General features: G+C 69.4%; 47 protein-coding genes and 2 tRNA genes (1 of these 49 running past the window's edge). 22 read left to right on the forward strand and 27 right to left on the reverse strand.

The genetic code is table 11. The annotated features are described in order from the left end of the window. The first annotated feature begins 82 nt into the window (after positions 1–82). Together AU196_RS07020 and AU196_RS07025 are read left to right on the forward strand one after the other, a co-directional pair. Positions 83–649, forward strand: coding sequence for a CsbD family protein (locus AU196_RS07020; RefSeq protein WP_059094390.1), 567 nt, complete (start codon positions 83–85; stop codon positions 647–649). Positions 650–667: 18 nt separating this feature from the next. After that, the gene (locus AU196_RS07025) at positions 668–1,351 is read left to right on the forward strand and encodes a hypothetical protein (RefSeq protein ID WP_059094391.1); all 684 of its coding nucleotides are present in this window, start codon (positions 668–670) and stop codon (positions 1,349–1,351) included. A 7-nt stretch (positions 1,352–1,358) separates the two neighbouring features. On the opposite strand, the gene AU196_RS07030 is transcribed toward AU196_RS07025, so the two are convergent. Continuing rightward, complete coding sequence (locus tag AU196_RS07030) at positions 1,359–2,921, reverse strand: serine/threonine-protein kinase (protein WP_059094392.1); 1,563 nt, start codon at positions 2,919–2,921, stop codon at positions 1,359–1,361. Between the two features lie 205 nt (positions 2,922–3,126). Between AU196_RS07030 and AU196_RS07035 the strand changes: the two genes are divergently transcribed. Then, positions 3,127–6,000 (forward strand): MMPL/RND family transporter, encoded by a 2,874-nt coding sequence (locus AU196_RS07035; RefSeq protein ID WP_059094393.1) that lies wholly within the window; start codon positions 3,127–3,129, stop codon positions 5,998–6,000. A gap of 10 nt (positions 6,001–6,010) precedes the next feature. Here AU196_RS07035 and AU196_RS07040 read toward each other — a convergent pair whose 3' ends face one another. From AU196_RS07040 to AU196_RS07050, 3 genes are all read right to left on the reverse strand, one after another. Further along, on the reverse strand, positions 6,011–8,344 hold the full coding sequence (locus tag AU196_RS07040; RefSeq protein ID WP_059094394.1) for a Tex family protein: 2,334 nt from the start codon (positions 8,342–8,344) through the stop codon (positions 6,011–6,013). 61 nt (positions 8,345–8,405) lie between these two features. Continuing rightward, positions 8,406–9,062 (reverse strand): Rv1733c family protein, encoded by a 657-nt coding sequence (locus AU196_RS07045; protein WP_059094395.1) that lies wholly within the window; start codon positions 9,060–9,062, stop codon positions 8,406–8,408. 153 nt (positions 9,063–9,215) lie between these two features. Beyond that, on the reverse strand, positions 9,216–9,683 hold the full coding sequence (locus tag AU196_RS07050; RefSeq protein WP_059094396.1) for a hypothetical protein: 468 nt from the start codon (positions 9,681–9,683) through the stop codon (positions 9,216–9,218). Positions 9,684–9,811: 128 nt separating this feature from the next. On the opposite strand from AU196_RS07050, the gene AU196_RS07055 reads away from it, so the two are divergent. The 3 genes from AU196_RS07055 (at position 9,812) to otsB (ending at position 16,920) form a co-directional block, all read left to right on the forward strand. Further along, positions 9,812–10,855: an NAD(P)-dependent alcohol dehydrogenase gene (locus AU196_RS07055; protein ID WP_059094397.1), complete on the forward strand. Its 1,044-nt coding sequence runs from the start codon at positions 9,812–9,814 to the stop codon at positions 10,853–10,855. Positions 10,856–10,960: 105 nt separating this feature from the next. Beyond that, a complete protein-coding gene (gene ppsA / locus AU196_RS07060; RefSeq protein WP_059094398.1) occupies positions 10,961–13,357 on the forward strand; it encodes a phosphoenolpyruvate synthase in 2,397 nt (798 codons plus the stop codon). Continuing rightward, on the forward strand, positions 13,354–16,920 hold the full coding sequence (otsB, locus tag AU196_RS07065) for a trehalose-phosphatase (RefSeq protein WP_059094399.1): 3,567 nt from the start codon (positions 13,354–13,356) through the stop codon (positions 16,918–16,920). Before ppsA ends, otsB begins: the two co-directional genes overlap by 4 nt. 11 nt (positions 16,921–16,931) lie before the next feature. Here otsB and AU196_RS07070 read toward each other — a convergent pair whose 3' ends face one another. Then, the gene (locus AU196_RS07070; RefSeq protein WP_059094400.1) at positions 16,932–18,305 is read right to left on the reverse strand and encodes a wax ester/triacylglycerol synthase domain-containing protein; all 1,374 of its coding nucleotides are present in this window, start codon (positions 18,303–18,305) and stop codon (positions 16,932–16,934) included. A gap of 140 nt (positions 18,306–18,445) precedes the next feature. On the opposite strand from AU196_RS07070, the gene AU196_RS07075 reads away from it, so the two are divergent. From AU196_RS07075 to AU196_RS07090, 4 genes are read left to right on the forward strand one after another with little or no spacing between them, the layout of a single operon-like run. Continuing rightward, complete coding sequence (locus AU196_RS07075; RefSeq protein ID WP_059094401.1) at positions 18,446–19,828, forward strand: WS/DGAT/MGAT family O-acyltransferase; 1,383 nt, start codon at positions 18,446–18,448, stop codon at positions 19,826–19,828. A gap of 14 nt (positions 19,829–19,842) precedes the next feature. Next, entirely contained in the window at positions 19,843–20,844 is a 1,002-nt protein-coding gene (locus AU196_RS07080) for an Acg family FMN-binding oxidoreductase (RefSeq protein ID WP_059094402.1), read from the forward strand. A gap of 1 nt (position 20,845) precedes the next feature. Further along, positions 20,846–21,751, forward strand: a complete 906-nt coding sequence (locus AU196_RS07085) for a universal stress protein (protein ID WP_059094403.1) — start codon at positions 20,846–20,848, stop codon at positions 21,749–21,751. Continuing rightward, positions 21,748–22,782, forward strand: a complete 1,035-nt coding sequence (locus tag AU196_RS07090) for a 1-phosphofructokinase family hexose kinase (RefSeq protein WP_059094404.1) — start codon at positions 21,748–21,750, stop codon at positions 22,780–22,782. The genes AU196_RS07085 and AU196_RS07090 overlap by 4 nt, the downstream gene beginning before the upstream one ends. Here the strand turns inward: AU196_RS07090 and AU196_RS07095 are convergent. From AU196_RS07095 to AU196_RS07125, 7 genes are read right to left on the reverse strand one after another with little or no spacing between them, the layout of a single operon-like run. Beyond that, the gene (locus AU196_RS07095; protein ID WP_059094405.1) at positions 22,718–23,632 is read right to left on the reverse strand and encodes a 3-oxoacyl-[acyl-carrier-protein] synthase III C-terminal domain-containing protein; all 915 of its coding nucleotides are present in this window, start codon (positions 23,630–23,632) and stop codon (positions 22,718–22,720) included. The genes AU196_RS07090 and AU196_RS07095 overlap by 65 nt on opposite strands. Then, positions 23,616–24,719, reverse strand: coding sequence for a 3-oxoacyl-ACP synthase III family protein (locus tag AU196_RS07100; protein ID WP_502687224.1), 1,104 nt, complete (start codon positions 24,717–24,719; stop codon positions 23,616–23,618). Before AU196_RS07100 ends, AU196_RS07095 begins: the two co-directional genes overlap by 17 nt. Positions 24,720–24,750: 31 nt before the next feature. Next, entirely contained in the window at positions 24,751–25,251 is a 501-nt protein-coding gene (locus AU196_RS07105) for a hydrogenase maturation protease (RefSeq protein ID WP_059094406.1), read from the reverse strand. A 13-nt stretch (positions 25,252–25,264) separates the two neighbouring features. After that, the gene (locus tag AU196_RS07110) at positions 25,265–26,557 is read right to left on the reverse strand and encodes a Ni/Fe hydrogenase subunit alpha (RefSeq protein ID WP_059094407.1); all 1,293 of its coding nucleotides are present in this window, start codon (positions 26,555–26,557) and stop codon (positions 25,265–25,267) included. After that, a complete protein-coding gene (locus AU196_RS07115; protein ID WP_059094408.1) occupies positions 26,554–27,312 on the reverse strand; it encodes an NADH-quinone oxidoreductase subunit B family protein in 759 nt (252 codons plus the stop codon). The genes AU196_RS07110 and AU196_RS07115 overlap by 4 nt, the downstream gene beginning before the upstream one ends. Further along, positions 27,313–28,167, reverse strand: coding sequence for an FAD/NAD(P)-binding protein (locus tag AU196_RS07120; RefSeq protein WP_059094409.1), 855 nt, complete (start codon positions 28,165–28,167; stop codon positions 27,313–27,315). Then, positions 28,160–29,257, reverse strand: coding sequence for a 4Fe-4S dicluster domain-containing protein (locus AU196_RS07125; protein WP_197415728.1), 1,098 nt, complete (start codon positions 29,255–29,257; stop codon positions 28,160–28,162). The genes AU196_RS07120 and AU196_RS07125 overlap by 8 nt, the downstream gene beginning before the upstream one ends. A 163-nt stretch (positions 29,258–29,420) precedes the next feature. On the opposite strand from AU196_RS07125, the gene AU196_RS26325 reads away from it, so the two are divergent. Then, positions 29,421–31,079, forward strand: coding sequence for an N-acetylmuramoyl-L-alanine amidase-like domain-containing protein (locus AU196_RS26325; protein ID WP_353647240.1), 1,659 nt, complete (start codon positions 29,421–29,423; stop codon positions 31,077–31,079). 17 nt (positions 31,080–31,096) lie between these two features. Here the strand turns inward: AU196_RS26325 and AU196_RS07135 are convergent, their stop codons facing one another. Next, positions 31,097–32,317, reverse strand: a complete 1,221-nt coding sequence (locus AU196_RS07135) for a cytochrome P450 (protein WP_059094411.1) — start codon at positions 32,315–32,317, stop codon at positions 31,097–31,099. Positions 32,318–32,501: 184 nt separating this feature from the next. Between AU196_RS07135 and AU196_RS07140 the strand changes: the two genes are divergently transcribed. From AU196_RS07140 to AU196_RS07165, 6 genes are all read left to right on the forward strand, one after another. Continuing rightward, the gene (locus AU196_RS07140) at positions 32,502–33,071 is read left to right on the forward strand and encodes a TetR/AcrR family transcriptional regulator (RefSeq protein WP_059094412.1); all 570 of its coding nucleotides are present in this window, start codon (positions 32,502–32,504) and stop codon (positions 33,069–33,071) included. Between the two features lie 81 nt (positions 33,072–33,152). Then, complete coding sequence (locus AU196_RS07145) at positions 33,153–35,891, forward strand: helix-turn-helix transcriptional regulator (protein WP_082695643.1); 2,739 nt, start codon at positions 33,153–33,155, stop codon at positions 35,889–35,891. Positions 35,892–35,971: 80 nt separating this feature from the next. After that, positions 35,972–37,042 (forward strand): NAD(P)-dependent alcohol dehydrogenase, encoded by a 1,071-nt coding sequence (locus AU196_RS07150; RefSeq protein ID WP_082695644.1) that lies wholly within the window; start codon positions 35,972–35,974, stop codon positions 37,040–37,042. Positions 37,043–37,262: 220 nt separating this feature from the next. Then, entirely contained in the window at positions 37,263–37,523 is a 261-nt protein-coding gene (locus AU196_RS07155; RefSeq protein ID WP_059094413.1) for a hypothetical protein, read from the forward strand. A gap of 89 nt (positions 37,524–37,612) precedes the next feature. After that, positions 37,613–38,479 (forward strand): universal stress protein, encoded by an 867-nt coding sequence (locus AU196_RS07160; protein WP_059094414.1) that lies wholly within the window; start codon positions 37,613–37,615, stop codon positions 38,477–38,479. Between the two features lie 33 nt (positions 38,480–38,512). Then, the gene (locus AU196_RS07165) at positions 38,513–39,895 is read left to right on the forward strand and encodes a sodium/glutamate symporter (protein WP_059094415.1); all 1,383 of its coding nucleotides are present in this window, start codon (positions 38,513–38,515) and stop codon (positions 39,893–39,895) included. Between the two features lie 368 nt (positions 39,896–40,263). Here the strand turns inward: AU196_RS07165 and AU196_RS07170 are convergent. The 7 genes from AU196_RS07170 to AU196_RS07200 form a co-directional block, all read right to left on the reverse strand. Beyond that, positions 40,264–40,340 (reverse strand) — tRNA-Ile (locus AU196_RS07170). Then, a complete protein-coding gene (locus tag AU196_RS07175) occupies positions 40,318–41,067 on the reverse strand; it encodes a YwaF family protein (RefSeq protein ID WP_059094472.1) in 750 nt (249 codons plus the stop codon). The genes AU196_RS07170 and AU196_RS07175 overlap by 23 nt, the downstream gene beginning before the upstream one ends. After that, the gene (locus AU196_RS07180; protein WP_059094473.1) at positions 41,064–41,867 is read right to left on the reverse strand and encodes a carboxymuconolactone decarboxylase family protein; all 804 of its coding nucleotides are present in this window, start codon (positions 41,865–41,867) and stop codon (positions 41,064–41,066) included. The genes AU196_RS07175 and AU196_RS07180 overlap by 4 nt, the downstream gene beginning before the upstream one ends. Positions 41,868–41,919: 52 nt before the next feature. Continuing rightward, positions 41,920–43,290 carry a TldD/PmbA family protein gene (locus AU196_RS07185; RefSeq protein WP_059094416.1) on the reverse strand — a complete coding sequence of 457 codons (1,371 nt, stop codon included), beginning with the start codon at positions 43,288–43,290 and terminating at the stop codon, positions 41,920–41,922. Next, positions 43,287–44,804, reverse strand: coding sequence for a TldD/PmbA family protein (locus tag AU196_RS07190; RefSeq protein ID WP_059094474.1), 1,518 nt, complete (start codon positions 44,802–44,804; stop codon positions 43,287–43,289). The genes AU196_RS07185 and AU196_RS07190 overlap by 4 nt, the downstream gene beginning before the upstream one ends. A gap of 37 nt (positions 44,805–44,841) precedes the next feature. Then, positions 44,842–45,684 carry a CbiQ family ECF transporter T component gene (locus AU196_RS07195; protein WP_059094417.1) on the reverse strand — a complete coding sequence of 281 codons (843 nt, stop codon included), beginning with the start codon at positions 45,682–45,684 and terminating at the stop codon, positions 44,842–44,844. Further along, a complete protein-coding gene (locus AU196_RS07200) occupies positions 45,681–47,729 on the reverse strand; it encodes an ABC transporter ATP-binding protein (RefSeq protein ID WP_059094418.1) in 2,049 nt (682 codons plus the stop codon). Before AU196_RS07200 ends, AU196_RS07195 begins: the two co-directional genes overlap by 4 nt. Positions 47,730–47,810: 81 nt before the next feature. Between AU196_RS07200 and AU196_RS07205 the strand changes: the two genes are divergently transcribed. After that, on the forward strand, positions 47,811–48,278 hold the full coding sequence (locus AU196_RS07205; RefSeq protein ID WP_059094419.1) for a MarR family winged helix-turn-helix transcriptional regulator: 468 nt from the start codon (positions 47,811–47,813) through the stop codon (positions 48,276–48,278). Positions 48,279–48,374: 96 nt separating this feature from the next. On the opposite strand, the gene AU196_RS07210 is transcribed toward AU196_RS07205, so the two are convergent. Further along, on the reverse strand, positions 48,375–49,112 hold the full coding sequence (locus AU196_RS07210; RefSeq protein WP_059094420.1) for a VIT1/CCC1 transporter family protein: 738 nt from the start codon (positions 49,110–49,112) through the stop codon (positions 48,375–48,377). 100 nt (positions 49,113–49,212) lie between these two features. On the opposite strand from AU196_RS07210, the gene AU196_RS07215 reads away from it, so the two are divergent. Continuing rightward, complete coding sequence (locus AU196_RS07215; RefSeq protein ID WP_059094421.1) at positions 49,213–51,150, forward strand: acyl-CoA dehydrogenase family protein; 1,938 nt, start codon at positions 49,213–49,215, stop codon at positions 51,148–51,150. Here the strand turns inward: AU196_RS07215 and AU196_RS07220 are convergent. After that, positions 51,147–51,635 (reverse strand): LppP/LprE family lipoprotein, encoded by a 489-nt coding sequence (locus AU196_RS07220; protein WP_059094422.1) that lies wholly within the window; start codon positions 51,633–51,635, stop codon positions 51,147–51,149. The two genes, AU196_RS07215 and AU196_RS07220, sit on opposite strands and share 4 nt — an antisense overlap. A gap of 77 nt (positions 51,636–51,712) precedes the next feature. On the opposite strand from AU196_RS07220, the gene AU196_RS07225 reads away from it, so the two are divergent. After that, positions 51,713–52,075, forward strand: coding sequence for a hypothetical protein (locus AU196_RS07225; protein ID WP_059094423.1), 363 nt, complete (start codon positions 51,713–51,715; stop codon positions 52,073–52,075). A gap of 38 nt (positions 52,076–52,113) precedes the next feature. Here the strand turns inward: AU196_RS07225 and AU196_RS07230 are convergent, their stop codons facing one another. Both AU196_RS07230 and AU196_RS07235 read right to left on the reverse strand, forming a co-directional pair. Then, positions 52,114–52,482, reverse strand: a complete 369-nt coding sequence (locus AU196_RS07230) for a hypothetical protein (RefSeq protein WP_059094424.1) — start codon at positions 52,480–52,482, stop codon at positions 52,114–52,116. Between the two features lie 143 nt (positions 52,483–52,625). Then, positions 52,626–52,698: transfer RNA gene (locus AU196_RS07235), tRNA-Asn, on the reverse strand. A 149-nt stretch (positions 52,699–52,847) separates the two neighbouring features. Between AU196_RS07235 and AU196_RS07240 the strand changes: the two genes are divergently transcribed. Continuing rightward, positions 52,848–53,093 carry a hypothetical protein gene (locus tag AU196_RS07240; RefSeq protein ID WP_059094425.1) on the forward strand — a complete coding sequence of 82 codons (246 nt, stop codon included), beginning with the start codon at positions 52,848–52,850 and terminating at the stop codon, positions 53,091–53,093. Between the two features lie 12 nt (positions 53,094–53,105). Here the strand turns inward: AU196_RS07240 and AU196_RS07245 are convergent, their stop codons facing one another. The 3 genes from AU196_RS07245 to AU196_RS07255 form a co-directional block, all read right to left on the reverse strand. After that, positions 53,106–53,399: a DUF7155 family protein gene (locus AU196_RS07245; protein WP_059094426.1), complete on the reverse strand. Its 294-nt coding sequence runs from the start codon at positions 53,397–53,399 to the stop codon at positions 53,106–53,108. A 69-nt stretch (positions 53,400–53,468) separates the two neighbouring features. Continuing rightward, positions 53,469–55,391 carry a DNA primase gene (dnaG, locus tag AU196_RS07250; RefSeq protein ID WP_059094427.1) on the reverse strand — a complete coding sequence of 641 codons (1,923 nt, stop codon included), beginning with the start codon at positions 55,389–55,391 and terminating at the stop codon, positions 53,469–53,471. A gap of 4 nt (positions 55,392–55,395) precedes the next feature. Then, positions 55,396–56,679, reverse strand: coding sequence for a deoxyguanosinetriphosphate triphosphohydrolase (locus AU196_RS07255; protein ID WP_059094428.1), 1,284 nt, complete (start codon positions 56,677–56,679; stop codon positions 55,396–55,398). A 72-nt stretch (positions 56,680–56,751) separates the two neighbouring features. On the opposite strand from AU196_RS07255, the gene AU196_RS07260 reads away from it, so the two are divergent. After that, positions 56,752–57,671: the 5' portion of a TPM domain-containing protein gene (locus tag AU196_RS07260; protein ID WP_059094429.1), read on the forward strand. Its footprint extends 1,081 nt past the window's final position; the window shows 920 of its 2,001 coding nt (coding positions 1–920); the start codon lies at positions 56,752–56,754; the stop codon falls past the right edge of the window.

Consider the following 57,671-nt stretch of genomic DNA (forward strand, 5'->3'; position numbering starts at 1 on the left):
GGCGGGAGTGGCCCAGGCCACATCCGCGTGTGGTTCCGCGACGAGCGGGAATGCTGGCCCCGGTACCTACTGAGGGGATTACATGACTGAGAACAACAAGTCCGACCAGGCCCGCAAAGGCCTCATCGACTCGGTCAAGGGCAAAGCGAAGGAAGTAGTCGGCGCCGTGACCGGCAACGATTCGCTGACCGCCGAGGGGCAGCTCGAGCAGACCCAGGCCAAGGAGCGCAAGGCCGCCAACGCCGAGGAGGCGGTGGCCGAGGCCGAGGCCGAGCAGGCGCGTCAGGAAGTGGTGGAGGCACGGCAGGAAGGTGCGCAGGAGCGCTCCGCCGTGAACGCCGAGACCGCGGCCGCCGAGAGCGCCGCCCGCGCCGACCAGGCCGCGCAGAAACGGCAAGCCGAGCAGGCGGCTGCGCAGCGCGCGGCCCGCGACACCGCCCAGGCCGAGACCGAAGCGCAGCGCAGGGCCGAGCGGGCCGACGCCGAAGCCCGCGCCGAGAAAGCCGAGGCCGCCGCCGAGGTCGTCGACGCCGCCGGGCAGCGCAACGACGCCGTCAAGGTCGCCGCCGACGCGAAGGCCGAGGCCGAGCGCATCCGGCAGGAAGCCGACGAATTGGCCGCCGATGCCGACGTTCCCGAACAGCGATAGAGAAGCCAGGAGTAATCGATGAAGATCACCGACGTCCCATTCGCCGTTCTGCGGCTCCAGTACCAGGTCGCCCGCTTCCCGCTGCAGGTCATCGAGGACCGGGTCGTGGCCCGCCTCGACTCCGAGGCGCCGGCGCGGCTGTTCTACGAACGCTCACTGGGCATGCTCGACCTGGCGGTCGGCAATGCGCTCAGCGCCCCCGACGTCGAACAGCGCGGCGCGGCGCTGCTCGAACGCAGCGAGGCGCTGCGCCGGGCGGCTGCGCTCGACGCGACGGCCACCGAGGTGCAGAGCCAGGCCGAGGCGGAGCTCGAATCGACCCGCGAGCAGGCCGCGCGCGAGCAGCAGCAGGCCGAGCAGGACCGCGAGCGCGAGATCAAGGAAGCCCGCCAGACGGCCGCCGAGCGTAAGCAGAACGCCGCGCAGAACGCGCAGAAGAAGGCCGCCGACGCCAAGGAGCAGGCCGATCGGGTCGCCGCACAGCGCGTGAAGTCGGCCGAGGCCGCCCGCCGTCAGGAAGAAGCCGTGATCTCGGCGACCGAGAAGAGCGTCGAGAAGGTCGCGCAGGCGAAACTCGACGATGCCGCCGACAAGGCAGGCAGCGCCGCCGCCAAGCGGGCGCAGGCCGATCGCGTCGAGGATCTCGCGGACACCGAGAAGGAGAAGCGCCAGCAGGAGCGCGCGGCGAAGAACGGGAACTGACCCGGATCTACCCCGCGTAGTACTCCAGTACGCGCTCCGAGGTATCGGCCCGGCCGTTGCTCACGATGGTGAGCCGGTCGGGCCGGACTTCGTAACGGGCACCTCCGGACGGGTCGACCACGTCATAGCCGCCGCCGGCGGGCTTGGCATCCCGCAGTTCGATGGTGGCGCCGTCACTGAGCCGTTCGCCGCGGTAGTAGTACTCGTCGTCATCGTCGCGGCACACGATGGCCAGCGACTGGGCGGTGCGGACCATCGCCGCCGGGGACCCGCCGGACTCACACCGGGCATAGTGGCCGACGAAGCCCTGCCCGTCGGCCCCGGACACGCCGGCCGGGACGGTGGCCGACGTCGACGGGGTGGTGCTGGTCGTGGTCGACGGCGTGGTCGTCGTCGACGGCGTGGTGGTCGACCGGGTGGTCGTCGGCACGCTCTCGTCGTACGGCGCGGTCGGGGTCAGCGTCGTGCGGGCGGTCGGCGTGCTGTCCTGCCCGTTGAACGCGAGGAGCGCGGCCAACACGGCGGCCACTCCGAACATCACGATGATCGCGGCGATCAGCACCACCTGCGCGGTGTTCTTCTTCGCGGGCGGTGCGGCCGCGGCTCGGGGCGGGGCGGGCGGATACGGGGTGTAGCCGGTGGCGGCGGGGTTCGGGAACACCGACGAGAACTGCCGTGTCCCGGTCGGCGCCGGTGCGGCCGCAGCGCCCGCGGCGGCGGCAGGCGCTGCGGGCAGCGTCGCCGCGGCGGTCGCCGCCTTGGCCAGGTCGCCCGCCGTGGGGAACCTGTCCTCGGGCTGTTTGGCCATTCCTCGGGCGATGACGTCGTCGTATGTGCGGCTGATCCCCCGGCGCATGATGCTCGGGCGCGGGGGTGGCGCGAACATGTGCGCGCTCATCAGTTGCTGCAGTTCCCGGGTCTCGAACGGCGGCCTCCCGGTGAGGCATTCGTAGAGCAGGCACGTCAGCGAATACACGTCGGCCGACGGGCCGACGGGTCCGCCGCTGAACCGTTCCGGCGCCATGTACGCCGACGACCCGACGATCATCCCCGTCGACGTGACGCCCGGATCGCCACCGGTGTGGGCGATCCCGAAGTCCACCAGATAGGCGAAGTCGTCGGGGTTGAGCAGGACGTTTTCCGGTTTGATGTCGCGGTGCACGAGTCCGTCGGCGTGCGCGGCGTCGAGCGCCGCGGCGACCTGGGCGATGATCGAGGACGCCCGTGTGGCGTCGAGGGGGCCGTCGGCCTGCAGGACGTCCTTGAGGCTGGCGCCTTCCACCAGGCGCATGTCGATGTAGAGGACGCCGCCGATGTCGCCGAAGTCGTGCACCGGGATGACGTGCGGTTCCTGTAGCCGGGCCGCCACCCGCGACTCACGGCGGAAGCGCTCCTGGAAACTCGGGTCGGCGGCCATCTCCGCGCGCAGCAGTTTCAGCGCGACCGTGCGGCCTTTGACCGTGTCGTAGGCGCGGTACACCTCGCCCATCCCGCCGACTCCGATCAGGGACCGGAGTTCGTACGGGCCGAACCGGGTACCGAGCCGCGAGCCGCCGTGCGGGGTGGCCATCAGAAGTGAGTCCTTTCAGTCCGTCCCGACCGTACCGGCTCCCCCCTTCCGCCGGATCCGGTGACTTCAGTGTTCCCGCTCGGGCCGGGACGGATTCGTGGCACATCCCACAGCGCCGTGCGCGACGGGGAGGGAGGCCACCGAACGTCCGCGCGATCTGCTATCACTACTGACGACACCACGTCGCACGGAGGATTTCACCAACTTGCCCAACTCGCACGTTGAGGCTGGGCACCGCGTCGGTCCCCCGTCAGATCCGCAGCCCGCTGCGCGCACCGGTCCGGCGACGTGGATCCGGCGGCTCGCGGTGCCGATCATCCTCGGCTGGATCCTGCTGGTCGCGGTCCTGTCGTTGACCGTGCCGCAACTCGAGGTCGTCAGCCAGATGCGGTCGGTGTCGATGGCGCCCGAGGAGGCGCCCTCGGTGATCGCCATGACCCGCGCCGGTGAGGTCTTCGAGGAATTCGAATCCGACAGTTCGGTCATGATCGTGCTGGAGGGCGAGGAGCGCCTCGGCGACGAGGCGCACCGTTTCTACAACGATATGGTCGACCGCCTCGAGGCCGACACCGTCCACGTCGAGCACATCCAGGACTTCTGGGGTGACCCGCTGACCGAGGCGGGAGCGCTGAGCAGCGACGGCAAGGCCGCCTACGTGCAGCTGTACCTGGCCGGCAACCAGGGCGAAGCGCTGGCCAACGAGTCGGTCAAGGCCGTGCAGGACGTCGTCGGCGGTCTGTCGCCCCCACCCGGGGTGGACGTCTACGTCACCGGCGGTTCGGCGCTGGCCGCCGACCAGCAGATCGCGGGCGACCGCAGCGTGCGGGTCATCGAGATGGTCACCTTCGCCGTGATCATCGTGGTGCTGCTCATCGTCTACCGGTCGATCATCACGGTGCTGCTGGTGCTGGGCATGGTCCTGCTCGGGTTGAGCGCGGCCCGCGGCGTGGTGGCGTTCCTCGGGTACCACGAACTCATCGGGCTCTCGACATTTGCGACCACCCTGCTGGTCGCGCTCGCGATCGCCGCGGCGACCGACTACGCGATCTTCCTGATCGGGCGCTACCAGGAGGCCCGCACCGCCGGGGAGGACCGTGAGTCCGCCTTCTACACCATGTTCCACGGCACCGCGCACGTGGTTCTCGGCTCCGGTATGACGATCGCCGGGGCCACCTTCTGCCTGAGCTTCACCCGCCTGCCCTACTTCCAGTCGCTCGGCATCCCGTTGGCCGTCGGGATGACGGTCGCCGTGCTCGTCGCCCTGACCCTGGGGCCCGCGCTGATCACGGTCGCCACGCGGTTCGGCCTGCTCGAACCCAAGCGGGCGATGCGGATCCGCGGCTGGCGCCGTCTCGGTGCCGCGGTGGTCCGCTGGCCGGGCCCGATTCTTCTGCTGACGATCGCGCTGTCGCTGATCGGGCTGCTGACGCTGCCCGGTTACAAGACCAACTACAACGACCGCAACTACCTGCCCGACGACCTGCCCGCGATGGAGGGTTTCGCCGCCGCCGAACGGCATTTCTCGGTCGCCCGCATGAACCCGGAAGTGTTGCTCGTCGAGACCGACAGGGATCTGCGCAACCCGGCCGACTTCCTCGTCATCGACAAGATCGCCAAGGCGGTCTTCCGCGTCGAAGGCATCGGCAGTGTCCAGGCGATCACCCGCCCGCAGGGCAAACCGCTGAACAACGCCACCATCCCGGCCCAGATGAGCCTGGGCGGGGTGATGCAGACGATGACCCGGCCGTACCTGCAGGAGAACATGGACTCGCTCCTGCTGCAGGCCGACGAGATGGCCAGGTCCGTCGACACCATGACCGAGATGATCGGGTTGATGGAGCAGATGAGCGCGACGACCCACAACCTGGTGGACAAGTCCAAGGATTTGGCGGTCGAGATCGCCGAATTGCGGGACAGCATCTCGAATTTCGATGATTTCTTCCGCCCGATCCGCAACTACTTCTACTGGGAACCGCACTGCTACAACATCCCGGTGTGCTTCGCGATGCGCTCGGTGTTCGACGCCCTCGACGGGGTGAACACGATGACCGACGATTTCCAGGCGATCATCCCGGACATGGAACGGCTCGACGCGTTGATGCCGCAACTGCTGGCGGTCATGCCGCAGACCATCGAGACCATGGAGACCGCGCGCACGACCATCCTGTCGATGCACTCCACGCAGGCCGGACTGCTCGAGCAGCAGGCCGCGATGGACACGGACTCGACGGCGATGGCCGATGCGTTCAACGACGCGATGAACGACGACACGTTCTACCTGCCGCCGGAGATCTTCGAGAACGAGGATTTCCGGCGCGGTATGGAGAGCTTCATCTCGCCGAACGGCCGGGCGGTCCGGTTCATCATCTCCCACGAGGGCGACCCGCTGACGGTGGAGGGCATCGATCGCATCGACGCGATCAAGACGGCCGCCAAGGAGGCCGTCAAGGGCACGCCGCTCGAGGGGTCGCGAATCTACATCGGCGGCACCGCGGCGGCGTTCAAGGACATGCAGGAAGGTAACAACTGGGATCTGCTGATCGCCGGAATCGCCGCTCTGTCACTGATTTTCATCATCATGCTGATCCTCACGCGCGCGCTGGTGGCGGCGGCGGTGATCGTCGGCACCGTGGTCCTGTCGCTCGGCGCGTCGTTCGGGTTGTCGGTCCTGGTGTGGCAGCACGTGTTCGGGATCGAACTGCACTTCATGGTGATGGCGATGGCGGTGATCATCCTGCTGGCCGTCGGCGCGGACTACAACCTGCTGTTGGTGGCGCGCCTGAAAGAGGAGATCCCGGCGGGGATCAACACCGGGATCATCCGCGCGATGGGCGGCACCGGATCCGTGGTGACCGCCGCCGGCCTGGTTTTCGCGTTCACGATGATGTCGATGGTGGTCAGCGAACTGACCGTGGCGGCGCAGATCGGCACCACGATCGGGCTGGGCCTGATCTTCGACACGCTGGTCATCCGGGCGTTCATGACGCCGTCGATCGCGGCACTGCTGGGCCCCTGGTTCTGGTGGCCGCAGCGGGTGCGCCAACGCCCGGCGACGGCGGGGTCGCTGGTCCGGCGCTGAGATTCGCGGGTCAACGGCCGAAGCCGGCGTCACGGAGCGCCTGCGCCATCGACCCGCTCGGCGCCTTCCCCCGACGATCGTTGTCGCGCTTCGGGTGCCGTTTCGCCTGCGGCCGCTGGGTGGGCTTGTCACGACGAGGTGCGGTCTTGTCGCGCTGCGGCGTGTCGTTGAGCCGGAGGCTCAACCCGATCCGCTGCCGGTCCACGTCGACGTCGACCACCTTGACCCGCACCACCTGGCCGGAGCGGACCACCTCGTGCGGGTCGGACACGAAGCGGTCGGCCATCGCGGAGACATGGACCAGGCCGTCCTGGTGCACGCCCACGTCGACGAATGCGCCGAACGCCGCGACGTTGGTGACCACACCCTCGAGCACCATGCCCACTTTCAGGTCGGCGACCTTCTCCACACCGGCGGCGAAGGTCGCGGTGGAGAACGCCGGCCGCGGGTCGCGGCCGGGCTTCTCGAGTTCGGCGAGGATGTCGCTGACGGTGGGGATGCCGAACCGGTCGTCGGCGAATTCGGCGGGTTTCAGTGAGCGCAGCTGCCGTTCGTTGCCGATGATCTCGGCCAGGGTGACTCCTGAACGGTCCAGGATGCGCCGCACCACCGGATAGGCCTCGGGATGGACGCCCGAGGCGTCGAGCGGATCCTCCCCGCCGGTGATCCGCAGGAAGCCCGCGCACTGTTCGAACGCCTTGGGGCCCAAGCGGGGCACATCGAGCAGCGACGTGCGGTTGCGGAACGGCCCGGTCTTCTCGCGGTGCGCGACGATGGCCTCCGCGAGGGTCTCGGTGACGCCCGACACCCGGGCCAGCAGCGGAACCGAAGCCGTGTTCAGGTCGACGCCGACCGCGTTGACGGCGTCCTCGACCACGGCGTCGAGGCTCCGCGCCAGCGTCCCGGGCGTGACGTCGTGCTGGTACTGACCCACACCGATCGACTTCGGCTCGATCTTGACCAGTTCGGCGAGCGGATCCTGCAGGCGGCGGGCGATGGACACCGCGCCCCGCAACGTCACGTCGAGGGTGGGCAGTTCGTGTGCGGCGTACGCCGAGGCGGAGTACACCGATGCCCCGGCCTCGCTGACCATCGCCTTCACCGGAGCCGTGGCGCCCGCGGCGGCGATGTCGGCGATCAGTTCGCCTGCCAGAGCGTCGGTTTCGCGCGAGGCAGTGCCGTTGCCGACGGCGATCAACTCGACACCGTGGCGGGCGACCAGCGCGGCGAGCGTGGCCTTGGCCTGATCCCACTGCTTCTGCGGCTGGTGCGGGAAGATCGCGCAGGTGTCGACGACCTTGCCGGTGCCGTCGACGACGGCCACCTTGACGCCGGTGCGGAAGCCCGGGTCGAGCCCGAGTGTGGTGCGCGAACCCGCGGGTGCGGCGAGCAGCAGATCCTTGAGGTTGCGGGCGAACACCGCGACCGCGTCCTCTTCGGCGCGCTGCCGCAGGCGCACGCGGGCGGCGACGGCCGCCGACACCATCAGTTTGACGCGCCACGCCAACCGCACGGTCGTCGCCAGCCACGGCGCGGCGGGGGCCGTCGAGCTCATGTCGATGCCCAGCGTCTGCGCCACCATCGCGAGGTAGACGCCGTCGTCTCCCCCGTCGAAGTTCAGCGACAGCACCTCTTCCTTCTCTCCGCGCATCACGGCGAGCACGCGGTGCGACGGCATGTTCTGCAGTGGTTCGGAGAAGTCGAAGTAGTCGCGGAATTTCTGGGCTGCCGGGGTTTTGGCGACCTCGTCGGACCGGGGTGAGGTGCGCAGCGACCCGTCGGACCAGAACTTCTCGCGCACGGCGCCGACCAGGTCGGCGTCCTCGGCGGCGCGCTCGATCAGGATGTGGCGGGCGCCGTCGAGTGCGGCGGCCGCATCGGGCACGCCGTCGGTGAGGAACGGCGCCGCGGCCTCCTCGGGGACACACGCCGGGTCGTTCAGCAGGCGGTCGGCGAGCGGTTCGAGACCGGCTTCCCGGGCGATCTGCGCCTTGGTGCGCCGCTTCGGCTTGTAGGGCAGGTAGATGTCCTCGACCCTCGACTTGGTGTCGGCGGTCAGCAGCGCGGCTCGGAGCGCGTCGGTGAGTTTGCCCTGCTCCTCGATGGAGGCCAGCACGGCGGCCCGCCGCTCGTCGAGTTCACGCAGGTAAGCCAGGCGTTCTTCGAGCGTGCGCAGCTGCGCGTCATCGAGGCCGCCCGTGACCTCCTTGCGGTAGCGGGCGATGAAGGGCACGGTGGCGCCTTCGTCGAGCAACCGGACGGCGGCCGCCACCTGTCCCTCGGCCACGGTGAGTTCCTCAGCGAGACGGGCGTTTACAGATCTGACGGTCGGGCTCGAAGTCACGCGGGAACCCTACCGAAGGCCGGCGACACGTCGGGGCAGCGGTCGACCGGCGCGGCGCGGTTCAGGGATGACTGGTCGTGTGGCCGCCGCCGTCGACCCAGGTGTCGAGTTCGTGTTGCCACGCGGCGGCCCGGATACGGTCACAGATCATTTGGACGAGCGCCGACAGGATCGCCGCGCCGGCGGCGACGCTCACCCAGATCGCGACGGCGCCGGCCACCGCCTCCACCGCTGCGCGTGACGCCGGTTCGGGCGCGAGCACCTGGGCGCCGTCCTGACCGACCCACAGGCCCACGGTGTCACCCGGGTCCACCGACCCGTGCGCCTGCACGGTGTCCGTCCGGCGGATGTCGCCGTCCCACCATTCCACCGGGACGGTGATCATGCCGGTACGCGTGAACGACCGCGACTCCGGCACATCGGTGACGGTGGCCGTCACCTGGTGCCGCGTCGCGTGCTGGTCGGCGTAGAAGTGGCTGCGGGAGTCGTGGGTCGCGGTGCCGATGGCGGCGGCGATGGGTAGGGCGAGCACCGAGACGACGAACGCCACCACGACGACGAGAGCCTCGACCCGGTCGGTGGTGCGGACCAGCGGTCCACGATCGACCAATCGCACGAGGATCGGCCATCGGGGCACCCGGATCTCGAACGGTTCCATGGTGTCGCCGCGCCCGGGATGGGAGGTGTCCGGCCGTGGGGCCGGATCGTGGCGCTTCACCGTGATCTCCCTCCGACTGGTGATTCCATCGTGGAGGAGATGTCCGCCGCGCGGTTAGCCGAAACTCGACAACGTCGCGGCGGGGATTTGTTCGCTTCTCACAGGGCTGGGCGGCGCAATTCGCCAGACCGGCGAATTGCCGATCCGCCGAACTCAATGCCGCACGGATTCGCGCTGTTCGACGGATTCGGCGGGCGCGGCGGCGGGGGTTGCGGGACGGCGCCGCAGGCGGGCGTCGGCGCGGTTGAACCGGCGGTCGAGCACCCGGAAGTCGCGTTTGGTGAGCGCGCGGCCGGCCCGGGCCAGTTGGTCCAACTGTTCCCAGCTCAGACCGTCGAGGTCGCCGTCGGTGTCATGGGTCGCCACGACCACGCCGCCACGCAGCAGCGGCACGTTCTTGGCGGTGAAACCGGTGGCGGCCAGCAGCAACTCGGTGGCGCTGCGGTTGACCCGGCGCTGACAGCGGCGCTCGGTCGGGGTGAACCAGAAGTCGAACTGCCGATCGCCACTGGACAGGCTTTCCAACCCGTAATCACTCACCAGATGGGCGATATCCGCTTTGCTGAAGGCGCGGGTTTCGTAAACCACGCCCCGGGGGTCGATATAGAGGACGGTGTTCATGAGGAGTCCTTTTCGGCTGGTGCGGTTGTTGAGAGGGGCTCTCGATAAAGAGGCTTGCCGTGATACTCCTGTGATAAACGTGAAATTTGTGACGAATGTGACTGAAGAGACGAATTGAGGTTTTCACCATGAGGGCAATGCAGCTGGTCGCCTGGAAGTCGCCGCCGGAGATCCGCGAGGTCCCGGAGCCGCAACCCGGCCCCGGAGAAGTGGTGATCCGCGTCGCCGGGGCGGGCGCATGCCATTCGGATCTCCATCTGCTCCACGATTTCGACGCCGGGATGATGCCGTGGAATCCGCCGTTCACGCTCGGCCACGAGAACGCGGGGTGGGTGCACGCACTCGGTGCCGGCGTGAGCGGATTCGCGGTCGGGGAACCCGTGGCGGTGTACGGGCCGTGGGGATGCGGCCGGTGCAAACGGTGTCAGGTGGGCATGGAGAACTACTGCGAGCGGGCGGCCGACCAGCCTGCGGCCGGCGGTGGACTCGGTTACGACGGTGGTATGGCGGAGTACATGCTCGTGCCCGCCGCCCGCCTCCTCGTCCCGCTCGGCGATCTGGACCCGGTGGAGGCGGCGCCGCTGACCGATGCGGCGCTGACGCCCTATCACGCCGTCAAGCGGTCCCTGCGGTTGCTCACTCCGGGGGCCACCGCGGTGGCGATCGGCATCGGCGGGCTGGGTCAGATGGGCGTGCAGATCCTGCGCGCGCTGACCGCGGCGCGGATCGTCGCCGTGGACACGCGCCCGGAGGCGTTACGCGTGGCCGAGCGAAGCGGCGCAGACCATGCGGTGCGGCCGGGCGAGGACACGGCCGACGAGATCCGGGACCTCACCGACGGTCGGGGCGCGGACGTGGTGATCGACTTCGTCGGAGCCGACGCCACATTGGCACTGGCCGCCGCGGTCGCCCGGCCCCTGTCGGACATCACCGTGGTCGGCATCGGCGGCGGGAGCCTGCCGTTCGGCTTCTTCTCGGTCCCGTACGAGGCGAACCTCGCGACGACCTACTGGGGTTCGCGTCCCGAACTCATGGAGGTGCTGGACCTGGCCCGGCAGGGACGGATCAGGACCGAGGTGCACCGGTTCCCGCTCGAGGAGGGGCCGCGGGTCTACGAACGTCTCGCCGCGGGCGAATTCACCGGAAGGGCGGTGATCACCCCCGACGCCTGAGCCGGCGGCCCGTTGCGGGTGGGCGCAATCCTGTGACTTCCGGCCCTGTCTCGGGCGGCCGCGCCCGTGGCAGGTTTGCGGTGACACGCAACGAGAGGACAGACCATGAGTGCGTCCGCCTATGTCCGTTTCTTCGAAGAGATCGGTATCGACGACGTACCGCTCGTCGGCGGGAAGAACGCCTCGCTGGGCGAGATGTACCAGAAGCTGTCCGGCCACGGCGTCCGTATCCCCCACGGCTTCGCCATCACCGCCGCGGCCTATCGCCACATGTTGGACGAGGCCGACGCGTGGGGCCGCCTGCACGCCGAACTCGACGACATCGACCCCGGCGACGTCGCGGCACTGGCGCGCAAGGGAAAGCGCGCGCGCGAAATCGTCTACGGCGCCGGACTGCCCGACGATCTGGCCGCCCAGATCCGGGCCGCCTACCGCAGGCTGCAGCAGGAATACGGCGAAGACGTCAGCCTCGCCGTCCGCAGTTCGGCGACGGCCGAGGACCTGCCCACCGCGAGTTTCGCCGGCCAGCAGGACTCGTACCTCAACATCAAGGGCGAGGAGAGCCTGCTCGACACCTGCCGCCGTTGCTTCGCAAGCCTTTTCACCGACCGCGCCATCCACTACCGGATCGACCAGGGCTTCGACCAGTTCAAGGTCTCGCTGTCGATCGGCGTGATGAAGATGGTCCGCTCCGACATCGCCTCCTCCGGCGTCATGTTCTCGCTCGACACCGAATCGGGGTTCCGTGACGCGGTGTTCGTCACCGGCGCCTACGGCCTCGGCGAGAACGTGGTCCAGGGCGCGGTCGACCCCGACGAGTTCTACGTCCACAAGCCGACCTACCTCGCCGGCCACCGCGCGGTCCTGCGCCGCCGCCTCGGCGACAAAGCCGTGAAGATGGTCTACGTCGAGGGCGAGACGAAGAACACGACGCGCAACATCCCCACGCCGAAGGCCGACCGCGCCCGCTTCTGCCTCGACGACGAGGACGTCCTGGAACTGGCGGGCTACGCGTGCGCGATCGAAGAGCACTACGGCCGGCCCATGGACATGGAGTGGGCCAAGGACGGTCTCGACGGACAGCTCTACATCGTGCAGGCCCGCCCCGAGACGGTGGCCTCCCGGCTCAGCGCCACCGCCCTGGAGACCTATGTGCTGGAGAGCCGCGCCGAGGTCCTCGCCGAGGGCCGTTCGGTCGGCGAGCGGATCGCCTCCGGCGCGGTCAAGCGCATCGACCATCTCTCCCAACTGGCGGAGTTCCGACCCGGACAGGTGCTCGTCGCCGACACCACCACGCCCGACTGGGAACCGGTCATGAAGACCGCCGCGGCGATCGTCACCAACCGCGGCGGGCGGACCTGCCACGCCTCGATCATCGCCCGCGAACTCGGCATCCCGGCGGTGGTCGGGACCGGCGACGCGACCACCACCGTGCCGGACGGCGCCACGGTGACGGTGTCGTGCGCCGAAGGCGACACGGGACGGGTATACGAGGGTGCGGTGGGTTTCCACGTGGATCGCACCGAGGTCGCCGACATGGCACGGCCGCGGACCGAGATCATGATCAACCTCGGCAATCCCGAACTCGCCTTCAAGACCTCGTTCCTGCCCAACGACGGTGTGGGACTGGCCAGGATGGAATTCGTCATCAGCGAGTACATCCGCTTCCACCCGCTGGCCCTGCTGCACCCCGAGAAGGTCGACGACCCTGCGGTGCGCCGCGACATCGAACGGCTCACCCAGGGCCACCGGGACGGCGGCGCGTTCTTCGTCGAACGCCTGTCGGAGGGGATCGGCACGATCGCGGCCGCCTTCTGGCCGAAGCCCGTGGTGGTGCGGATGTCGGACTTCAAGACCAACGAGTACGCGAGCCTCGTCGGCGGACGGGGGTTCGAGCCGTCGGAGAGCAACCCGATGCTCGGGTTCCGGGGGGCCTCGCGCTACGCCCACCCCGCCTACGCCGAGGGTTTCGCCCTCGAGTGCCGCGCGATGCGGCGCGTGCGCGAGGAGATGGGCCTGACGAACGTCATCCTCATGCTGCCGTTCGTGCGCCGGGTCGCCGAGGCTGACCTCGTCCTCCAGACGATGGCCGACCTCGGGCTGCGGCGGGGCGAGAACGGGTTGAAGATCTACGCGATGTGCGAGATCCCGAACAACGTCATCCTCATCGACCAGTTCGCCACCCGCTTCGACGGGTTCTCCATCGGCTCCAACGACTTGACCCAGCTCACCCTCGGTGTCGATCGGGACAGCGAGGTCGTCGCCTTCGACTACGACGAACGCGACGACGGGGTGAAGGAGATGATCCGGATGGCCGTGGAAGGCTGCCGTCGCAACGGGATTCACTCGGGCCTGTGCGGCCAGGCGCCGTCCGACTACCCGGACATGGCCGAGTATCTGGTGCGGGTCGGTATCGACTCGATGAGCCTCAACCCCGACACGGTGGTACGGACCACCCGTCTGGTCCTGGCCGCCGAACAACAGCTCGCACACCTGTCATGACGCCGCCGGTGGTCATCGACCCCCGCTACCACGATGCGGTGATCTTCGATCTCCGCGGCATGTCCCCCGACACCGCGCCGAGTGCCGCGCTGACGCGCGATCTCGAGGACGGCGGCGTCAGGACGGCGTTCTGCTCATCGGACGGTGAACCCTCGGCGCGGCGGGAGGCGTTGCGCGAGTTGGACGTCCGCCCGCAGCGTGCCGTGCTGATCGAGGACTCGGCGACGGGTCCCGCGTCGGAGGACGGATTCGCACTCGTCATCCGCGTGGACCCGGCCAGGCGCACCGACGACGCGGTCGGAGACGATGCCGACCGGGTGGTCGCGGGACTGGCCGACATCGCGGTCCGCACCGGCGACAAGCGGGTCTCCGAGGTGCCCAACGCGCTGGAGTCCTACGGTCAGCTGATCGGCATCACCAGCGTCCGGGAGTCGATGTTGTTCCTCGACTACGACGGAACGCTGTCACCGATCGTGTCCGATCCGGACGCGGCCGTGCTCGTCGACGGCGCGGCCGAGGCACTGGCACTCGTCGCGGCGGTGTGTCCCGTCGCGATCCTCAGCGGCCGCGATCTCGCCGACGTCCGGGCGCGGGTGGGCGCTCCCGGGCTGTGGTACGCGGGGAGCCACGGATTCGAGTTGACGGGACCGGACGGCACCTACCACCAGAACGAGGCGGCCGCCGTGTTCGTCCCCGTCCTCGAGCGCGCGGCCGGCGACCTGCGCGAGTCGTTCGCCCACATCCCCGGTGTCCGCGTGGAACACAAGCGCTTCGCCGTCGCGGTGCACTACCGCGAGGTCGGCGCGGCCGATCAGGTCGCCGAGATCGTCTCGGCCACACATCGACTCGGCAGGCAGGCCGGTCTGCGTGTGACGAGCGGCCGCATGCTGGTGGAGCTCAGACCGGACATCGACTGGGACAAGGGAACCACCCTGAGGTGGATCCGCGACCGTCTCGACACCACCGGTTCGCTGCTGCCCGTCTACATCGGTGACGATCTCACCGACGAAGATGCGTTCGACGCCGTCCGTTTCGACGGGATAGGCATCGTCGTGCGCCACGACGAGGACACCGACCGCAGGACGGCGGCCCGTTTCAGCCTGCAGAGCCCCGACCAGGTGCGCGAGTTGCTCCAGCGGGGGTCGCAGTGGCTGGCCTACAAGCACCAGGTCGCCGGCGAGGCCTGGGATTTCACATATGAGGGCTACGACCCGCACAGCGAGAAGCTGCGGGAGTCGTTGTGCACGGTCGGGAACGGCTACTTCGCCACGAGGGGCGCCGCACCGGAATCGAAGGCCGGCCGGGTGCACTATCCGGGAACCTACGCCGCGGGCGTGTTCAACCGTCTCGTCGACGACGTATCGGGTACCCCCGTCGACAACGAGAGCATGGTGAACCTGCCCGACTGGCTGTCGCTGACCTTCCGGATCGACGACGGTGAATGGTTCGACATCGACGCGGTCGAGGTGTTGTCCTACCGCCAGACCCTCGACCTGCGCGGGGCCACCCTGACCAGGGAGGTCCGGTTCCGCGACGGCGCGGGACACACGACTTCCCTGACGCAGCAACGGTTCGTCGCGATGCATCTCCCCCACGTCGGCGCTCTGCAGACCACGATCGTCGCCGAGGACTGGTCGGGCCGCATCACGATCCGCTCCACACTGGACGGCAACGTCACGAACTCGCTCGTCGAGCGGTACCGCGACCTCGGCAAGGAGCACCTCGACGTCGTCGAGAGGCGGCAGCTGTCCGACGATTCGGTGCTGTTGACGGTCCGAACCACCCAGTCGCGCATACCGGTCGCCATGGCGGCGCGCAACGTCGTCTGGCGTGACGACGCCCCGGTGGCGGCCTCCTACCGACTCGTCGGCGACGCCGCGGAGATCGGTCACGAGATCACGGTCGAGCAGTCGGTCGGTGAGGCGCTGACGGTGGAGAAGCTGGTGACCCTGTTCACCGGCCGCGACGTCGCGACGTCCGAACCCGCGGTGGACGCCGAGCGCTGGCTGGGCCGGCTCGGCCGGTACGCCGAGGTGCGCGAGGAGCATCTGACCGACTGGCTCCATCTGTGGGAGCGCCTGTCCATCGAATTCGACGACTTCACAGACGAAGTGCGCATCCTGCGGCTGCACCTGCTGCATCTGCTGCAGACCGTCTCGCCGAACAGCGCCGACCTCGACGTGGGTGTCCCCGCACGCGGACTGCACGGTGAGGCCTACCGCGGCCACATCTTCTGGGACGAGCTGTTCATCTTCCCGGTGCTCAACCTGAGACTGCCCATGATCACCCGATCGCTGCTGGCATACCGCTACCGACGGCTGCCGGAAGCCCGCCACGCCGCCGCAGCGGCCGGATACTCCGGTGCGATGTTCCCCTGGCAGTCCGGGAGTGACGGCAGGGAGGAAAGTCAACGGCTGCACCTCAATCCGCGCAGCGGAAACTGGAATCCCGATGCGAGCGCACGGGCCCACCACATCGGCATCGCGGTCGCCTACAGCGCGTGGAAGTTCTACCAGGCCACCGGCGATCTGGCGTACCTGATCGACTACGGCGCGGAGATGCTGGCCGAGATCGCGCGCTTCTGGGTGAGCAGGGCCACCTACGACGACGAACGCGGCCGCTACAGCATCCGCGGCGTCATCGGGCCCGACGAATTCCACTCCGGTCACCCCGACGCGCCGTACGACGGCATCGACAACAACGCGTACACGAACGTGATGGCGGTCTGGGTGATCATGCGGGCCCTCGACGCGTTGAACCTGCTGCCGCTGCCCAACCGCCTCGACCTGCTGGAGACGCTCGGGCTGACCAGCGGCGAACTGGCGCACTGGGACGAGGTGAGCCGCCGGATGTACGTGCCGTTCCACGACGGCGTCATCAGCCAGTTCGAGGGTTACGGCCAGTTGGCGGAGCTGGACTGGGACCGCTACCGCGCGCAGTACGGCAACATCCAGCGCCTCGACCGCATCCTCGAGGCGGAGGACGACGACGTGAACCGCTACAAGGCCTCCAAGCAGGCCGACGTCCTCATGCTGTTGTATCTGATGTCGGTGACCGAACTCGGCGAGATCCTGAACCGGCTCGGCTACCACCTCCCCCCGGACGACGTCCCGGGCATGGTCGACTACTACCTGGCCCGCACCTCACACGGATCGACGCTCAGCGGGGTAGTGCACACCTGGGTCCTCGCGCGGGCCAACCGTGACCGGGCGATGGACTTCTTCGAACAGGCGCTCACCTCCGACGTCTCCGACATCCAGGGCGGCACCACCTCGGAAGGCATCCACCTGGCGGCCATGGCCGGCACCGTCGACCTGATGCAGCGGTGCTTCACCGGACTGGAGACCCGGTCCAACCGCCTCATCCTCTCGCCGTACTGGCCGGAAAGCCTTGGTGTGCTGGCCGTGCCGATCCACTACCGGGGACTGCACCTGCACCTGCGGGTCAGCGGGAAGGGTGTGATCATCAGTGTCGACCCGCGCGAGGCCGCGGGAGTGGTGGTGGAATGCCGCGGGCAGGTGGTGCAACTGATGCCGGGCACCACCGTCCGGTTCCCCGGTTGACCCGGCGATCCTCAGTCGTCCGGCGAGGCAAGGGCGAGCACCTCGGCGAAACCGTCGACGAGGCACCGGTGGAAGACGTCGAAGTCGGGGATCGCGCCGGTGTCGACGTCCACACCGATCGCGCACGTGCCCACATAGGTCAGCAGCGTGACGTTGACCGCGGCGCCGACGGTGGGGCCGAACGCGTACTGGGTCACCACTTTCGCCCCGCCGAGGTACACCGGCACCGGGATGCCCGGTACGTCACTGCACAGGAAGTCCACGTTGCGCAGGATGGAGCCGATGTACCACCGCGGCATCATGTTCAGGGCGCCGGCGATCCACTGGGTGTAGGGCAGCGACTTCTCGTGGCGCACCGCGCTGGTCCTCCGATGGACCTCCCGGATCCGCTCCGCAGGGTCGGCGATACCGGCGGGGACGTCGAAGCGCATCAGGGTGATCCGGTTGCCCCCCAACCCGTCGCCCTCCTGGCGCAGACTGATCGGCATCGTCAGGTGCAGGTCACCGACATCGACGCCGTGGTGTTCGTGGTAGCGCCGGAGCCCGCCGGCCACCCCCGCGACGAACGCGTCGTTCAACGCACACTCGCATCGGTGGGCGGCCTCCCGAAGCTCCTCGAACGGGACCTCCAGCACGCCGAGACGACGAATCAGGCTGCGCCGCCGGATGAGTGAGGAGCCCGTCCGATTCACCGGACGGACGGTCCGCACGACCGACGCGGCGATCTGCGCCGCCGACGAGACCGTCGACACCGGCCGCCGGATTCCGGCACGAATCAGCCGCGGCGCGCTCCTCGCCGTGCCCATCACCGCGTCCGCGACCAGACGGACGTCGTACTTCGCCGTCTCGCGATAGCCGCTCAACCACGGCGGCGGCGTCACCTCGGGCACCTCCGCGACCGGACCGTGCGTGGCGGGGACCTCCGACAGGTCGAACAGGATCATCCCGATCTGGATTCCTCCCACCCCGTCGGTCAGGGCGTGATGGAACTTGAGAATCAGTGCCGCCCCGCCGTTGTCGAGACCGTCGACCAACGTCGCCTCCCAGAGCGGACGCGCACGGTCGAAATCCTCCATCGCCGCGACCCGGGCCATCTCCAGCACCGTGTCGAAGCCGCCCGGCGCGGTGGCGGTCACCCTGCGCATGTGGAAGTCGAGATCGAAGTCCTCCACGAACTCCCAGCGCGGCGGCGCCGGCGGTGTGGACGGGACGACCCGCTGCCGCACCATCGGGACCTCGCGCGAGACCAGGTCGAAGCGGTCGCGCAGCTCATCCCAGTCCGGCGACCGCTCGAGCACGATCACCGTGACCACCGTGGAGCGCAACCCGGGATCGGTCTCCATCGCCCACGTGAACGCATCGCTGTTACGCATGAAGTCGGTCATCAACGGCACGTTAAGGCTGCCGACCGGTGCCGAACCAGGGCCGTTGGTCTCTTCTTCCGACCGGCCTCGGTGCCCCCGGGAGGCCGGACTCGGGACTTCCGACCCTGTTTCGAGTCCCACAGCCGGCGCACAGTGGTGACATGGAGCACCTGACCACCCTCGACGCGAGCTTCCTCGAAGCCGAGGACTCCGACCCGCACGTCAGCCTCGCCATCGGCTCGGTCTCCATACTCGACGGCCCGGTTCCCGACGACGACGTCTTCGTGGCGGGCCTCACGGACCGGGTGCTCCACATGCCGCGGTTCCGGCAGGTCCTTCGCACGCATCCACTGGATCTCGAGGCGCCGGAGTGGGTCGAGGCGACCAACTTCGACATCTCCCACCACCTGCACCGCACCGCGCTCCCCCATCCGGGCGACGACGCCGCCCTGTTCCGGTTGACCGCCGAGGTGATGGAACGCCGGCTCGATCGCGAACGCCCCCTGTGGGAGTGCTGGATCGTGGAGGGTCTGCCGGACGACCGGTGGGCCATGATCATGAAACTGCATCACTGCATCGCCGACGGGATCGCGACGATGCACATGCTGGCCGGGCTGAGCGACAACGGTGACGGCGACACGTACGCCACCGAGATCCGGGCGGCCGGCGAGGCGGCGCAGCGCGGGTTCGGGTTACCGCAGCTCGGACTCGATCCGCGGCGGTGGGCCGGCATGCTGTGGCGGACCTCGACCGGCCTGGTCGGGGCCGCCGCGCGCGGTGTGGGCGGTGCGGCCGAGATCATCGGCGGCCTCCTGCGGCCGACGCCGACGTCGCTGGTCGGATCCGTCAGCACGATGCGGCGGTTCGCGGGGGCCGAGGTGTCGCTCGAAGACGCGCAGCGGGTCTGTCACACCTTCGAGGTGACCCTCAACGACGTGGTGCTCGCCGCGATCACCGACGCGTTCCGCGCCGTGTTGATCCGCCGCGGCGAGACACCCCGCAGCAACACCTTGCGCACCCTGGTGCCGGTGTCGGTCCGCTCGAACGACGCCGTCGGCAAGGTCGACAACAGGGTGTCGCTGATGCTCCCGTACCTTCCGGTCGACGAGGCCGATCCCGAAGAACAGTTGCGGACCGTGCACGCACGCCTGACCGAGGCCAAGAACAGCGGGCAGCGCCAGGCGGGTCACGCCGTCATCTCGGCGTCGAACATCATCCCGTTTCCGTTGACCGCGTGGGCCGTTCGCGCCATGACCCGGCTCCCCCAACGCAGCGTGGTCACCGTCGCCACGAACGTGCCGGGGCCACGGCATCCGATGCAGGTCATGGGACGGAAGGTCGTGCGCATGTTCCCGATCCCGCCGATCGCGCTCGGCCTCCGGACCGGGGTTGCGATCGTCAGCTACGCGGACAAGCTGGTCTTCGGCATCACAGGTGATTTCGACACCGCACCCGACGTCGACGATCTCGCCCGCGGTATCGAACACGCCATGGACCGCCTCGTGGAGATCAGCTCCGACACCGGAAACCGACGGCCCGGCTAGAGGAGCCCGCATCGATGACTCACGGGAGCGCGGACACCGACACCATCGTCGCGGCGATCCGGCGGGCGTGCCGGGCACCGTCCCTGCACAACAGCCAGCCGTGGCGGTGGATCGTCGACGACGCATCGGTCGACCTGTTCGCCGACCACCGCCGGGTGGTGCGCTCCACCGACAGGTCGGGACGTGAGGCGCTCATCAGTTGCGGTGCGGCGCTTGATCACTTCCGGATCGCGATGGCCGCGTCAGGGTGGCGTACCGAAGCCGACCGGTTCCCCGACCCGGGTGAACGGGACCACCTGGCATCGATCACCTTCACCCCCGCGCCGAACGTGACGGCGGCCGACCGCGAACTCGCCGCGGCGATCCTGCGGCGCCGCACCGATCGGCTGCCGTTCCGCGCGCCCGAGCGTTGGGAGACGTTCGAGATCGCGTTGCGGCGAAGCATCGAATCCGGTCCCGTGGCGCTGGTGGTGCTGAGCGACCGATCACGGCCGATACTGGCCGAGGCATCCCGGCTGACCGAGTCGCACCGGCGCCACGATGCCTATTACCGCGACGAACTGCGTTGGTGGACAGAGCCTCACCGGCCCTACCGAGGTGTGCCGCCGAGTGCGCTGGTGTCCGAGGAGGAACAGGGACGCGTCGACATCGGCCGCACGTTCCCGGTGACCTGGCACGGTGATCGGTGCCCCGAGGTGCGCGCCGACGAAGCGAAGATCCTCGTGCTGAGCACACCGGGAGACGGCCGCGCCGACGCACTCCGGTGCGGCGAGGCGCTGTCGACCGTTCTGTTGGTGTGCACGGTGGCCGGGCTCGCCACCTGCCCGTTGACCCATGTCACCGAACTGCCGCAGAGCCGCGCCGCGATCGCGGGCCTGATCGGGGACCGGGGAGTCCCGCAGGCCCTGATCCGGGCGGGCAGAGCCCCGGACGTCGAGGAGACGAGGGCGCCGACACCGCGACTTCCCTCGAGCGACGTCATCCAGATTCGTCGATCGAACCAGTGGGAGGAGTGACATGGAAGCGAACGGCAGCGGCATCCTGGTGGGTGTCGACGGTTCGGCGGAATCCGACGCCGCCATCCGCTGGGCGACCCATGAGGCGGTGATGCGCCGGGTGCCGCTGACGCTGACGCACGTCGTGGCCGCCGTGGCGGCGAGTTCGCCGGTCGGGCCGATCCTGGCCGAGATCTGCGCATGGCAGCAGGACAACGCCCGCCACGTTCTCGAACAGGCGCTCAAGACCGCACAGGCCTGCGCTCCCGACTCCCGTCTGCCCGACATCCGCACCGAGGTCCTCGGGTCGAGCGTGGTCCCGACCCTGGTGCACGAATCCGGCGAGAAGCAGATCGTCGCCGTCGGAAGCCGCGGAACCGGTGCGCTCGGCCGGCTGCTGCTCGGCTCGGTCAGCACCGGTCTGGTGCACCACGCCCGCTGCCCGGTGGCCGTCATCCGGCCCGCACGCGGCGGGCGCCCGGACGAAGACGCGCCCGTCCTGCTCGGCATCGACGGGTCACCGGCCTCGGAGGCGGCGACCGCGATGGCTTTCGACGAAGCGGCACGGCGGGGGGTCGACCTGGTGGCGCTGCATGCCTGGAGCGACGTCTCGGTCTTCCCCATCGTGGGCAGGGATTGGCGCGCATACGAGAGCCAGGGCGACGAAGTCCTCGGCGAACGGCTCGCCGGCTGGCAGGAGCGGTATCCCGAGGTGCGGGTACACCGACGCCTGGTCTGCGACCAGCCCGCACGATGGCTGATCCGCGAGTCCGAGCACGCGCAACTGGTGGTGGTCGGAGTCCGCGGTCGGGGCGGCTTCGCAAGCCCCTGGCTGGGTTCGGTGAGCTCGGCCGTGGCCCAGTCCGCGGACACACCGGTGCTCGTGGTCCGCGCAACCCCGCCGGCATCCAGGGGTGCGGGCCGATGAGACGTTCCGGCGAACGCCCCGGACACGGACCGACGATCGTCACGCTCACGATGAACCCGGCCCTCGACATCACCACGAGCGCTCCACAGGTCCGGCCGACGAGCAAGATCCGTTGTGCCCGAGCCCGTTACGACCCGGGTGGCGGCGGGATCAACGTGGCCCGCACCGCCTTCGTGCTCGGCGAGTCGGTGTCGGCGGTGTTCCCCGTGGGCGGGCCGAGCGGCGACCTGCTCACCGAACTGCTGGGCAAGGCCGACGTTCCGTTCCGTCGCGTCGCGATCGGCGAGCCGACGCGCGAGAGCTTCACCGTCAACGACGACAGCAGCGGCCGGCAGTACCGTTTCATCCTCCCCGGCCCGTCCCTGACACCGCAGGAGCAGGCGAAGTGTCTGGAGGAACTGCGTTACGAGGCCCGGGTCGCGCAATTCGTCGTGGCCAGTGGCAGTCTGCCGCCGGGAGTTCCGCCGGACTTCTATCAGCGGGTCGCCGACATCTGTCGCGAACTCGGCGCGCGATTGATCCTCGACACGTCGGGCGATGCCCTCCAGCGGGTCCGTTCGGGAGTCTTCCTGCTCAAGGCCAGCGTGCGGGAACTCCGGGAGCGGGTCGGCAGGGAACTCCTCGACGAGGCCGATCAGTTGACCGCCGCACACGAACTCATCGACTCCGGCGTCGCCGAGATGGTGGTCGTCTCGCTGGGTTCGAAGGGTGCGCTGCTGGCCACGTCGCAGGACAGTCGACGTTTTCCGCCGGTACCGGTGGAGGCCGTCAGCGGTGTCGGCGCGGGCGACGCGATGGTGGCGGCGATCGTCGTGGGTCTGACGCGGGGATGGTCGCCGAGCAAGTCCGTGCAGTTCGGGATCGCCACGGGCGGGGCCATGTTGTTGACCCCGGGTACCGCGGTGTGCGAGCGATCCCAGGCGGAACGGCTCTTCGAGCTCGCCCCGGATCCCGAGGAGGTGGCCGTCAGCGCGAGCGGCGGTCCGATTCCGACCGGCCCGGCGCCCGGTACAGAGCGGCCCCCGCGGTGATTCCGGCCCCCGCGGCGACGATCAGGATCAGCGCCCCGGGCGGCAGGTCGGTCAACGCCCCCTTCAGCGCCGCGGCGAGCGAGGCGGTGTGGGCGTTCTCGTCGTCGGCGACGACGATCCGGCCGGCACCCAGATCGAGTCGCTCGGCGAGCGCGGCAGCGTAGTCGGGGCGTCCGGGCGCGGCGACCACGACGTCGACGTCGGGCACCCTCAGCCCGGCGTCGTCCAGACAGATCCGCGCGGCGTGCGCCGCCGCCTCGGCGAGGCGGTCGTCGAGGTCGCCGGATTCGGTGAACCGCAACACGTTGCGCGCATCCGCCGAACCCACGGTGGCGCGGAAGGACTTCCCGTCGTCGGGGTCGCTCACCCAGCTCACCCGCCCGAGCCCCGAGTCGTCGTCGGTCCAGTCGCACAGCAGCGCCGCCCCGACGGGCGAGAACGGGAAGTGTCTGCTCATCCCCCGGCCGGGGTCGGCGTCGCCGGCGGTGATCAGCGCGTGGGTGGCCGCCCGTGACCGCAGGAAGCCGTCGACCACCTGAAGCCCGGTGAGGACACCACAGCTGCCGTTGGAGATGTCGAACGAGAACGTGCCGTGCGCACCGTCGCGCAGGCCGTCGTGGGGATCCTCGGGATTGGCGCCGATGTCCTCCTGGATCAGCGCCGCGAGCGCGGGCTCCCCCAGGTTCTTGTCCCGGTAGATCCCGGCGTTGACGAGGAGGCTGAGATCGTCGGGATCCCGCCGCGCGGCGTCGAGACACGATCTCGCGGCCGCGACGGCCAGATGCAGGGCACTGTGCCGGTCCCGCCAGCCGCCGCGCGTCACCGCGACCTGATCAATGATGGTGCCCATAGCGTTTCACCAGATCCTCGTCCACCTCGATGAGTACCACCCCGATCTCGAGCCCCGACGCCAGCGCGATGAGCGCGATCGTCTCGCCGGGTTGGATGCGGCCGGCCTCCAGTTCTTCGACGAGCGCGACCGTGTGTGTCGTCGAAGCCGTGTTCCCGTAGCGGTCGACGGTGATCACCGCGTCGTGGCGGGGGGCGTCGCCGAAGACCGCCGACATCTCGGCCATACCCTTGCGGATGGCACGCGCCGAGGTCTGGTGGGTGATCACATGGTCGATGTCGTGGATGGCGATCCCCGCGGCGTCCAGGACCTCGTGCAGCAGCAGCGGTGTGTCGGCGATCGCCGCGCGCTGGATCGCCCGGGAGTCGGTGAACATCCTCGCCCCCGGGTCTCGGCCCTTGGGGTAGGCCAGGCACAGCCGGCTGTGGTCGGCGATCGTCGTGAAGCCGGCGAGGGTGATCGAGCCCGAGTCGGCGCCGGCGCGTTCGAGCAGCAGGGCCGCCCCGGCGTCACCCAGCGTCAAGCACGCGAGCTCTCGGCTCATGATGGTCCGTATGTGGCGGGCGGCGTTGCGACCCAACTGGGAGATGTACTCGCCGCTGACCACCAGCCCGCTCCGCACGACGCCCTGCCGGATCCAGTTGTTCAGAACCGTGACGCCCGTGAGCATTCCGGCGCAGGCGTTCGACAGGTCGAACGTCATCGCCCGGTGTGCGCCGATCGCGTGGGCGACCGCGCTGCTCATGGTCGGCTCCACCCACTGGGTCAGGCCGCCGTGGAATTTCGTGATGCTGCAGCTGATCACGACGTCGATGTCGGAGGCCGGCGACCCCGCCCTGTCCAGGCAGTCGCGCGCCGCCGTGGTCGCCAGACTGTAGGAGTCCTCGTCCCCCACGGACACCCGGCGCTCGTGAATGCCGGTGAGGCGTTCGAGGTCGATGTGCGTGTTGTGACGGGTCGACGCCATCAGCTCGTCGGTCGTCAGACGGGTGGGGGGTAGATGCCGGCCCGCCGCGGCCACCCGGGTGCGGTACGGCGCCCCACCGCCTTTCGTCGAGTGGTCCATCACCAGCCAGTGTGTGGTCACGAACGTCACCTCCCGCTGTGATGGTCGATCATCACGGCGTCACCCGGCCAGGGCATTTGGACCCTTGCCGACGGTCCGACGGCCCCTGTCGGATCGCGGTGAGCACGGCGTCGACCGCATCCGGAACCGCGGCCTGCACCGCCGTGGACAAACCCACCCCGAAACCGACGTCGGCGACCTCGACGGCGAGCACCAGGAGGTCGTGGGGCATCCGGTTCAGCGCCCGGCCGAGCTCGACCACGGTGGCGAGGTCCATGCCGTGGGAGCTCACCGGCGGTGACGACAGGAGCCGGTCAGCGGTGCACCGGTGGATCCGGCCCGGCACGGAGGGTGTCGCGACCGCCGCGTCGACCACGACCGCGAGCCGGGCCCCGGCCCACGCGTCGAGGATCTCGCACGGGTCGTCGACCACGTACCGGACCCGGACACCGGGTGCGACTCGCGCCCCGACGGCCGCTGCGACGGCCGGGCCCACCCCGTCGTCGCGGCGATGACCGTTGCCGACGCCGATCACGACGCTGTCACCGGTCACGACGAGCCACCGCTCATCTGCGTTCGACGGTGAGGGTCAGGAAGTGGGCCGAACACGAGATGCACGGGTCGTGGTTGCGGATCGACCGCTCGCACAGCGACGTCAGCGTTGCGTCGTCGAGGGTCAGGTTGCCTGCCACCAGCTGGGCCATCTCGTATTCGATGGCGGCCTGGTTCTGCGCTGTCGGCGGCACCATCGTCGCCGCGCTGATCAGACCGTCGTCGTCGATCTCGTAGCGGTGGTACAGCAGCCCGCGCGGCGCTTCGCTGACACCGTGCCCCACCCCGGCGCGTGGTGCGACGTGGACGAACGGGCGCGCAGGCCGCTCGTACTCGTCGATGATGCGCAGCGCCTCCTCGATCGCGTAGACGATCTCCACAGCGCGGACCACGATGCTGCGGAACGGGTTTCGGCACTGCGCGCCGAGGCCCGCCTCCGCGGCGGCCTGTCGGGCCGTCGCCGAGAGGGTCGCCGAGTTCAGTGCGTACCGCGCCAGGGGCCCGGTCAGATAGCGCTCGCCGTCGAGCGTCGCGTGCAGCGCGGTGGAGTGGGGCACCTGGCTCTCCCGCACGTGTTCGCCGAACTCGGCCACCGGGAAACCGGGTCCGGTGCTGCGGCGGATCGTGCCGTCCTCGATCGCGTACCGGTCCGGTTGGGTCAGCGCGAGGAACTCGTGGTCGAATTCCACCTCGGGGCAGTCGAATGCGGCCACGGAGCGAACTGTGAAGAGGGCGTCGTCCAGCGCGCGCCGCAACTGTTCGGCGAGGGGCTCGAGCTCATCACGGCGCGGCACCGAGTAGAAGCCGCCCAGCCGGACGTTGATCGGATGGATCGAGCGTCCGCCGAGCTGCTCCATGAGCCGGTTCCCGGCCTTCTTCAGGGCGAGCCCGCGCTCCAGGAGCTCCCGGTGGTCCTTGGCGAAACTGATGGCGTCGGGGTAACCGAGGAAGTCGGGCGCATGCAGCAGATAGATGTGCAGCGCGTGGCTGTGGATCCACTCCCCGCAGTACAGCAGCCGACGCAGCTCGATCAGCTCAGGGTCGAGCGTCACCCCACACGCAGCCTCGATGGCGTTGCAGGCACTCACCTGGTAGGCCACCGGACAGATGCCGCACACCCGCGCGGTGAGGTCGGGCGGTTCGGTGTAGGCCCGTCCGCGCAGGAAGGCCTCGAAGAACCGCGGTGGCTCGTAGATGTTCAGTTCGACGGTGTCGACCGTGCCGTCGGTCAACGTGACATGCAGCGCGCCTTCACCTTCCACCCGGGTCAGCGCACCGACCGTCAGGGTGCGGATCTCGGGGTTCACGAGTCGTTCCGGTGCTCGGCGAACCGGGCCACGTTGAACGTCGAGAACACCCGCTCGACGTCACCGCCCGACATCCCGTCGCGGCGCAGCACCGGGATGAGCGCGGCAGTGTTCGGCGTCGCCGCGGGCCCGAAGCATCCGTAGCAGCCGCGGTGGTACGTCGGACACAGTGCGCCGCAACCGGCGTGGGTCACCGGACCCAGGCAGGGCACGCCCTCGGCCACCATCACGCACGTCACCCCGCGCAGTTTGCATTCGGTGCACACCGTCTTGGCAGGCAACCGCGGTTTACGCCCCACGAGCAGTGCGGCGAGGGTGTCGAGCAGCTGTCCGCGGTCGATCGGGCAGCCCTGCAGCTGATAGTCGACCTCGACGTGCGCCGCGGCGGGAGTGGAGGTCGCCAGCGTGTCGATGTAGTCGGGCCGGGCGTAGACGACCGAGGCGAACTCCTCGACGTCGGCGAAGTTGCGCAGCGCCTGCACTCCGCCTGCGGTCGCGCACGCACCGATGGTGACCAGCACCTTCGACTGCTCGCGGATCTCCCGGATGCGCCGCTGGTCCGCCGCGGTGGTGATCGACCCCTCGACCAGCGACACGTCGTAGGGACCGCCCAGGATCGCGCTGGACGCCTCCAGGAAGGTGGCGATCTGCACCTGACCGGCGAGGGTGAGCAGGTCGTCCTCGCAGTCCAGCAGGGTCAGCTGGCAGCCGTCACAGGAGGCGAACTTCCAGACCCCGAGCGTGGGTGGGCTCATCTACAGCTCCTCGACCTGCAGCAGTGGCTCGGCGACGTCGTACCCCACGACGGGTCCGTCGCGGCACAGCAGCAGCGGGCCGAGCTGACAGTGCCCGCACCAGCCGATCCCGCACTGCATGTTCCGTTCGAGTGAGACGCGGATCTTATTGGGGGCGAGTCCTTTCCGAACCAGCTCCGCCGCGCTGTTGCGCATCATCGGTTCGGGACCGCACAGGAACGCGGTGGTGCGGTCCGGCCGGACGGGCAGGCGGCGCAGCGGCTCGGTGACGAACCCGACCTCGCCCGGCCAACCCTGGACGGGGACGTCGACGGTCAGGTGCACGTCGACGGCGCCGCTGTCCGCCCAGCGCCGGAGCTCGTCGGCGAACAGGAAGTCGTCCCGTGAGCGGGCGCCGGCGATGAGCGCCACCCTGCCGTAGCGGTCCCGCTCGGCCAGCGCGCCGAGCACCACCGGCCGGAGCGGCGCGAGGCCCACCCCGCCGGCCACGATGACCAGGTCGCGGCCCGCGGCATCGTCGAGTCCCCAGTCGGTGCCCAACGGTCCACGCATCCCGATCACGGTGCCGGGCTGCGCATCGTGCAGCGCCCGGCTCACGGCGCCGACCGCGCGGATGGTGTGCGTGACGGCATCGTCGGTGTCCGTAGGGGACCCGCTGACCGAGATCGCGACCTCCCCGATCCCGAAGGCGTAGAGCATCATGAACTCGCCGGGCTTTGGCGCGCGGAGCGGGTCGCCGACCGGTTCGAGGCAGAGGGTGGCCGAGTCGTGGTTCTCGGCGATGCGCGTGCGCACCCGGTAGGGCACCGGAGACATCGCCGAGGCCGGCGTCGGCGTGGTCATGGCGTCAGTCATCGGCGGCGTCCGCCCCGTCGGCCATCGTGGTCATCTCCGCGGTGATGTCGATCCCGGTGGGACACCAGGCGATACAGCGCCCACAGCCGACGCATCCGCTGCTGCCGAACTGGTCGTGCCAGGTGCCGAGTTTGTGGGTGAGCCAGTGCCGGTACCGCGACGGCGCCGACTGCCGGGTGCTTCCCTCGTGCACGAAGGTGAAGTCGAACTCGAAGCACGACGACCAGTGCATCCAGCGCTCGGCATGGTCGCCGGTGAGGTCGGTGACGTCCTCGACGCTGGTGCAGAAGCACGTCGGGCACACCATGGTGCAGTTTCCGCACGTCAGACACCTGCCGGCGACCTCGTCCCACTGGGACGATTCGCGCGACTCGATCAACAGCCGGCGCAGGTCCGTCTCCGGCATGTGGCGGCCCATGTGGTGCGCCGCCTCGCTCACCTCGGCGCGCGCCGCGTCGATCTCGTCCTGTTCGGCGTCGCGGTGGGTGACGGTGGCCAGCACGTCGGCGCCTTCGTCGCTGCCCACGTCCACGACGTAGCGGCGGCCGGACCCGTCGATGCGTTCGGTCAGCGCGAGGTCGTAGCCGGGACCGACGGCGGGGCCGGTGTTCATCGAGGCGCAGAAGCACAGTCCGCCGGGCTCGGTGCAGTTGACCGCGACGACGAAGATCCGGTTCAGGCGGCCGACGAAGCCCCGGTCCGGGTACGCACCCTGCCCCAGCACGCCGTCGAGGACACGGATCGCCGACAGGTCGCACGCCCGCACCCCGACGAAGGCGTACCTCGGCGGGTCCTCGGGTCGCTCACCGTCCGACGACCACACCCGCTGCCGGGGCGGATGGAGGAACTGCTTCCAAGACTGCGGGCCGGCGGAGTGCCCGAACAGCGCGTCGTCGTCGCGGCGGCGCAGGCGATACACCCCGGGGGCCACCTCCACCCCCCAACCGCGGGGCAACTCGTCGGCCGAGGTCAGTTCGGCGAGCACGATCGCGTTGTCCGACACGGTCGGGCCCACCACCCGGTAGCCGCGCCCGATCAGCGCGGCCACCAGTTGCTGCAACCCCGCAGCGTCGATCACCCCGACGCCCACAGGCCTATCGTGCCTTCAGCCTGGATCTGAGGTAGGGGCATTGGACCCTTTTTCCGTACACCGCGCCCCACACCGGCGGGGCGGACGTCACGCGGCGGTCCGGATATGCGACCGTCGGGTGTACGCAATCTCCGGAGTTGACCCAATGATCCACCATCTCGCCGTGCCCGCCCTGTTGAGGAGGGCGGCGCCGTCTCTGCTCCTGGTCGCCGCCGTGGCGGCAGGCGGCTGTCCCAGTCCGGCCGCGCCGTCGCCGCCGGCTCCGGCGCCCGCGGCGGCGGCGCCGTCGGCCGCACCCAAGGCCGCACCCACACCGCCGAAACTGCGCCTGGCGGCCGATCCCCTGCGGATCGTCGACGACCTCGTCGCCGATGAGCGGGCGCTGCGCGACCCGTCCCTTCCGGAGGCGTCGACGGTGGCGGCCGCGCGGCGTCAGCAACTGGCCTACCGCGCGTTGGGTCGTCACCCCGAATGGGATGCGCTCGTGCGGCCCCGGGTCCCGCCGTCGCTGATCGAGGTCTACGACCGCAACGTCAGCGCGCGGCGCCAGTTGACGGCGCTGAGCAAGGGCGACGCGAAACCGACCCTGCCGGCCTGGCGCATCGTCGCGCCGCGGCCCGCCGACGAACTGCTGGGTTACTACCGCAAGGCCGAGTCGACCTTCGGAGTCGGGTGGAACTATCTGGCGGCGATCAACCTGGTGGAGACGGCGTTCGGGCGCATCGCCGGGGTCAGTACGGCGGGCGCCCAGGGGCCCATGCAGTTCATGCCGGCGACATTCGCGGCCTACGGCGCGGGCGGCGACATCACCTCCCCGCACGACAGCATCATGGCCGCGGGCCGCTACCTCGCCGCGAACAACTTCGCCCACAACCCCGACGGTGCGCTGTGGCGGTACAACAACTCGAACGAGTACGTGCGGGCGATCAGCGATTACGCGGCGGCGCTGGCCCGCGACCCCGCGGCGTTCGAGGGCTTCTACCGGTGGGACGTCTACTACAACTCCACGGCCGGTGACGTGGTGTTGCCCATCGGCTACGCCGCGACCGCGCCGGTGCCGGTCCTCGACTACCTGGCCACCCACCCGCTCGAGCCGCCGGTCGTCCGGGTCCACGGCCGCAGCGAGAAGATCCTCGAAGAGCTGCTGCGTGTGCGCAACCACGCTGTGCGCGAACGCGTCCCGTCAGTCGCCGAGGCGGTCTCGAAGAAGTTCCTCGGGGTGCCGTACGGCCCCGACACCCTGGTCGGCTCCACGAACCGACCCGAGGAACTCGTCGTCAACGTCGAGGCGGTGGACTGCTTCACCTACGTCGACTACATCGAGGCGCTCAAACGCGCCGACGACCGCGAGGAGTTCGTCGACCGTCTCATCGACGTCCGGTACAAGGACGGTGTCGTCGGGTTCCGCACCAGGAGGCACTTCTTCACCGACTGGTCGGCCGCGACGCCCCCGATCGCCAAAGATGTGACCGCGGATCTCGGCGGCGGGGCCAAGACCGTGGCCAAACGCCTCAACAGGAAGAACGACGGCGGGGTGTACCTACCCGGGCTGCCGGAGGTGCCGCGTGACGTCACGTACATCCCGAGCGGAGAGATCGACGAGACGGTCGTGGACGGTCTGCGCACCGGTGACTACATCGGGGCGTACGCCGCGGACGGCGGTCTCGACGTCACGCACGTCGGGATCTACGTCGACACCCCGAATGGACCGACCGTGCGCAACGCCTCCTCGCTGCGGGAACACAACCGCGTGGTCGACGTCCCGTTCTTCGACTACATGCGGACCGTCCCGGGCATCGTGGTGCTGCGCCCGACGCAGTGACGCGGGGCCTGATCCCGTCACTCGACCGCCAACTCCAGCCGTTCGAGTCGGCGCACGAGAAGGCTCGGCAACCAGCGACCGACGTCGACGGCTTCCACGCGGGAGGTCCGATCGAGGAGATGACGGACGACGATTCCCGCCTCAAGCCTGGCCAGCGCCGCCCCGACGCAGAAGTGCGCGCCCCTGCCGAACGCGATGTGTCCCTTGCCGGCTGGGCGATCGAGTCGGAACTCCCCGGGCCGGTCGAAGTGGGACGGATCGCGGTTGGCCGCACCCCAGAGCAGCAGCAGCCGGGACCCCGCCGGCAGGTCGACGCCACAGAGCGCGGTGTCGCGGACGACGTGCCGGTAATGGCCGCGAAACGGCGGCTCGCAGCGCAGCACCTCCTCGAGGAATGCGTCGAGCAGTTCGGGCCGGTCGCGGACCTGCTGCTGAATGTCCGGACGTGTGGCGAGTGTCCATGCGGCAGAACCGATGAGCGACGCCGTCGACTCGCCGCCGGCACTGAACAGGGTGATCATCATGGCCAACGCGGTCATGTCGTCCAGCACACCATCGGCAACTGCGGCCGCGAGGTCGCCGAGCAGGTTGTCCTGCGGATCGGCCGCGGCGCGCTGGAACTGGTCGGTGATGTAGCCACTCAACTCCAGCACCGCGACGGTGGCGGCGTTCAGTTGCTCCTGTGTGACCAGCCCCTCGACGACCTGGGTGGCCGAGTAGCCCCACCGGATCAGCGTCTCGATATCGGCGTCGGGCACGCCGATGATCCGCCCGACGATCATCATCGGAAGCCGGTTGGCCACGGCACCCATCCATTCGATGCGGCCGTCTCGGAGGTGGGTGTCCCAGAGCTGGGTCGCCGTGTCACCGATGAACGGCTCGAACGCCCGGATGCGTTTGACCGCCAACTGCGGGAGCAACGCCTTCCGATGGACGGCGTGTGCCGGCTCGTCGGCGGTGGCCAGCGCCTGCGTCGCGCCGCCGAGTTCACCGACGTGGAACTCGGACACGGTTCCGCCGGGCTGGTACAGCATGGTCGCGGTCAGATTCGACGAGAAGTCGTCGCAGCGGGCGATCGCCTCGGTCACGGCGTCCCACCCGCTCACCGCGTAGAAGCCGGACGCGCCGATGCGGTGGACGGCACCGGCCCGGTGCATCCGCGCGTAGAGCGGACCCGGGTCCTGGATGTACCGATCCTCGAAGAGGGCGAGCCCGAGGGCACCATCCGGTGACGTCATCGCTTCACGCTGCGCGGCGCGGCGACGCCGCGTCAACGGGTGCCGGCGAAGTTGACATCCGACGCCCGCGCTCCGGCGCGACTCTGTCTCAGCGGGTCCGGCCACCCTGCGCGAACGCTGAAACATCGCGCCCTGTTCGTCTCAGATCTGAGATACTTCACGCCTACCGACACGGGGGTGTGCGATGGTTCGCGACGACTGGGTGGTGGGCGGTGACCGCCGCGACGCGGCGGCGGAACGCATCTACGCAGCCGCGGTCGACCTCGTCGTGTCCGACGGCCTGGACGCGTTCGACATCGACACGCTGGCGAGGCGACTCCACTGCTCCAGGGCCACCGTCTACCGCTACGCCGGAGGAAAGGCCCAGATCCGCGACGCGGTGCTGACCCGCCTTGCCGCAGGCGTCATCGACACGGTCCGCCACGCCGTCGCGGACCGCAGCGGTGCGGACCGCGTCGTCACCGCGATCGTGGTGGCGCTCGAAGAGATCCGTTCCGATCCCATGAGGAAACTGCTCATGAGCGCGGCGAGCGCACCTGGACTCGCAGAGCTGCATTCGTCACCGGTGCTGCATCACCTCGCCGCCGATCTCACCGGGATCACCGACGACGACCCCGTGGCGGCGCAGTGGATCGTGCGCGTGGTGATGTCGCTGGCGTACTGGCCCAGCCACAACCCACGTGAGGAACGAGAGATGCTGCGCCGCTTCGTCACGCCGGCGTTCGGCGATCCGCCCGAGCGCTCCGGTGCGTGATCCCGTCGACACCCCGGCCGCGGCGGAGGTAGCGTCGCACCGTTCACCACAGACGACTTCCCCACGCCCAAGCCAGGAGGCATGGTGGAGCTGGTAGGCCGACGCGCCGAACGCCGACTGCTCGATGAGTCACTTGCTGCCGTGCGGGCCGGGCAGAGCCGGGTACTCGTCGTCTGCGGTGAACCCGGTATCGGGAAAACCGCTCTGCTCGACGAGATGGCGGGCAGAGCCGGTGGTTGCCGCGTCGTCCGCATCGCGGGCGTCGAGTCCGAGATGGATTTCGCGTTCTCCGCGCTGCATCAGGTGTGTACCTCTATCGCGGAGCCGATGGACACCATCCCCGGACCGCAGCGCGACGCTCTGTGCGTCGCGCTGGGTGAGCGCGACGGCCCTGCACCGGATCCCTTCCTCGTCGGACTCGCCGTACTCAACCTGATGTCGGAGGCGGCGCGGCACCACGGACTGCTGCTGCTCGTCGACGACCAGCACTGGCTCGACCAGGCTTCGGCCCGGGTTCTGGGATTTGTCGCCCGCCGACTCGGTGCGGAATCCGTCGGTGTCGTGTTCGCGACCCGGTTCATCGGTGACGAACTGCGGGGTCTGCCCGAGTTGACCCTCGGACGTCTCCCCGACGCGGACTCCCGAGCGCTGTTGAGCAAGAGCCTCGACGGCCCATTGGACCACCGTGTCCGCGACAGGATCATCGGCGAGGCGCGCGGAAATCCGTTGGCCTTGTTGGAGATTCCGCGGTCACTGGCCCGCGGTGAACTCGCGGGCGGATTCGGGGCGCCCGGCGCGCCCGCATCGCACAGCCTTGAAGGGACGTACCGGCGCCAACTCGAGGGACTGCCGCCGGGGACGCGGCGGCTGCTGGCCCTGGCCGCCGCCGATCCAGCCGGTGACCCGTCGCTGCTGTGGCGTGCCGCCGAGGTTCTGGGGCTCGACAGTGCCGCCTCAGGCCCCGCGATCGACGCCGGCCTGGCCGAGATCGGCAGCCGGGTGCTCTTCCGCCATCCGCTCATCCGCTCGACCGCCTACCGGTGCGTGCCGTTGTCCGATCGACGGAGGATCCACGGCGCGCTGGCCGTGGTCACCGACCGCGACCTCGAGCCCGACCGCCGCGCATGGCATCTCGGCCACTCGGCGATCGGGCCCGACGATGCGGTCGCCGACGAGCTCGAGCGCTCGGCGAGCCGGATCAGGGCCAAAGGTGGTGTCACGGCCGCCGCGGCATTCCTCGAGCGGGCGGCGGCGCTGGCCGTCGACCCGGCACGCCGCGGAGAACTGGCCACCGCCGCGGCATCGGCGAAGGCGCAGGTTGGAGCGTTCGATGCGGCGCGCGACCTGCTGTCGATCGCCGACGCCGCGCCGGCCTCCGATCTTCAGCGCGCACGTACCGACTTGGTGCGAGCCCAACTCGCGCTCGTCAGCAGACACGGCAACGACGCAGCCCCGCTGCTGCTCACCGCCGCGCGGCGGTTGGAGGCCGTCGATGCGACGCAGGCCCGGGAGACATACCTGGACGCGATGTCCGCGGCGCTCTTCGCCGGCCGTCTCGCCTCCGAAGGCAGCATTCTCGAGGTGTCGAAGGCGGCCTGTGACGCGCCGCGTGCGCGCGGGGGCACAGGACCCGCCGACCTTCTCCTCGACGGGCTTGCCGCCCAATACTGTTCCGGTTTCGGCGAGGGGCTTGCGGTGTTGCGCGAAGCGATCCGCACCTTCGGCCGAGGAATGACCACCGAACAGGAGCTGCGGTGGATGGTGTTGGCCTGTCTGGCATCGTGTCGGGTCTGGGACATCGAGCGGCACGCCGCGCTGGCCACGCGGTACGTGGAACTCGCACGACGCTCGGGTTCGGTCACCCACCTCCCGCTTGCGTTGAGCAGCCGCGTCATCCCCCTGCTGTTCACCGGCGAGTTCGACCAGGCGGCCCAGACGACGGCGGAGATGCGCGCCGCCATCGAGGCGATGGGCGGGAGCCTGACTCCGTACAGCGAGATCGCCCTGACCGCGTGGCGAGGGCGGCACGTCGAACTGGCCGCGCTCGGTGACATCGCGCGTCGCGACGCGGAGACACGAGGGGAAGGGCACGGCCTGACGGTGATCGCATGGGCTGCGGCCGTTTCGGCCAACTCCCGCGGTGACTACCGGACAGCGCGCACCGCCGCAATGGACGCCGCGTCCTGCCTCGGCGACGGCGGGGCGTCGTGGTGGGCGTTGCCGGAACTCGTCGAGGCCGCGGCGCGTCTCGGGGACGTCGAGCTCGCGACGGCGACACTGGGGCGCCTGACCGAGATGACCACGCCGAGTGGCACCGACTGGGCCCTCGGTGTCGAGGCACGGTCCCGGGCACTGCTGACTGAGCGGACCGCCGCCGAAGAGCTCTACCGCGAGGCGATCGAACGTCTCGACAGGGCAGGACTGCGACCGGACCTCGGCAGGGCCCGGCTGCTGTACGGCGAGTGGCTGCGCCGACAACGCCGCCGCGTCGACGCGCGGGTGCAGTTGCGCACGGCTCACGAGCTCTTCGAGTCGATCGGCATGGCGGCGTTCTCGCAGCGGGCCGCGCGCGAACTGCTGGCAACCGGTGAGCACGCGCGTCGCCGCACCGTGGCGGCGACCTCGCCGCATGAGCTCACCGCCCAGGAGACGCAGATCGCGCGGCTGGCGCGTGACGGCATGTCGAACCCGGAGATCGGGGCACGGCTGTTCATCAGTGCCCGCACCGTGCAGTACCACCTGGGCAAGGTGTTCACCAAGCTCGGCATCGAGTCGCGCAGTCAGCTCGCGGCCGCGTTACCCGACACGCATGGACGCTGATTCGACTGGCCAGTGGCGGATGCGAACAGCCTGCCGCATCCGGACCATGTCCTCTGTCATCCGCCCACAGAGGAGTCCCCATGAAGATGCGTGCCGCCCGCATGTACGGCTACAAACAGCCCCTGCGCCTCGAGGAGATCGACGTCCCCGCCCCCGGGCCGGAGGAGGTCCTCGTCAGAGTCGGCGGTGCGGGCATGTGCCGCACAGACTTTCAGTTGATCGACGGGTACTTCGACAACGGCCTGGCGATGGACTTCCCGATCACCCCGGGACACGAGGTCGCGGGATGGGTCGACGGTCTGGGTGCGGCGGTGCCACGGTCGGCGGGGTTGTCCGAGGGTGATCAGGTGGTGGTGTTCGGCAGCTGGGGGGACGGCGCATGCCGCCAGTGCCACGAGGGCAACGAACAACTCTGCGCGCACGGGGTCTGGGCCGGGTTCGGCCGCCACGGCGGCTACCAGGAGTACCTGCCCGTCAACTACCGCTACCTGATCAAGATGCCGGCAAGCGGTGAACTGTCCCCCGACACCCTCGCGCCGCTGACCGACGCGGGCCTGACTCCGTACCGCGGACTCAAGAAGCTGCGCGCCGCAGGCCATCTCGGGGCCGGGCGCACGGTCGCGGTCAGTGGTATCGGCGGGCTCGGCAGCTATGGCGCCCAGTACGCGAAACTGCTGGGAGGCGGCGCCGACGTGGTCGCGTTCGCGCGCAGCGACGAGAAGCTGAAGATCGCCCTGGACAACGGGGTCGACCACGCCGTCAATGTCCGCGACAAGACCTCCGACGCGGTGCGCAGCGAACTCGAGGCGCTGACCGGACGGCCGGAACTCGACGCGGTCATCGAGTGCGCCGGTTCCGAGGAGGCCATCCGGCTGGCGTTCTCGCTCCTGGCGGCCGAGGGTGCCGTGGCGTCCGTCGGGTTGATCGGCAACCGTGTCGACATCCCGCTCTTTCCCCTAGTGGCCCGGGAGTACACCTACATCGGCTCGTTCTGGGGCAACTACAATGACCTGACCGAGGTGCTGGCGCTGGCCGCGGCAGGCAAGGTCAGGCATTCGGTGACCCGCGTGCGGTTCGACGACGTCAATGAGACACTCGAGGCGATCGCGCGGGGTGACATCCTGGGCCGCGCCGTCATCGTCTACGACTGACGGCAGCCCCCGATGCCGTCCGAGCACGTCACATCCAGAACCTCGCCGATGTTCGGGCCGGCTTCGCCGCGTGGCGGGCCGGAACGGTCAGTCCCTTCTGACTTACTCGCGAAACCGCGACGTGGGAGATCGCGGGCAATTCCGTCGCGTCGCGCGTGTTCGCCAGCCGGGAATACTTCCTGGCCAACGTGATGCCGCGGGACTGAGCTAGGGTGCCGCCATGCAGAAATTGACGGTACTGGCAATTGGGTTCGCGCTGGCCCTCGGCGTCGCTCCGGCGGCGACGGCAACTCCGGTGCCCCTGCAGCAGAACTCGTCGTGCGACCCCAACTACTCGGGGCCCTGCGTACCGGTCGACAGTGACGTCGACTGCGCCGGCGGCAGCGGTAACGGCCCCTCGTACGTGTCCGGCCCGGTCACGGTGGTGGGTACCGACATCTACGAACTCGATCGCGACGGTAACGGCACCGGCTGCGAATAGTGGGTGGTGACCGGCGCCGCCGATAGCCCGTCCGATTCCCGATCAGTGCGTATCGTCTCGAATGTTCACAGTTCGGGAGGGATGATCCGATGGGTCCGGCTGCCGCTGCCCTGCGTCACGTCCTGGTCGCGACGGATCTGTCGGAACCGGCGGCCGCGGCGGTCACCCGCGCCGCCCAGCTCGCCGACGAGCACGATGCCCGGCTCACCGCACTGCATGTGGAGCCCGCCGGGATGCGCACCGACTTCGCCGAGCCGGCGCGCGCCGCTGTCAGGGCATTGGTCGACGCACTGCTCGATCCCGCGACCCCCGACGACGCTGCCCCGACGATCACCGTCCGCCGGGGCAGGGCGGCCGTGGAGATCACCGCCGAAGCGGCCGACAGCGCAGCGGATCTCGTGGTCATAGGCGCCAGCGGCGAGCACGGACTCCTCGAGGCGCTTATTGGCAGCACGGCGGAGAACGTGGTGCGGATGAGTCCGGCCCCGGTGCTCGTCGTCAAGCGCCCGTCGCCGGCGCTGTACCAATCGGTCGTCCTGGCACTCGACACCACGACGCAGTCCGCCGAGGCGGCCCGCTTCGGCCTCGGGCTGACACCTGCGGCCGACCACGTCGTCGTCCATGTCAGCACCGTCGTCGGCGAGAGCCTGATGCACGCGTTCGGTGTGTCCGGCGCGGATGTCGAGGAGTTGCGCCGGGCCGCCCTCGACCAGGCGCGGCGAGAGATCTCGCGGTTGACCGGCACGCTGACCCCGTGTCCGCACGAGATCGCCGTGGTCGGGGGGCACCCGCCGACCGCACTCGAACATGCGGCCCAGTCCCTCGACGCCGACCTGATCGTGGTCGGAACCGGAGCCCGCTCGCCGGTGTCCTACGCCTTCCTCGGCAGCGTCGCGCAGCATGTGGTGCGGGAAGCGCACTGCGATGTGCTCGTCGTGCCCACGGTCGATGCCTGAGCGGGCCACCGGCGGCCATGCCGTGGCGGCCGGATGATCCACCGTCTCACGGACCCGCAGACCGTCGGCCTGGCGATGGTGGTCCTCGGTATCATGTTCGCGGTCGGCTGGCTGGTGCGCGCGCGCATCACCTTCCTGCGCGCCCTGTTCATCCCGTCGAGTGTGATCGCCGGTTTTCTCGTGCTGCTGCTGGGGCCACAGGTGCTGGGCAAGCTCACCGGAACCAACGGATTGTTCCCCGAAGCGGTCATTCAGGTCTGGCGGGTCCTGCCGGGCCTTCTGATCAATGTCGTGTTCGGCGCGATCATGATCGGCAAGACACTGCCCAAACCGAAACAGCTGTGGCACTCAGCGGCGCCGCACGCGCTGTTCGGCACGTTCCTATCGTTGGGTCAGTTCGCGCTCGCCGGCCTCGCCGTGCTGCTGCTCCTGGGACCGGTGTTCGGATTGCCGCCGGAAACCGGCGCGCTGCTGGAGATGTCGTTCGCGGGGGGCCACGGGACCATCGCCGGCATGGGCTCGTTGCTCAGCGATGTCGGCGCGCCCGAGCTGGTCGACATTGGCCTGGGCCTGGCGACCATCAGCATGATCACCGCTGTCGCGGTGGGCTCTGCTCTGGTGCGCTGGGCGGTGCGCAGCCCGAAGGTGACGGTCATGCGCAACACCACACCGTCGGCGCGGGAGGATTACGACGTCGACCGCGTACGCGTGGCGCCGGCCGACGAACATCCTTCCCGGGATGACGGAATCCATCTCACTGTGTTGGCCTTCGCGATGATCGCGGCGGCGATCATGGTGGCCATCGGGTTGCTGTGGGGGTTGCGGTGGGCCGCCAGCGCGCTGGGCTCCGACATCTTCGACAGATTCCCGTTGTTTCCGCTGACGGTGGTCGGCGGGTTCCTCGTGCAATGGCTTGCGACGAAAACCGGCCAGGCAGGCAAGATCGACAAGCAGGCGGTGGACGGCATCTCCGCGATCGCACTCGACGCGTTGCTCGTCAGTGCGATCGGCACCATGTCGCTGGCGGCGCTCGGCTCGAATGTCCCGGTGATCATCGTCTTCACGGTGATCGGCGTGCTGTGGAGTGCGGCGGCGCTGTTCTGGTTGGGCAGTCGGTTTCACCGTGCGAACTGGTTCGAGCACGCAATCGCCGATTTCGGGCAGTCGCAAGGCAACGTCGCGACCGGTTTCGTACTGGCGGACATGGTGGATCCGCAGCGCCGCACGAGCACGGCCAACGACTACGGCTACAAACAACTGCCGTATGAACCGCTCCTCGGCGGCGGGCTGCTCACAGCGCTGTCGGTGCCGCTGATCTCCGCGGTCGGCTTGCCGGCCTTCACCATCGCCAGTCTTGTTCTCGTCGTGCTCATCGGTGTGTGGGGGGTACGCCGGCGGGGCGCGGCGAGCGGTTGAGGAGCCGCGACGTTTGCCTGTTGACGTGGAACCGCCGACAGCAACCGGGCTGCGTGAGACGATCGCCATGCATCGACGTCGGCGTTGCCATCGGGGGTACGGCATGAGGAAACCGCACGGACGCGAGTGGTCGTGGGTGGTGCTCGTGGGCGTCCTGCTGGTCGTCGTGGTACTCGCCCTGGCGATCTACTTCATATCGTTGGCCAGCAAGCAGGGCCGACCGCGGGCGTCGACCAGTGCTGTCGTTGCGGCGTGGGTGTCCTTGGGCCCGATCGAGACCTCTTCAGCATCGTCGAGACTGCTGCCAGATCGCGAAATCACGGCTGAACGTGAACTGTGCGCAGTTTCGGCGCATTCGAAATGCGAGGTGGTGGGGCGGGCGGGGCTCGAACCCGCGACCAATGGATTATGAGTCCACGGCTCTAACCGACTGAGCTACCGCCCCGGCGCGACGAACGCGGCACCATCGTCGCATGCGGCGCGGAGCCGCTCACCCGCACCCACGGCAGGGTCATCAGCACCCACACGGTGACGATCAACACCGTGGCGGACACGATGTACACCGGCCACGGCCCCAGCACATCGAGCAGGCTCGCGGTCACCGGCTTGCCGTTGAGGAACCCGTAGTTGGTGCCGGCGATCCGATTGAACGCGAACGTGACCGCCGCCCACACCGCCGTCACGGCCACGACCAGGCGCAGGCTGCGCCAACCCGGCCGCATCCCCCGCCCCCACGTCAGGTAGATCGCCGCCCACACGACCGCCAGGTGGATCGCCCAGAACGCCAGGAACGTGTAGTGCGGGAAGTCGGGGCCGACCAGCACCGGCGAGATCAGCGCCTGCGCGCTGAGCACCAGACCCCAGTAGTACGTCAGCGCGAACGCCCACTGCCGCTGCGACCACAGCGCACACGCCGCGGCCACCGTCGCCAGATCGGTCAACCGCAACGGCACGGACCGCTCGATCGTCGGCGGGAACATCGAGTACGTCAGCACCGCTAGGTAGACCACCGCGGTGAGCGCTCCGACGACCCGGCCGAAACGCCGTGACTGCGCTCGAGTCTGCCTGCGCCCCAACCACACCAGGGTCACCGCACCCACCACGAACAGAGCGATCGCGCCCCAGTAGGACGGCCCGTACGCCTCGAACTGCCGTACCGCGGCGACTGTCACGGCGCTCCGGCGAACACCGTCTGCCCGTCGTCGTCCACCAGGTACCGCTCGGTGCCCGACGCCACTCGGGGTGCGTCGGCGCCGAAGGCGACGGCGATCTTGTTGGTGGCGTTGCGCATGATGTCCAGCGTCAACTCGATCGACTCGTCCTCGGAGAAGCACGCGCGCACCCCGCGCGCGACGTCGGGCGGGATCGCCGACGGTGTCCACACCAACGCGTCGACGTACCGCAACGCGGCCCTGTGCTTCGCGGTCAACCGCTCCGAGTGTTCGAAATCCTGGATCTCGGCGTACAGCGGTTCCGAACCGCCCGCGTCGAGGGCGTGTTCCTCCCGCAGCGACTTGCACAACCGGCAGTTGTGCGCGATCGCCCCGCGCAGCCGCACCACCTCCGTGGTCAACGGGTCGAGCGCCCGCAGGCGGGCGACCGCGGGGACGAACTCGCCCAGCAGTGCCTGCGACGGGTCGGTCCCGTGGTCCCAGTCCACCGTGTCACCGATCCCGCGACCGAGTCCGAGCGAGTCGAGACCCGCGCACATGCGTGGCACGAAGTCCGCGACGAACACGGCAGCGCACACACGAAACGCCTTGTCGCCCAACACCGCGGCGAACCGCGCACGCTGATTGTCCCCGATGCCCGTCACGTCGGTGGCGAACTGTTCGGCGAACGCGGCCACCACCGATTCGGCGTCCGACTTACCGTCGAACAGGTCGACCTCGACCGGAAGCGGAAGCAGCCGCAGCGCCCGCCCACACGTCAGGCGGATCACCGTGTCGAGGCGCTGATCTCCTGACGACATCGAGACCAGAGCGGACAACTGGCGGAAGACGGCGTCGAGGGGCACCTTCGGATTATTGCGCCTGACTGACCGAAGACATGTGGAAGTCGGGAATCCGCAGTGTCGGCATCGCCGCGCGGGTCGCCCAGTCGCCCCATTCCCGCGGCAGAGTCACCTCGCTCACCCCGGCCTCGGTGGCGCGTCGCAGCAGATCGAGCGGGCTCTCGTTGAACCGGAAGTTGTTCACCGCTGCCGACACCTCACCATCCTCGATGAGGTACACGCCGTCACGCGTCAGTCCGGTCAGCAGGAGCACGGTCGGGTCGACCTCGCGGATGTACCACAACGTGCTCAGCAGCAGCCCGCGCTCGGTGGCGGCGATCATGTCGGCCAGCTCCGCCGTACCGCCGGTCATCAGCAGGTTCCCGGCCGGCACCGCGACCGGTTCGCCGAACTCGGCGGCCGCGGCCCGCGGATAGGCCAGCGCGCTGACCGCGCCGTCGTGCAACCAGTCCACCCGGCCGATGTCCATCCCGTTGTCGAACACCGACATCCGCTCGGACGATGTGGCCGCCGCGACGAACGGCAGGCATGCCAGGCCGGGTGCGGCGGGGTCGGAGTACAGCGTCAACGGCAGGTCGGTCAGCTTCTCCCCCACCCGGGTGCCGCCGGGCGCCGACAGGGCGGTGCGACCCTCCTGAGCGCCACGGCCGTCCATGGTCCAGGTCAGGTAGATCATCATGTCGGCGACGGTGGACGGCGGCATGATCGTCTCGTAGCGTCCCGCGGGCAGTTCGACCGTGCGCTCGGCCCAGCCGATCCGCATCGCGAGATCCTCGAGCATGGAATCCGTTGGGACGTTGACGAAGTCGGGGGTGCTGATGCCCGCCCACGCGCTCGCACCGCCGCGCTTGGCGTTGATCTCCACCGATCCGGTGGGCTGGGTGTAGCGCCTGCGCACACCGGTCGACGTCGCGACGAACGTCGTCTCCAGCTCGTGGCGGGCGAACCCGTAGAGTGCGTCCTCGCCGCGGAATCCGCGTGCCAGGCTGCCTGCCACCCCGGCGAACACCTCCGCCCCGGTCATCGGCACCGGCAGTTCCCAGTCGCCCGGTGTGTCGGTCGGCGGAAGCGGCGGAGCGCTGTCGCGGGCCTCGGGCGCGGCGACGGCGGCGTCCTGCGACGCCGCCACCAGCGCGCCGATCGCAGCCGGTTCCACCTCGCTGGAGCGCACCGAGCCGACGTGCGCGCTCTTGCCTTGTCGCACAATCGAAATGACCGTGGTGCTGCGGCTGAAGGATTCACCGTTGGTGGTCATCGAGTTGCCCGCCCACCGCAGCGACGCATCGGCACGGTCGGTGACCAGCACGATCGTCTCGTCGGCCCGGCCGCGGCGGGCCGCCTCGGCGAGGACTGCCTCCACCACGTCCTGCGGCCCGATCACCGGCCCGCCTCCGCCCGCGTGTTGAGCACGGTGATCCCCCGGAAGAGCGCCGACGGGCAGCCGTGGCTCACCGCCGCCACCTGCCCGGGCTGCGCCTTCCCGCAGTTGAACGCCCCGCCGAGCCGCCACGTCGACGGCCCGCCGACCGCCTCGAGCGCACCCCAGAAGTCCGTCGTCGTCGCCTGGTACGCCACGTCACGCACCTGACCGTCGAGGCGGCCGTCGCGGATCCGGAAGAAGCGCTGACCGGTGAACTGGAAGTTGTAGCGCTGCATGTCGATCGACCAGCTCTTGTCGCCGACGATGTAGAGGCCGTCCTCGACGCGGGCGATGAGCTCGTCGGTGCTGACGTCCTCGGCCGCCGGCTGCAGTGACACATTCGCCATCCGCTGGATCGGCACGTGGTGCGGCGAATCGGCGTAGGAGCACCCGTTGGACCGCGCCACGCCGAGGCGGGGAGCGAAGACCCGGTCGAGTTGATAGCCGACGAAGACGCCGTCGCGCACCAGGTCCCAGCTCTGGGCGCGCACCCCTTCGTCGTCGAAACCGATTGACGCCAGGCCATATTCGACTGTGCGGTCGGCGGTCACGTTCATCACCGGTGACCCGTATCGCATCGTGCCGAGCTTGTCGGGGGTGGCGAACGAGGTGCCGGCATAGGCGGCCTCGTAGCCGATCGCTCGATCGTACTCGGTGGCGTGGCCGATGGATTCGTGGATGGTCAGCCACAGGTTGGAGGGGTCGATCACCAGATCGGTGGGGCCGGCGGCCACGCTGGGCGCCTTGACCTTCTCGGCGAGCAGGGCCGGCAGCTGCGCGAGTTCGCCGGTCCAGTCCCACACTTCGTCACCGGCGACGACCTCCCAGCCGCGCGCGGTCGGCGGGGCCAGCGTGCGCATGGTCTCGAACGTGCCCGCGGCGGTGTCGACGGAGACGGCGTCCAGCGTCGGCAACACCCGTACCCGCTGCTGGGTGATCGACGAACCGAAGGTGTCGGCGTAGAACGTCTGCTCCTTGGCGGTGTGCAGACCGGCCGACACATGGTCGACACCGTCTGCGGCGAGCAACCGTCCGGAGTAGTCGCCCAGGACGGCGATCTTCTCGGCGGCCGGCACCGTGAACGGGTCCACACGGTAGTCCGAGACCCAGGTGACGTCGCGGTACACCGGTTCGGGTGCGAGCTCGATGCGTTCGGCGTTGAGCGGCGCCAGCGTTCTGGCCACGGCGACCGCCCGCCGCGCGGTCTCGGCGGCGACGGCCGGGTCGAGTTCGGCGTGTGAGGCGAACCCCCATGTGCCGTCGACGATCACCCGCACCGCCAGCCCGATCTCGCGGTCGATGACGGCCGTCTCCAACCCCCCGTCGCGTAGTTGCACCAGTTCACTGGTGATCGCGTGAATTCTCAGGTCGGCGTAGCCGGCCCCGGCCGCCAGGGCGGCCGACAGCGCGGCGTCGGCCAGGAGCTGTCGTGGCAGGGCGAGGAAGTCGGCGTCGACACGTCGGGGCGCTGTCACGCGCTCCACCGTAGTGGCGACCCGTTGTCGGCACCGATCAGGTGGGCGCCGAACTCGTCGGCAGCACGGTCAATTCCACGGCGAGCGCGGCGCCGCACACCACGACGATGATCGCCAGGGTGATCCAGTCGCGCGCCTTGGGACCCGACGGGGCGGCCGAGATCTGACCCGTTCCGCCGCGGGCGGTGATCGCATCGCCCATCTCGTCGGCGCGGCGCAACGCGGCCGTCACCGCCGCGGCCAGCAGGTCGACGATCTCGATCAGCCAGCGTTTGCGGCGGGCCTTACGGCTCGACAGGTGCTGTTTGGGGCGAAGCCGTCGCGCCGCATACAGCGTCGCGAACTCGTCGATGAGCATCGGGAACGCCCGCAGCGCCAAGGCGATCGCCACCGCCCAGTCGTCGATCGGGATCCGGACCGCCCGCAGTGGTCGGCCCAGTTTGGCCACCGCGGGGGCGATCTCGGCGACGTTGGTCGTCCACGACACCATCGCGCCCAGACCGAGCAGCACGATCGACAGTGCGGTGATGCGCAGGAAGTTGAACAGGCCGCCGAGTCCGACCTCGACCGACCCGAACGCGACGACAGGATCCCCGCCACCGAACGTGGCCGTCAGCCCGCCGAGGAACAGCAGACCCCACAACCAGGCCGGGATGGACGGCAGCGTTCCGCGCGGAATGTGCGCCAGCCGCGCCGCCACGAGCACCAGCGCCCCGACCGCGGCGATCGGCACCCAGCCCGGATAGAAGGTGAGCAGCACCCCGATCGCGGCGACCGCGATGAGCTTGGTGCCCGCCCACAGATCGTGGATGACCGAGCGCCCCGGCACCGGGCGCAGCAGCACCACCGGCCGGCGCGGCTTGCGGGCGGTCGCGGTCACGACACGCCGCCCGCGGTCGCCGAGGCGGGTGCGAGCAGCCCGTCGCTCAGATGCAGGGTGCGCGGGCACAGTTCCTCGAGCCCGGAGAAGTCGTGCGAGATGACGATCACGGTGAGGCCGGCGTTGCGCCGCAAGTCGGTGACCAGCCGCAGCAGCCCGCGTTGACTGGCCGCGTCCAACCCGGCCAGCGGTTCGTCGAGGATCAGCGCCCGCGGTTTGCGGGCCAGCAGGCCGGCGAGCACGACGCGGCGCATCTGCCCGCCGCTGAGCTGGTCGATGCGCCGCTCGGCCATGGCCGCGTCCAACCCGACCGTCGCAAGCGCCTGCTGGACGCGGTCGTGGTCGCGGTGGGAGAACCCCGCCGCCGAGGCGATCTCCCGGCCGACGTGGCTGCGCATCAGCTGCAGGCGCGCGGCCTGGAACGAGATGGCGACGGCGCCGACCTGGTCGGACACGGGTTCGCCGTCGAGCAGGCAGCTTCCGGTCGTCGGAACGGTCAGCCCCGCCATGATCCAGGCCAGTGTCGACTTCCCGGAGCCGTTGAGGCCGTGGATGAGCAGGCCGTCGCCCTCGGGCACGGTGAACTCGATGTCGCGGAGCGCGGTCTTGGCCCACGGGGTGCCGGTGGCGTATTCGTGTCCCACGCCGGTCAGTTCGAGGACCGGCGCGGCGCTGGTGTGCCCGACGGGCGTGGTTCCGCTCGGCGCCTGTGCGGTCTCGACCATCTCGGTGTTGTCCGCGGCGCCGCCGTTGCCGGTGAGGTTGATCGTGCGGTCGGCGACTCCGGCCTCGTCGTTGTAATGGGTGATGTGCACCAGGGACATGTCGTGGTGTTCGGTCAGCCCCGAGAGCACCTGGATGAGACCGTCGCGGCCCTGCTGATCGACCATGCTGGTGACCTCGTCGGCGATGAGCAGCGACGGTTCGCGGGCCAGCGCGGCGGCCACGGCCAGCCGCTGCAGCTCGCCACCGGAGAGCCCACCGGTGTCGCGCTCCTCCATCCCGTCGAGGCCCACCTCGGACAACAGCCGGGGCACGTCGGTCTCGGTGCCTGGCGGCAGACCCCAGACGACGTCGTCGGCCACGCGGGTGCCCAGCACCTGACTCTCCGGATGCTGCATGACCACCGCGGTGCCGCCGAGCCGCCCCAACCCGACCGCACCCGGGCGCTCGACGGTGCCCGCGGTCGGTTCCCGGCCCGCCAGCACGAGCATCAGCGTCGTCTTGCCCGATCCGTTGGCGCCGGTGACCGCGACGTGCTCTCCGGGCCCGACCGTCAGCGACACCGGACCCAGCGCGTCCTGCCCGGTGTTGGGATAGCGGAACCGCACGTCGCGCAGGTTCGTCGGAACCGGCGCGACGGACCCGCTCTCGGCGGCGGCCTCGAGTTTGTGCACGTCCGGGATGCCGACGAGGCGGCCGAGGACCCGTGACAGCGCCCACCACCCGACCAGCGTCACCATGGTGATGCTGAGGATCCCGGACCCGCCGATGACCAGCGGCCAGTAGTCAAGCGCGATTGCGAAGTCGCGTTTGAGCCGTTCGGCGGAGCTCTCCATGTTGGGGATGCGGGACAGGACCGCGGCGACGCCGTTGACGTTGGCGGTCAGCGAATCGAAGATCAGGTTCCGCAGCCGGGAGAGAACGGCGAGCGCGGCGACGGCGGCCGCTCCGAAGGCCGTACCGGCGACCAGGGCGGCCACGAACACGGTGGGCGTTCCTCGGCCGCGCCGTTTGACGATGCCGGTCAGCCCGCCGATGTAGGCGCAGTCGATCACCGACATCATCCCGCCCATGCCGGCGATCAGGAACGCGATGGTGGCGCCCGCGACGGTGGCGGCCACCAGCACCCGCAGGCGGTAGCGATAGGCCAGCAAACCCATCGGAACGGTGCCGAGCAGGGACAGCGCGGCGGCGAACGGCACCACGACGGCGATGATCGCCGTCGCCGCGCACAGAGCGGCCATCACGGACGCCTGGGCCAGTTCCCCGGGCTGCAACGATCCGGCGCGGCGAGCCTGGCTCGGCGTCGGGGTCGCGGTCATCACCCGATTCTGCCAGTCGACCCCATAGGGGCTGAGTGCCCGGGCGGCGAGAGCCTGAGCTGCATAGCCTTTCTATGTATCATGGTGCCCATGACCACACCTGCCACCGAGGGTTCCCCCACGGCGGGCGGCGGAGACCTCGGCGGCGATCTGCTCGCCGTCGTCGCCCGGCTCAACCGGTTGGCCACCCAGCGCACGCGGTTGCCGCTGCCCTGGGCACAGGCCCGGCTGTTGTCGACCATCGAAGATCAGGGCGAGGCGCGCATCTCCGACCTTGCCACCCTCGACCACTGTTCGCAGCCCACGATGACCACGCAGGTGCGCAGGCTCGAAGACGCCGGCCTGGTCTCGCGGACCACCGACCCGCTGGACGCGCGGGCGGTGCTGATCCGCATCACCGACGAGGGCAGGATGGTGCTCGCCCAGGCCCGCATCGACCGCGCTGCGGCGATCGACCCGCGGTTGGCCCAGCTCTCGCCGGAAGACCGCAAGACGCTCGCCGCCGCCGTCGACGTCATCAAACGACTGCTCGCCCAGACCGACAGCTGACGCACGGAACCGTTCGGTCGCGCCCGCCCCCGCGTCCGAGGTTGTCTCAGCGAGATCTCCTCGCGCAGAGGGTTTTCGGCGTCTCTGCGCTGACCGTCACGTGACGGTCGTGCCGATCAGCAGGCCGACCGCGTAGGTGGCCGCGATCGCGATCGCCCCGAGACCGAGTTGGCGGAGTCCCGCGAACGCGATGGGTTTCCGGGTGAACCGTGCGGCGGTGGCGCCGGCGATGAGCAACCCGATCCCGCCGAACAGCAATCCAGCCCACAGCGACTCGTAGCCCAGCAGGTAGGGAATGAGCGGGATGATCGCGCCGATCGCGAACATGACGAACGACGAACCGGCGGCCACCCACGGCGACGGCTTCTCCTCGGGATGCACGCCGAGTTCCTGGACGAGGTGGAAATTCAGCGCTCGGCTCTCGTCGCGATGGATCTCCTCGGACGCCGTGCGCGCGGTCTCGTCGCTCATCCCCATCTCCACGAGCATGTGGACCAGCTCGTCCTGTTCGGCCTGCGGCTGCTTGCGGAACGACCGTCGCTCCAGGCGGACCTCGGAGTCGATCTGTTCGTTGGCCGTCTGAACCGAGGTGTACTCGCCGAGCGCCATCGAGAACGCACCGGCCAGCAGCCCGGCCACACCACTGAGCACGACCGTCTGCGCGTTCGCGCTCGCGGCCACACCGGCAATCAGCGCGGTGTTGCTGACCAATCCGTCCATCGCCCCGAAAGTGGCGGCGCGCAACCACCCCCCGGAGACGTCGGCGTGCTGATGGTCGGCTGTGTGGGGCATGCCCGTCGGCGAGACCGGATCGGGCCGCTGGGAATCCGTCATGGAGACATTGAACGCCTGCCAGAACGTGACATTCTCGTAAGGCTGACCTGGGTTCGTCATATCACAGTTTCGCGGAATGGATAGCGGGTTACCGTCAGGTATGACCACCACTGCGGAGCATCTGCGAAACGCCCTCGACGGCCGCTGGCGTGACGTGAAGAACGACATGCGCGAGAAGCTCTCTCACGAGGTCTTCAAACCGCACTACACGCCGAACACGGTCATCGCCCGCACGAAGGTGAACGAACAGTTGCGGATCATGGCCGCCGAGGGGGCCGCCGAGGACGGGTTCGCCAAGGAGCACGGCGGCAACGGCAACGTCGGCGCCGCCATCACCCAGATCGAGATGCTGGCGATGAGCGACCTGTCGCTGATGGTCAAGGCCGGGGTGCAGTGGGGTCTGTTCGGCGGAGCGGTGGAGAACCTGGGCACCGAACGCCATCACGAGCAGTATGTCAAGGCCATCATCGACTGTGACCTGCTCGGCTGTTTCGCGATGACCGAGACCGGCCACGGCAGCGACGTCCAGTCCCTGGAGACCACGGCCACCTACGATCCGGACACCCAGGAGTTCGTCGTGAACTCCCCCACCCCGACCGCCCGCAAGGACTACATCGGCGGCGCAGCCCAAACCGCCCGCATGGCAGCGGTTTTCGCGCAACTGATCACCCACGACGGGGGTGAGCCGGTCTACCACGGCGTGCACTGTGTGCTCGTGCCGATCCGTGACGAGGACGGCAACGACATGCCCGGGGTCACCACGTCGGACTGCGATTACAAGGGCGGTCTTCCCGGTGTCGACAACGGCCGCATCGTCTTCGACAACGTCCGGGTGCCGCGCGAGAACCTGCTCAACCGCTACGGCGACGTCGCCGCGGACGGCACCTACACCTCCCCCATCGAGAACCCCAACCGGCGCTTCTTCACGATGCTGGGCACGTTGATCCGGGGCCGGGTCACCGTCGGTGGCAGCGGGGCGGCCGCGGCACGCGTCGCCCTCGACATCGCGACCCGGTATGCGCTGCAGCGCAAGCAGTTCTCCGCACCCGACGGCGGCGAAGTCCTGATCATGGACTACCTCGTGCACCAGCGCAGGCTGCTGCCGTTGATCGCCCGCTCCTACGCGCTGCAGTTCGCGCAGAACGAACTCGTCGCCAAATGCCATGAACTGCAGAGCGCGGAGAACCCCGACGCCGAGGAGCAGCGCGAGCTGGAGGCCCGTGCGGCCGGCCTCAAGGCGGCCAACACGTGGCATGCCAGCCGGGCCATCCAGGAGGCGCGCGAGGCGTGCGGCGGCGCCGGCTACCTCGCCGAGAACCGGCTCATCGGGTTGCGCGGCGACATCGACGTGTTCACCACCTTCGAGGGCGACAACCACGTGCTGACCCAGCTGGTCGCCAAGGAACTGTTGACCGCCTACGCCGACGACGTCAAGGGCATGAGCCCGGTCGAGTGGGTGCGCTTCGCGGCCAACACCGTCGGCACACGGGTGATGAAACGCACTGCGGCCGAGACGATCATGCAGACCATCCTCGACACCCGCCAGGACAACGAGGAAGAGGGCAGCCTGTTCAACCGGGGCACCCAGGTGCAGATGTTCGAGGACCGAGAGGAGTACCTGCTGTCGTCGGTGGCCCGTCGGCTGCAGAGCAAGTCCAAGGAGATGTCCGCCTTCGACGCGTTCAACGCCGTGCAGGACCACGTACTGCACACCGCGCAGGCCCACATCGAACGAATCATCCTCGAAGCGTTCGTCGCCGGAATCGACGCGTGCCCGGACGAGGAGGCCAAGCGCATTCTCGGCATGGTCTGCGATCTGTATGCGCTCTCGGTGATCGAAGAGGACAAGGCGTGGTTCATCGAACACCGCTTCCTGTCCACCGAGCGCGCGAAAGCCGTCACCCGGGGCATCAACGAGCGCTGCCGGTCGCTGCGGCCGTACGCAGAGACGCTGGTGGACGGCTTCGGCGTGCCCGAGCAGCTGCGCTACGCCGCGATGATGGATCCCAAGGAGCTGCTGTCGCCCGAACCGGCCTAGCTGTTCGGGATCGGGTCGGCGGCCTCGAGCTTGCCGTCCGCCCCGATCCGAAAGCGCACGGTGCCGATACCCGTTGGGCAGCACGGCGCCTCGTCACCCTGGCGCCACTGGTACTGCACCGTGACGGTGTCCTCGCCGGTCGGAAGGACCGAGATGTAGGGCCGCGGCTCCGGGGTGGCCGGACCCAACGGCGTATTGCCGGAGAAGAAGAGCACCTGCTGCGGGCTGTCGGGCGCCGCGGTGGCCGGACCGATCTGCACCCAGTACAGACGGCAGTCGGTGGTGTGGCCGTTGGCCACTTCGGTCCAGCTCGCGCCGGGTGCAGCGGGCGGTGTGCCACTGATCTCCCGCTGGACGGTGTCCGGCGTCGGCGCGTCCGCGGGCGTGCAGGTGTCGGGTTTGGGAGGCGCGGCACCCGGCGGACTCCAGCCGCAGCCGGTGAGGAGAAGACCTGCGGACATGAGCACTGCCAGAACGAGCCGCATGGGCCGAGCCTACGCACCGCAGCCCAGGGGCGATCTCCTACGCTGACCCAGACATACCTCGATGTAAGGAGTTGCCGATGGCGTGGTTCCTGGCGATGCAAGGGCCGCCGAGCAAGCTCGGTCAGTCGCTGATCTACGAATTGCAGGAGTCGGCGGACCGGGCGAAGCTGGCCGAGGAGATGGCCAGCGCCGCGACATTGGACCGGGTGGTTCCGGTACCCGCCGTGTTCGGTGGGCAGCGTCAGGAGGTGACGCTCTACGTTCGCCCGGCGGCGTGGGGCGTGTGGGCGTTCTACCAGATGTCCGAGGAGGAGCGGCGCCAGATGATGGCCGCGGCGAACCCGCTCATGAGCGCGCTGGCACAGGCGGCCAAACAGCAGCAGGCGGGCAGAGGCCAGGGGCAGGGTCCCGGACCGGCGCAGACTCCGCTCGGTCTGTAGGGAAGGGCGCCGTCCGTCCGTGGCGGCGCCCGCTTCCCTCAGTCGTCGGACTTGTCCTTGTCGTCCGACTTGTCCTTGTCGTCCGACTTGTCCTTGTCGTCGGACTTGTCCTCGTCGTCGGACTTGTCCTTGTCGTCGGACTTGTCTTTGTCGTCGGACTTGTCTTTGTCGTCGGACTTGTCCTTGTCGTCGGACTTGTCTTTGTCGTCGGACTTGTCCTTGTCGTCGGACTTGCCCGACTGTTCGAGCGCGTCCGCCTTCTTCGTCAGAAGGGCAGCGAGTTCGCGGGCCTCCTCGACCTCCAACACGTCTTCGGATACGCGCTTGTCTTCGTCATCGAAGCGCTCAAGGGTGATCGCGTTGTCCTTGCTGCCGACGTCCCACCGGCTGCCTTTTGCACGAACCATTTCGGTGCTGCCTTCCTGACGGAGCGATATGGATACGTGCGGGTACCCACCTCGCAAACGTCTGGAACCCCAGCACGGTGAACCGGCGGGCAGACCTGGGTGTAGGGAAAGGCCGAGCGGTGCATGCGATGCACCGGCGTGAGCTCCCCCGGCTGGACTCGAACCAGCAACCCTTCGGTTAACAGCCGAATGCTCTGCCAATTGAGCTACAGGGGACTGCGGTGTCCGCGTGAGCTTTCCGCGCGGACCGAGGAGTGACTCTAGCCTATGCACCGGCGCGCTCGCCAACGCGCTCCCCGGCACGGCGCGAACCCCCCGTCATGAGGCAGGATGGAGACCACGCACCGTCGAGTGGAAGGGCCTTCGTGATCGGGTACGTCGCCGTGATGGCCGTCGGATATGTCATGGGCACCAAGGCAGGCCGGCGCCGCTACGAACAGATCGCGGGCACCTACCGCGCGGTGACCAGCAGTCCCGCCGCCAGGGCGGTTATCGAGACGTCACGACGCAAGATCGCCGAACGGGTGTCTCCCGACCCGCAGCTCATGACGCTGACGCCGATCGACGAGCAGACCACGGTGCTGCGCCCCGAGGCGCCCACCGAGAAGTGAGGCGCGAGGCGCCTAGTTGCCGATGCCCTGGTTGATGGTGGTGCCGGGCAGCAGCGGACCCGTGGTGAGGCCGACCCCGGCGCCGCCGAAGGCCACCCCTGGCGTGGAAACGCCGACGGGACTGCCGTTCGAGTAGGACAGGCACTTGCCGTCGTCCTTGTTGCCGAACCATGCCAGGCACGCGGGGCCGGCCTGCGTGGCCTGCTCGGGGGTGGTGGACAGCGCAGCGGTCAGCGGGGCGGCCACCGCCGCCGCAGCGAACGCGCCGATCGCGACCGAACGCCGGATCCGAATCATGGTTGCCACAGGTGCTGCCTTCCCTCGCCGTTCCCCCACCGGGTGTATAGCGCGCCCACCATATCGCGTTACGCGGACTCACGCAGTGATGTCATCCCCGCTGGCCTGTTCGAGCAGGCTGCGGCGGTAGGCCTCCATCGCCACCAGGTCGCCGAACAGCGCGTGGTACTCGTCGCCCTGCTCCACCGGCGACATGCGTTGCAGTTTCGACTTCACCTCGGCGATCTGCCGGCCCACCCAGACCTCCTGGAGCCGGGCCAGGACCCCGCCGATGTAACGGGGCAGCTTGTCGTCGTCCTCGACCCGGATGGCCTCGACGCTCAACTCGTTGACCAGGTTGGCCGCCTGCGGGCTGGCGGTCTGCTCGCGCACCACCTCGATCCATTGCGCACCCGAGAGCCCGGCGGCCGCGCCGCCCGCCCCCTCGATCGCGGTGCGCACCGCCCGATAGCCGGGATGGGTGAAGCTGTCGACGGTCAGCGCGTCGAAGACCGGGCCGGCCAGCGCCGGGTACTGCAGCGCCGATTTGAGCGCCTCGCGCTGCGGCCACAACGTCGGGTCGGCGGGATCGGGTCGCGCGGCGACATCCGGGGCGCGCCGCGGCTGGGTGGGCGCCGCGTCCGCGCCGTTGCGCCGACGGCCCCGGTCCGGCATCCCGCGTTTGGCGGCCTCTTCGCGCACCCGGTTGAGCACCTGGGCCTCGTCGGCCCAGCCGGTCCAGCCCGCCAGCCGGCGCGCGTACTCGTCGCGCAGCGCATAGTCACGGATCCGGGACACCAGCGGCACGCAGCGGCGCAGGGCCTCCACCTGCGCGGCCGGATCGTTGTCCAGGACGTCGCCGTCGGGGATCAGGCTGCGGATCGCGAACTCGAACATCGGGATCCGCCGGGCCACCAGGTCGCGCAGCGCGTTGTCGCCCGACTTCAGCCGCAGATCGCAGGGATCCATCCCGTCTGCGGCGACCGCGACGAACGACTTGCCCGCCACCTGCTGATCGCCGTCGAACGCCTTGAGCGCGGCGGCCTGCCCGGCGGCGTCACCGTCGAACACGAAGATCAACTCGCCGCGGTACCAGTTGTCGTCCATCATCAGCCGGCGCAGCAGCGCCAGGTGTCCGTCGCCGAAGGCGGTGCCGCATGAGGCGACGGCGGTGGTCTCGTTGGCCAGGTGCATGGCCATCACGTCGGTATAGCCCTCGACGACGACGGCCCGGTGCGATTTGGCGATGTCCCGCTTGGCCAGGTCGAGGCCGAACAGCACCGCGGACTTCTTGTACAACACCGTCTCGGGGGTGTTGACGTACTTGGCTTCCATCGGATCGTCGTCGAAGATGCGGCGTGCGCCGAATCCGATGACCTCTCCCCCGGCCGCCCGGATGGGCCACAGCAACCGCCGGTGGAAACGGTCCATCGGCCCGCGTTTGCCCTCTCGGGAGAGCCCGGCGGCCTCGAGCTCCTTGAACTCGAATCCCTTGCGCAGCAGGTGTTTGGTGAGCCTGTCCCAGCCCGACGGGGCGAAGCCGCAGCCGAATCGGGCGGCCGCCTGGGCGTCGAAATTGCGCTCCATGAGGTACTGCCGGGCCGGGGCGGCCTCGTCGGAGGTCAGCGCCTCCGCGTAAAACTCCTGCGCCGCGGCGTTGGCGGCCAGCAGCCTGCTGCGGCTGCCCCGGTCGCGCTGCACGTTGGTGGTCGAGGCGCCGGTGTAGGTGACGGTGTAGCCGATCCGGTCGGCGAGCAGTTCGACCGATTCGACGAAGTTGACGTGCTCGATCTTCTGGACGAACGCGTAGACGTCACCGCCCTCGCCGCAGCCGAAGCAGTGGAAGTGGCCGTGGTTGGGGCGGACGTGGAACGACGGCGACTTCTCGTCATGGAACGGGCACAGCCCCTTGAGCGAATCGGCTCCGGCGCGGCGCAACTGCACATAGTCGCCGACGACGTCCTCGATGCGCACCTTCTCGCGGATCGCCGCGATATCGCGATCAGGGATCCGGCCAGGCACCCGCTCAGTCTAGAGGTCTGGGCGAGCGCGCCTCATGCACTCGTTCCAGCCGGCCCTCGGTATAGGACGCGATCTGATCGATCACCACGCGCAGCCGGGCGCCGTCGTCCTCGGCGGCGACGAATTCAGGGGCCAACAGCGGATCGAGGCTGCTCGGCGCCTGCCCCCACAGGATCAGCGCCACCTCGTGGATGCGGGTGCGCTGATCGGCCTGGATGCCGAGGTGCCCGTGGTCGCTCATGATGAACTGCAGGGCCAGCATCTTCAGCACCGCCACCTCCGCCCGCACCAGCGTCGGCACCGCGAGGTCGGTATCAAAACGATGTAGCGCGCCTCCTCCCGCGACCGACCTGGTCTCGGTGATCGCGGCGTTGGCGAAGCGGCCGACCAGTTCGCTGGTCATCCGCTTGAGCGCGACCGACGCGGCCAGGGTGCCGTCGTACTTGCCCACGTCGGACACCACCGGCATCTGGGAGAGGCGCTCGGCGGCGGCGAGCAGATCGTCGAGCGCCAGCGTCGGGAAAGCCTCGGCGCCCAGACGCGCCAACGAGGCGGCCGCGTCGTCGTCGGCCAGCACCCGCAGGTCGATCCGGCCGGACACGACACCGTCCTCGACGTCGTGCACGGAGTACGCGACGTCGTCGGCCCAGTCCATCACCTGGGCCTCCAGACAGGGCCGCTCGGCCGGGGCGCCGTCGCGCACCCAGTCCGCCGCGGCCGTGTCGTCGCCGGAGAAGCCCCCGTAGAAGCCGAACTTCGTGCGGTCGCCGCGCTGCCACGGGTACTTCGTGACCGCGTCCAGCGCCGCCCTGGTCAGGTTCAGCCCGGCGCTGCGACCATGCGGGTCAACCACTTTGGGCTCCAGCCGGGTGAGGATCCGGAAGTTCTGCGCATTGCCCTCGAACCCCCCGAACGCCCTGGCGATGTCGTTGAGCGCGCGTTCGCCGTTGTGGCCGTACGGCGGGTGTCCGATGTCGTGGGCGAGACCGGCGAGATCGACCAGGTCGGGGTCACAGCCCAGGCCGACGGCCATCCCCCGGCCGATCTGGGCCACCTCGAGCGAATGGGTCAGCCGGGTGCGCGGTGTGTCGCCTTCGCGCGGACCCACCACCTGCGTCTTGTCCGCGAGTCGGCGCAGCGCCGCACAGTGCAGCACGCGGGCCCGGTCGCGGGCGAAGTCGGTGCGGTGCTCGGTGCCCGCCCCCGGCAGCACAGCACTCTTCGCCGGTTCGGCCACCAGGCGTTGGCGATCGAACTCGTCGTAGCTGTCCTGCAGTCGTGGATTCACCGAGGCACAGTCTGCCAGGGCGGTCCGCCGGTCTTCTGAAGGTCGGGTGTGTGCGGCACTACATTGACGACCATGCGCATCACGCGACTGCTCGCCCTGCTCGCCACGCTCCTGACGGCGGGTGTCCTCCTGGCGCCGGTGACCTCCGCCGAACCGCCGTTCCGGCTGCCGGGCTACGTCACCGACCAGGCGGGCGCGTTGACCGCCGCGCAGCGCGGCCAGGTCCAGGAGGCGGTCGATCGCCTCTACAACGACCGCAAGGTCCGGCTGTGGGTGGTGTTCGTCGACGACTTCTCCGGCCAGGGTGCGGTGAACTGGGCGCGCAGCACCATGCAGATCAGCGATCTCGGGGGCTACGACGCGCTGCTGGCGGTCGCGACCGTCGACCGCGCCTACGCACTGCAGGTGCCGTCGACGGTGCCGGATCTGACCGCCGCGGACGTCGATGAGGTCCGGCGCAACCAGGTCGAACCCGCGCTGCGCGGCAGCGACTGGGCCGGCGGTGCGATCGCCGCCGCCGACGGTCTGAACAACGCGGCCGCACCGAGGCAGATCGCCTGGGGCGGCATGCTGTTCGCGCTGGGCGTCATCGTCCTGGCCGTGTTAGTCCTCTGGGTGTGGGCCCGGCGGCGCAGCCGCAAACGCCGCGCCGCCGAGATCGAGCGGGCCCGCCGCGTCGACCCGAGCGATCCGAACGCCCTGGCCTCGGTGTCCGTGGACGCCCTCGACGAACTCTCGAAATCGATGGTGGTCGAGGTCGACAACGCGGTGCGCACCAGCAGCAACGAACTCGCACTGGCCGTCGAGGAATTCGGTCCCCAGCGCACCGAACCGTTCACCCGCGCGGTCGACAACGCCAAACAGACGCTGGCCCAGGCGTTCACCGTGCGCCACCAACTCGACGACGCGATCCCCGAGACACCCGCCCAGCGCCGCGACCTGTTGACCCGGGTGATCGTCGCCGCCGCGAAGGCCGACCGCGAACTCGACGC

Source organism: Mycobacterium sp. IS-1742 (genome assembly GCF_001500125.1).
Lineage (GTDB): Bacteria > Actinomycetota > Actinomycetes > Mycobacteriales > Mycobacteriaceae > Mycobacterium.

Bases quoted from the DNA above. Each gene is read 5' to 3' on its own strand.
- AU196_RS07020 (WP_059094390.1), top strand. From the start codon at position 83: ATGACTGAGAACAACAAGTCCGACCAGGCCCGCAAAGGCCTCATCGAC.
- AU196_RS07025 (WP_059094391.1), top strand. From the start codon at position 668: ATGAAGATCACCGACGTCCCATTCGCCGTTCTGCGGCTCCAGTACCAG.
- AU196_RS07030 (WP_059094392.1), bottom strand. From the start codon at position 2,921: ATGGCCACCCCGCACGGCGGCTCGCGGCTCGGTACCCGGTTCGGCCCG.
- AU196_RS07050 (WP_059094396.1), bottom strand. From the start codon at position 9,683: ATGAACACCGTCCTCTATATCGACCCCCGGGGCGTGGTTTACGAAACC.
- AU196_RS07055 (WP_059094397.1), top strand. From the start codon at position 9,812: ATGAGGGCAATGCAGCTGGTCGCCTGGAAGTCGCCGCCGGAGATCCGC.
- ppsA (WP_059094398.1), top strand. From the start codon at position 10,961: ATGAGTGCGTCCGCCTATGTCCGTTTCTTCGAAGAGATCGGTATCGAC.
- otsB (WP_059094399.1), top strand. From the start codon at position 13,354: ATGACGCCGCCGGTGGTCATCGACCCCCGCTACCACGATGCGGTGATC.
- AU196_RS07070 (WP_059094400.1), bottom strand. From the start codon at position 18,305: ATGACCGACTTCATGCGTAACAGCGATGCGTTCACGTGGGCGATGGAG.
- AU196_RS07075 (WP_059094401.1), top strand. From the start codon at position 18,446: ATGGAGCACCTGACCACCCTCGACGCGAGCTTCCTCGAAGCCGAGGAC.
- AU196_RS07080 (WP_059094402.1), top strand. From the start codon at position 19,843: ATGACTCACGGGAGCGCGGACACCGACACCATCGTCGCGGCGATCCGG.
- AU196_RS07085 (WP_059094403.1), top strand. From the start codon at position 20,846: ATGGAAGCGAACGGCAGCGGCATCCTGGTGGGTGTCGACGGTTCGGCG.
- AU196_RS07090 (WP_059094404.1), top strand. From the start codon at position 21,748: ATGAGACGTTCCGGCGAACGCCCCGGACACGGACCGACGATCGTCACG.
- AU196_RS07095 (WP_059094405.1), bottom strand. From the start codon at position 23,632: ATGGGCACCATCATTGATCAGGTCGCGGTGACGCGCGGCGGCTGGCGG.
- AU196_RS07115 (WP_059094408.1), bottom strand. From the start codon at position 27,312: ATGAGCCCACCCACGCTCGGGGTCTGGAAGTTCGCCTCCTGTGACGGC.
- AU196_RS07120 (WP_059094409.1), bottom strand. From the start codon at position 28,167: ATGACTGACGCCATGACCACGCCGACGCCGGCCTCGGCGATGTCTCCG.
- AU196_RS07135 (WP_059094411.1), bottom strand. From the start codon at position 32,317: ATGACGTCACCGGATGGTGCCCTCGGGCTCGCCCTCTTCGAGGATCGG.
- AU196_RS07140 (WP_059094412.1), top strand. From the start codon at position 32,502: ATGGTTCGCGACGACTGGGTGGTGGGCGGTGACCGCCGCGACGCGGCG.
- AU196_RS07145 (WP_082695643.1), top strand. From the start codon at position 33,153: ATGGTGGAGCTGGTAGGCCGACGCGCCGAACGCCGACTGCTCGATGAG.
- AU196_RS07150 (WP_082695644.1), top strand. From the start codon at position 35,972: ATGAAGATGCGTGCCGCCCGCATGTACGGCTACAAACAGCCCCTGCGC.
- AU196_RS07155 (WP_059094413.1), top strand. From the start codon at position 37,263: ATGCAGAAATTGACGGTACTGGCAATTGGGTTCGCGCTGGCCCTCGGC.
- AU196_RS07160 (WP_059094414.1), top strand. From the start codon at position 37,613: ATGGGTCCGGCTGCCGCTGCCCTGCGTCACGTCCTGGTCGCGACGGAT.
- AU196_RS07165 (WP_059094415.1), top strand. From the start codon at position 38,513: ATGATCCACCGTCTCACGGACCCGCAGACCGTCGGCCTGGCGATGGTG.
- AU196_RS07180 (WP_059094473.1), bottom strand. From the start codon at position 41,867: ATGTCGTCAGGAGATCAGCGCCTCGACACGGTGATCCGCCTGACGTGT.
- AU196_RS07200 (WP_059094418.1), bottom strand. From the start codon at position 47,729: ATGACCGCGACCCCGACGCCGAGCCAGGCTCGCCGCGCCGGATCGTTG.
- AU196_RS07205 (WP_059094419.1), top strand. From the start codon at position 47,811: ATGGTGCCCATGACCACACCTGCCACCGAGGGTTCCCCCACGGCGGGC.
- AU196_RS07210 (WP_059094420.1), bottom strand. From the start codon at position 49,112: ATGACGGATTCCCAGCGGCCCGATCCGGTCTCGCCGACGGGCATGCCC.
- AU196_RS07215 (WP_059094421.1), top strand. From the start codon at position 49,213: ATGACCACCACTGCGGAGCATCTGCGAAACGCCCTCGACGGCCGCTGG.
- AU196_RS07220 (WP_059094422.1), bottom strand. From the start codon at position 51,635: ATGCGGCTCGTTCTGGCAGTGCTCATGTCCGCAGGTCTTCTCCTCACC.
- AU196_RS07225 (WP_059094423.1), top strand. From the start codon at position 51,713: ATGGCGTGGTTCCTGGCGATGCAAGGGCCGCCGAGCAAGCTCGGTCAG.
- AU196_RS07230 (WP_059094424.1), bottom strand. From the start codon at position 52,482: ATGGTTCGTGCAAAAGGCAGCCGGTGGGACGTCGGCAGCAAGGACAAC.